The sequence below is a fragment of the Modestobacter sp. SYSU DS0904 genome, from assembly GCF_054051115.1.
In genome coordinates, this window is sequence record NZ_JBJHAQ010000008.1 from 1 (window position 1) to 56070 (window position 56070).

The window sequence follows — 56070 nt, forward strand, 5'->3', positions numbered from 1 at the left end:
CTGAGCCAGGATCAAACTCTCCGTAGATGAATTCAACCCACAGCTGAGAACCAAGAGTTGGCACTCTCGATATCAATCAACCAAAGGAATCCCCGACCCGATCACCGAAGCAACCAGGCCAAAAGGGGGTTTAACTATATGGCACTGACTTTCAGCACGCTGTTGAGTTCTCAAGGAGCGGACGCGCACGAAACCCGACCGAATCTCTTCGGCCATCGTTCGCGGCGGCTTGTCCTACGTTACGCCGTGCACGGCTCGCTGTCACACCCGGGGGTCTGACCTCGCGGCTCCCGGCTCTTTCGACCCGGTCTCGCTCGGCGCAAAGAGAAAGTTACGTGGCCGAGCGGGGCTCGTCAAACCGCGGATGGCCGGGAGGTGGCCGTTCCGCCTCCCGTGGGACGGGTTCCACGACGAACCCGCAGGTCAGCGAGGTGCGTCGGTCGCCGGAATGCGAGCCAGGTCACGTGTCGCTGGGGCGTCCGGACGCCCCAGCGGCCCCCTCCGCACCGCACGACGGCCCTCACAGCCCCAGCAGGGACTCGATCCCGACGGTCAGACCGGGGCGCTTGCCCACCTCGCGCACGGCGAGGAGGACGCCGGGCATGAAGGACGCCCGGTCGTAGGAGTCGTGCCGCAGGGTCAGCGTCTCCCCCGCAGCGCCCATCAGTACCTCCTGGTGCGCGACGAGCCCGGCGAGCCGGACCGCGTGCACCGGCACCCCCTCGACGTCGGCACCGCGTGCCCCGGGCAGGGAGTCGGACTCCCGGGTCGCGTCCGGCGCCGTCGGCACACCGGCCGCCCGCCGGGCGGCCGCCACCAGCCGGGCGGTGCGGGCCGCCGTGCCCGAGGGCGCGTCGACCTTGTTCGGGTGGTGCAGCTCGACGATCTCCACGGACGGGAAGAAGCGGGCCGCCTCCTGGGCGAAGCGCATGAGCAGCACCGCACCGATCCCGAAGTTGGGTGCGATCAGCACCCCGAGGTCGGGCTTGGGCTCGAGCCACTCGGCGATCGTGGCCAGACGCTGCTCGTCGAAGCCCGTCGTCCCGACGACGCAGTGGATGTTCTGGTCGATGCAGAAGCGGATGTTGTCCATCACCGAGTCGGGGCGGGTGAAGTCGACGACCACCTGGGCCCCGGCGTCGGCGACGTTGAACAGCCAGTCCCGCTCGTCGACCATCGCGACGAGCTCGAGGTCCTCGGCGGCGTCGACCGCCCGGCAGACCTCGGTGCCCATCCGGCCCCGGGCGCCGAGCACCCCGACCGAGACCAGCGGGCTCTCACCGGAGGTGGGGGGTGGGGACTGGACGTCGGGGGCCGGCGGAGTGCTCATCCCGCGATGCTCACCAACGCGGGCGCCGCACGCAAGGCGGCGCCCCACCCACCGGCACGGTCAGGTCGATCGGGGGGCCCGGTACCGGGCGACGACGTCCCAGACCAGGAGCCCGAGGACCACCCCGGCGACGTCGGCGACGAGGTCGGCGACCGACGTCGACCGGTTGAGCACGGGCAGGGACTGCAGCAGCTCGCTGACCGCCGCGTAGCCCACCAGCAGGACGGCGAGCAACCCCCGGCGGACGCCGGCCCACCGGCCACTGGCCGCGAGCACCGCGAACAGCAGCACGTGCACGACCTTGTCCACCCCCGGCGGGGCGGACGGCACGTCGGAGGCCGGGGCGAACAGCACCGCCAGGGAGGCCAGCGCGACGACGGCGAAGACGCCGTGCGCCAGCGCACCGTGCTCGGCGAGCAGCCGGGTGGAGCGGTTGGTCATCCGGCGGGTCAGGCGGCGAGCAGCCGGTCGAGGTCGCGTTCCCGGTAGGGGCCGACGACGGCCAGGCAGGTCGGCCGGGTGAACAGATCGGCGGCCACGGCGCGCACCTGGTCCTCCTGCACGGCGTCCAGCCGGTCCAGCACGGTGCGCACCGGCAGGTACTCCCCGTAGGACAGTTCGCTCTTGCCCAGCCGGCTCATCCGCGAGCCGGTGTCCTCCAGCCCCAGCACGAGCCCGCCCTTGAGCTGACCGCGCGCCCGGACGACCTCCTCGGTGGTCAGGCCGGTGGCCGCGACCTCCGCGAGCCCCGCCCGGATCAGCCGGAGCACCTCGGGGACCCGCTTGGGCGAGCAGCCGGCGTACACGGAGAAGCTCCCGGCACCGGCGTAGTGGGTCAGCGAGGAGCCCACGCTGTACACCAGGCCCCGCTTCTCCCGGATCTCCTGGAACAGCCGCGAGCTCATGCCGCCACCCACCGCCGCGTCCAGCACGGCGCCGGCATAGCGGCGTTCGTCCAGCCGCCCCATCCCGAGGCTGCCCAGCAGCAGGTGCGTCTGCTCGGTGCGCCGGTGGATCAGCCCGGCGGGTCGGGCCGGCCCGGCCAGGTCGACGTCGGACCCCAGCCGCAGCGGGTCCGGCCGCGCTCCCCCGGTCAACCGGTCACCGAAGGCGGCCGTGACCAGATCGACGACCTGCTGGTGGTCGACGCGACCGGCCGCCGAGACGACGATCGAGGGGACGGCGTAGCGGTCGCGGTACCAGCCGTCGACGTCCTCCCGGCTCAGGGACTCGATCGACTCCACGGTGCCGAGCACCGACCGCCCCAACGGGGTGTCCCCGAACAGCGTCTCGGCGTACAGGTCGTGCACCGCGTCGGCGGGCTCGTCGTCGCGCATGGCGATCTCCTCGAGCACCACCGTGCGCTCGGACTCCAGGTCCGGGGCGGTGTTGAGCGCCTCGGTGACCAGGTCACCGAGGAGCGTGACGGCCAGCGGGAGGTCGCTGGCGAGCACGTTCGCGTAGTAGCAGGTGTGCTCCTTGGCGGTGAAGGCATTCATCTCACCGCCGACGGCGTCCATGGCCGTGGCGATCTCCAGCGCCGTCCGGCTCCGGGTGCCCTTGAACAGCAGGTGCTCGAGGAAGTGCGAGGAGCCACCCAGCGCCGGGCTCTCGTCCCGGGAGCCGACGCCCACCCAGATGCCCAGCGTGGCCGACAGCACCCCCGGCATCGTCTCGGTCAGCACCCGCAGCCCACCCGCCAGCTCGGTGCGCTCGACCCGGCCGCCGACCTCGTCGACGTCCAGGACCTGGGTCACGCCGACCCGGGCACCACCGGCCGGGGCCGGGACGGACGCCGCAGCGCCCGCCCCGGCCCCGGTCAGGTCGGTACTCGTGTTCACGCCTCCGCGGGAGCGGCGGTCTCGTCGGCCGGGGCCGCGTCGCCGGCAGCGCCGGCGTCGCCCTCGGCGACCGGCACCAGGCTGATCTTGCCGCGGGCGTCAATGTCGGTGATCTCCACCTGGAGCTTGTCACCGACGTTCGCGACGTCCTCGACCTTGGCGATCCGCTTGCCGCCACCGAGCTTGCTGATGTGCACCAGACCGTCGCGGCCCGGCAGCAGCGAGACGAACGCGCCGAAGGCGGTCGTCTTCACCACGGTGCCGAGGAACCGCTCCCCGACCTTGGGCAGCGTCGGGTTGGCGATCGCGTTGATCCGGTCGACCGCGGCCTGGGCCGAGGGGCCGTCGGAGGCGCCGACGTAGATCGTGCCGTCGTCCTCGATCGTGATGTCGGCGCCGGTCTCGTCCTGGATCGCGTTGATCATCTGCCCCTTCGGGCCGATGACCGCGCCGATCTTGTCGACCGGGATGCGCACCGTGGTGACCCGGGGGGCGTACGGGCTCATCTCGTCGGGGCCGTCGATCGCCTCGAGCATCACGTCGAGGATGTGCAGCCGGGCCGCGCGGGCCTGGGTCAGCGCACCGGCGAGCACGTCGGAGGGGATGCCGTCGAGCTTCGTGTCCAGCTGGAGGGCCGTGACGAAGTCCTTGGTGCCGGCGACCTTGAAGTCCATGTCACCGAACGCGTCCTCGGCACCGAGGATGTCGGTCAGCGCGACGTACTCGGTCTTGCCGTCGACCTCGTCGGAGACCAGGCCCATGGCGATGCCGGCCACCGGCGCCTTCAGCGGCACTCCGGCGTTGAGCAGGGCCAGCGTCGAGGCGCAGACCGAGCCCATCGAGGTGGAGCCGTTGGAGCCGAGCGCCTCGGAGACCTGGCGGATCGCGTAGGGGAACTCCTCGCGGTCCGGCAGCACCGGCAGCAGCGCCCGCTCGGCCAGCGCGCCGTGCCCGATCTCGCGGCGCTTGGGCGAGCCCACCCGGCCGGTCTCACCGGTGGAGTAGGGCGGGAAGTTGTAGTTGTGCATGTAGCGCTTGCGGGTGATCGGGTTCAGCGTGTCCAGCTGCTGCTCCATGCGGAGCATGTTCAGCGTGGTGACGCCCATGATCTGGGTCTCGCCGCGCTCGAACAGCGCCGACCCGTGCACCCGCGGCAGCACCTCGACCTCGGCCGACAGCGGCCGGATGTCGGTCAGGCCACGGCCGTCGATGCGGATCTTGTCGCGCAGGATGCGCTGCCGGACGACCTTCTTGGTCACGGCGCGGAAGGCCCCGGAGATCTCCTTCTCCCGGCCCTCGAACTGGCCGGCCAGCGCGGCCTTGACCTCGTCCTTGAGCGCGTCGGTGGCCTCCTCGCGCTCCTGCTTGCCGGCGATGGCCTGGGCCGCGGCGAGCTTCTCGGCGGCCTGGGCCTCGACGGCGGCGTACACGTCGTCCTGGTAGTCCAGGAAGCGGGGGAAGTGCGCCTCGGGCTTGGCGGCCTTGCCGGCCAGCTCGGACTGCGCCTGGCACAGCGCCTTGATGAACGGCTTGGCGGCCTCGAGGCCCTGGGCCACGACCTCCTCGGTGGGGGCGGTGGCCCCACCGGCGACCAGCTCGACCGTCTTCTCGGTGGCCTCGGCCTCGACCATCATGATCGCGACGTCACCGTCGGGCAGGACCCGGCCGGCCACGACCATGTCGAAGACGGCGTCCTCGAGCTCGGCGTGGGTCGGGAAACCGACCCACTGGCCGTTGATGAGCGCCACCCGGGTGCCGCCGATCGGGCCGGAGAACGGCAGGCCGGAGAGCTGGGTGGAGGCCGACGCACCGTTGATGGCCAGCACGTCGTACAGGTGGTCGGGGTCCAGCGACAGCACCGTGATGACGACCTGGACCTCGTTGCGCAGGCCCTTGGCGAAGGTCGGGCGCAGCGGCCGGTCGATCAGCCGGCAGGTGAGGATGGCGTCCTCGGACGGGCGCCCCTCGCGGCGGAAGAACGAGCCGGGGATCTTGCCGATCGAGTACATGCGCTCTTCGACGTCCACCGTGAGCGGGAAGAAGTCGAACTGCTCCTTCGGCTGACGGCCGGCGGTGGTGGCCGACAGCAGCGTGGTGTCGCCCATGGTGGCGACGACGGAGCCGGCGGCCTGCTTGGCGAGGCGACCGGTCTCGAAGGTGACGGTGCGGGAGCCGAGGGCTCCGTTGTCGATCACCGCAGTGGCGGTGAAGACGCCGTCCTCGGCGTCGAAGGTGGTGGTGTCGGTGCTGGGTGCGGACATCGTGTCCTCTTCCTACGTCGCATACGGCGACGTCCTCTTCGCGGCGGTCTGCGCCGACGGCGTCCGGGGCGACCGGTCTTCGATCGAAGCCCTCGGGGGCGCTGGTGCGGGGTCCTTCGTTCAGGCTCGCTGCGTCCCGGGGGCCACTACCGAGGACCGGCCCACGCGGGGCGGGGCGGCGGGTCGGCCGGTGGGCCCGTGCGGCGGGTGCCGCACGAGTGAGGGGACCGTCCGGCGTACCGGAGCGGTCCCCTCGGTGGTGCTAGCGGCGCAGGCCGAGCCGCTCGATGAGCGAGCGGTACCGGTTGATGTCGGTCTTCGCCAGGTAGTTCAGCAGCCGCCGGCGGCGGCCGACCAGCAGGAGCAGGCCCCGCCGGCTGTGGTGGTCGTGCTTGTGCATCTTGAGGTGCTCGGTCAGGTCGCTGATCCGTCGGGTCAGCATCGCGACCTGCACCTCGGGGGAACCGGTGTCGTTGTCGACCGTGGCGTACTCGGTCATGATCTGCTTCTTCGTCGCGCTCTCGAGCGCCATGGTGCCTCCAGGGCAGGTCACGTGTGGCCCCCGGTCTGTGTCACGGGGGCAGCATGCACACACGTCGGTCGCCCGACGTCAGGGCCAAGGTTACACGGCCGCGCCAGGGCCCCATCGCGAGGAGTGGGGCCCGGAGGCCCCCGCGATTGCCTCCACCCGGGCAGGGGACGGCACGTGGCCGCCGTGCGGCCCGGAGGGTCGCGATGTCAGAGCCCGAGCACCACGCGGGTCCGGGCCACGTCGTCGGCCATCGCCGCGAGCAGTTCCGGGACGCCGGGGAAGCCGGTCATCGGGCGCAGCCGCTCGGCGAACTCCACCCCGACGTGCTCGCCGTAGAGATCGCCGTCGAAGTCGAGCAGGTGGGCCTCGACCGTCCGGCGGGCCCCGGCGAACGTCGGGTTGGAGCCCACCGAGATCGCCGCCGGGTGGCGGGCGCCGCTGGCCCCGGTCTGGTGGTCGCGCAGCACCAGGTGCCCGGCGTAGACGCCGTCGGCCGGGACGGCGGTGTGCGCCGGGCTCTCCACGTTGGCCGTCGGGTAGCCCAGCTCCCGGCCCCGCCGGTCCCCGCGCACGACGATCCCGTCGACCCGGTGCGGACGCCCGAGCGCCAGGGCGGCCGAGGTCATGTCGCCGGCGGACACGCAGGCGCGGATGTAGGTCGAGGAGATCGTGACGTCGCCGCCCCCGGCCGGGTCGGGCGCCTGCGCGACGCTGGCCAGGTCGACGCCCTCGACGCTGAAGCCGAACCGGCGGCCGTCGGCGGTGAGCGTCTCCAGCGTGCCGGCGGCCTTGTGGCCGTAGCTGAAGTTGCGGCCGACGACGACCCGCGCGGCGTGCAGGTGCTCGACCAGCACGGTGTGGGTGAACTCCCCGGGACCGAGCCGGCTGAACTCCTGGGTGAACGGGAGCACGCACATGGCGTCCACGCCGAGGGCGGCGACCAGCTCGGCCTTGCGGTCGGCCGAGGTGAGGATCGCCGGGTGCGACCCGGGGCGGACCACCTCCGACGGGTGCGGGTCGAAGGTGAGCAGCAGCGCCGGCCGGCCCATCGCGCGGGCCCGGGCCACCGCGGTACCGATCAGCTGCTGGTGCCCCCGGTGCACGCCGTCGTACATGCCGATGGTGACCACCGTGCGCCCCAGGTCACCGGGCGTGGCGTCCAGCCCCCGCCAGCGAAGCACGCCGCTCCCCCGTACCGGCCGGCTCAGGAGGCGGCGGCGACGCGGTGCAGCCAGCCGTGGGCGTCGGCCACCCGGCCGTGCTGGACGTCGAGCAGGTGCTCGCGCAGCCGCATGGTCAGCGGGCCGGGCTCGCCGTCGCCGACGACGAAGTCACCGGTGCGTGCCTTGACCGAGCCGACCGGGGTGATCACCGCGGCCGTGCCGCAGGCGAAGGTCTCGGTGACCGAACCGTCGGCGACCCCGGCCCGCCACTCCTCCACGCTGAACTTCCGCTCGGTCACGGTGTGCCCCAGCTCGCGGGCGACGGTGATCAGCGAGTCGCGGGTGATGCCGGGCAGCAGCGTGCCGGTGAGCTCGGGGGTGACCAGCTCGGCGTCGTCGCCGGAGCCGAGGACGAAGAACAGGTTCATCCCGCCCATCTCCTCGACGTACTTCTTCTCCACCGCGTCCAGCCAGACGACCTGGTCGCAGCCGGCGGCGATGGCCTGCTCCTGGGCCAGCAGGCTGGCCGCGTAGTTGCCGGCGCACTTGACGTCGCCGGTGCCCCCGGGAGCGGCGCGAATGTAGTCCTCGGAGAGGTAGACCGAGACCGGGTGCACGCCGCGCGGGAAGTAGGCGCCGGCCGGGCTGGCGATGACCACGAAGAGGTACTCGTGCGCCGGCCGGACGCCCAGGAAGGGCTCGACGGCGAGCTGGTACGGGCGCAGGTACAGCGTCTGGTCGGGGCCGGTGGGCACCCACTCGCGGTCGACGTCGACCAGCGCGTCGACGGCGGTGAGGAAGGCGTCCTCGGGAACCGGTGGCATGGCCAGCCGGCGGGCGCCGCGGGCGAAGCGGGCGGCGTTGGCCTCCGGGCGGAAGGTGGCCACGCTGCCGTCGGGCTGGGCGTAGGCCTTGAGCCCCTCGAAGATCGACTGGGCGTAGTGCAGCGCGGCGGCGCTGGGGTCCAGCTGCAGCGGCGCGTACGCGGTGAGCCGCGCGTCGACCCAGCCCTCACCGGCCCGGTACCGGGCCACGAACATCGAGTCGGTGAAGTGCCGGCCGAAGCCGGGGTCGGCCAGCACGGCGGCGCGTTCGACGGTGGGCCGGCGCGGCACGTCCTCCACGACCAGCGGCACGCCGTCGGTGAAGACCCGAGCGGAGGTACGGCTGTCGGCGAGCGTGTCGGTCATGGCTCCCACCTGCTGGTGCTCGTGCTGGCGCGGTGCCCGGCGGGTGCCGGGCCGCCCCGTCACCCTAGCCCGCACCCGCCGTGCGGCCAGCGGAGCCGGGGCGGCCCACCCCTCCGACGGGGAGACTCAGCTCTTCTCGCCGTGCGGACCCGAGGACTGGACGACCTCGTAGCTCCACAGGTGGTTCTTCGACCGCTCCGCGGCCGGGGCGAGGGTGTCGCCGCCGCCGCCGTGGGCGCGGTCGAAGTCCTGGCTGGACTGCCAGGCCTGGTAGGCCTCCTCGGTGGTCCACCGGGTGTAGACGAGGTAGGCATCGGTGCCCTCGACGGGGCGCAGCAGCTCGAACCACTCGAAGCCCTCGGTGGTCTCCACGGCGCCGGCCCGGCCCCGGAACCGCTCCTCGAACCGCTCGCGCTTGTCCTCCGGCATGGTCACCACGTTGATCTTCACGACGCTCATGCCCCGCATCCTGCCCGTCCGGCGGGGAACCGACACGCCGAGTGCGCCAGACTGCCGCCGTGGACCAGCAGCCGCGCACCACCGACCTCGGGTTCGCCCGCCTGGACCCGGACCGGGCCGCCCGGACCGGCACCCCCGAGGTGGTCTACGCCGCCGGCAAGACCCCGGCGGAGACGGTCGGCTGCCTGGCCGGGCTGCTGGCCGCCGGCGCCGGTGCGGGGGCGGAGCCGTTCGCCTGGGCGACCCGGGTCGACGAGGCCACCGCCGACGCCGTCCGGGCCCGCTGGCCCGCGGCGCACGTGGACCCGGTGGGCCGGGTGGCGTGGGTCGGCACACCGCCCGAGCCGGTGGGTGAGGTGCTCGTGCTGACCGCCGGGACGTCGGACGGGCCGGTGGCCGCCGAGGTCGCCGCGACCCTCACCGCCAGCGGCGTGGGCTGCCGCCGGGTGGACGACGTCGGGGTGGCCGGGGTGCACCGGGTGCTCGCCGTGGCCCCGGACCTCGCCGCCGCCGACGCCGTGGTGGTGGCGGCCGGGATGGACGGCGCGCTGCCCAGCGTCGTCGCCGGGCTGACCGACCGGCTGGTGGTGGCGGTGCCGACGTCGGTGGGCTACGGCGCCGCGTTCGAGGGGCTCGCGGCGCTGCTGACCATGCTCACCGCCTGCGCGCCGGGTGTGCTGGTGGTCAACATCGACAACGGCTTCGGCGCCGGGGTCGCGGCCGCGCGGATCGCCCGGTCAGCTCACCGGTAGCGCACCGGGTCCGGCAGCAGCTCGTTCATCGACCCGGAGCGGAAGCCCCGCGGGTCCAGCTCCACCCGGTCGAAGCCGGTCACCGCGGCCAGCAGGTGCGGCCCGACGTCCGGGAGCAGCGCGGCGTCGACCTCCACCCGCGCCACGTCGTCCCCCAGGTCCCGCACCCGCACGTCCCGCACGGCCAGCCCGGCCCCGGTCAGCGCCGCGCGCAGCGCCGCCTCGGCGTGCTCGACCCGCGCCAGGCCGGCCGCCGAGACGGGCACCCCGTAGGCGATCCGGCTGGCCAGGCAGGCCGCGGCCGGCTTCTCCGCCAACGGGAGACCCCACCGGCGGGCGGTGGCCCGGACGTCGTCCTTGGTCATCCCGGCCCGGGCCAGCGGCGCCCACGCGCCGCGCTCGGCGGCGGCCCGGATGCCCGGCCGGAACCCGGCCCGCAGGTCGTCGGCGTTGGTGCCGGTGACCACGTCGGCGATCCCCAGCCCGGCGGCCAGCGGGGTGAGCACCTCGACCAGCTCGGTCTTGCAGAACGCGCACCGGTCGCCGGCGTTGGCCACGTAGCCGGGGCGGGACAGCTCGTCGGTGCGCGGCTGCAGGTGCCGTACGCCCAGGCCGACGGCGAACGCCGCCGCGCCGGCCCGCTCGGCGGCGGGCAGGCTGGCGGAGACCGCGGTGGCGGCCACCACCCGGTCGGCGCCGAGGGCGCGGACGGCGGCGGCGAGCACCACCCCGGAGTCGACGCCGCCGGAGAAGGCCACCAGCACCCCGGGCAGCTCCGCCAGCGAGGTGTCCAGCGCGGCCAGCCGTTCGTCGAGTCCGGTCACACCCCGGAGGGTGTCATCCGGCTCCGCCCGGCGGGAAGCCGACCGCGACCCGGGCGACCGGCCCGGCGTCCTCGACCAGCGCGACGAGCCGGCCGTCGGGGGCGATCGCCGCGTGCAGGCCGGGCGTGCCGGTGGCGGGCACGCGCTGGCCGTACCCCAGGGCGACCGCCTCCTCGGGCGTGAGCTCCCGGGCCGGGAACACCGCGCGGGCGGCGTCGGCCAGCGGGAGCACCCCCGGGCCGCTCCCCGGCTCGCTGAGGGCGCCCGCGGCTTCCTCGACCGGCCGGGCCTGCCCGGTGTCGAACGGCCCGGAGGAGGTGCGGCGCAGCGCGGTGAGGTGCCCCCCGACGCCGAGGGCGGCGCCGACGTCCCGGGCGATCGCCCGGATGTAGGTGCCGGTGCTGCAGGAGACGGTCACCTCGACGTCGACCAGGTCCGGCGTCGGCCGGGTCACCCGGTGGACGTCGAGGGCGTGCACGGTCACCGACCGGGCGGGGAGCTCGACCTCCTCGCCGGCGCGCACCCGGTCGTAGGAGCGTCGCCCGTCGACCTTGACCGCGCTGACCGAGGAGGGCACCTGCTGCAGCGGCCCGACCTGGCCGGCGAGCGCGGCCCGCACGGCGTCCTCGGTCAGGCCCGCGGCCGACGTGGTGGCGGTGACCTCGCCCTCGCGGTCGTCGGTCACCGTCGACTGGCCCAGCCGCAGCGTGGCCGCGTAGACCTTGTCGGACCCGGCCAGGTGGCCCAACAGCCGGGTGGCGGCGCCGACGCCGAGCACGAGCAGCCCGGTGGCCATCGGGTCGAGGGTGCCGGCGTGGCCGACCTTGCGCACCGACAGCACCCGGCGGGCGCGGGCCACGACGTCGTGGGAGGTCATGCCACCGGGCTTGTCGACCAGCAGCAGGGACGGCGGGACGTCGGCGTCGGGCTTCTTGGGACTCATCCGACCTCCTCGCTGGCGCTCGTCGGCCGGCTTCGCCGGACTGCTGTGCTCATCGGTTCGCTCGCACGCTCGCTCACGTCCTCACCGTCTCACCCAGCCACGCGCTGCCCCGGACCCGCCGGCCGACCGCCACCAGCCGCAGCACGATGAACAGGGTCAGGCCGGTCCACACGCCGATGAGCCCCCAGTCCAGCCAGCCGGAGAGCAACGACAGCGGCACGAAGCCCAGCAGGGCCGAGGCCACGGTCACCGTGCGCAGCCAGGCGACGTCGCCGGCACCCATGAGCACCCCGTCGAGGGCGAAGGCGGCACCCGCCAGCGGCTGCATCAACGCCAGGAACCACCAGACGACGTCGGTCTGGGCGAGCACCGCGGGGTCGTCGGTGAACAGCGGCGGGAGCACCGGCCGCAGCGCCAGCAGCAGGCCCGCGGCCACCACGCCCGTGCCGGCCCCCCACACCACGACGCGGGTGGCCGTCCGGCGGGCGTCGACCGGGCGACCGCCGCCCAGCGCCTGCCCGACCAGGGTCTGCGCGGCGATGGCGTAGGCGTCCAGCACCAGGGCGAGGAACAGCCACAGCTGCAGGGCGATCTGGTGGGCGCCCAGCTGCGCGGTGCTCGCCCGGGCCACCACGGCGGCCGCGGCGGCGAACGCCAGCTGCAGCACCGCCGCCCGCACCAGCAGGTCGCGGCCGAGCACCAGCTGTGCCCGCAGCGCCGACGGCCGGGGGCGCCAGTCGATCGCCTGCCGGGCCAGCTCCCGGGCCAGCGACCAGGCGAACAGCGACGCGGCCACGGCCTGCCCGGTCACGTTCGCCACCGCGGAGCCGACCAGGCCCCACCCGGCCGCGTGCACCAGGAGCGGGCAGAGCAGCAGGCTGACCAGGCTGCCGACCAGCACGTAGCCCATCGGCCGGCGGAGCTCCTGCACACCGCGCAGCCAGCCGTTGCCGGCCAGCGCGATCAGCAGCAGCGGCAGGCCCGCGCTGGCCACCCGCAGCCACTGCTCACCGGCCGCGGCCACCGGCCCGGCACCGCCGGCCATCAGCCGGGTCAGCGGGCCGGCCACGAACTGGAACAGCACGGCCACGCCGACCCCCAGGCCCACGGCCAGCCAGGTGGCCTGCACCCCCTCGGCGACCGCGCCGGCCCGGTCACCGGCGCCGGCGCGGCGCGCGGCGCGGGCGGTGGTGCCGTAGGCCAGGAAGTTCAGCAGACCGGCAGCGACCGCCAGGATGCCGCCGCCGACGGCCAGCCCGCCCAGGGCGAGGGTGCCCAGGTTGCCGACGACGGCGGTGTCGACCAGCAGGTAGAGCGGTTCGGCGGCGAGCACCACCAGCGCGGGTGCCGCCAGCGACGGGATGCTCCGAGCAGCCGGGAGCGAGCCGGCCCCGGTCATGCCCGGTCGAGCTCCGCGCGGAGCTGGGCGAGCGTGCCCTCGAGGTCCAGCGCGGAGGTGTAGCCGGCGGCCGCGCGGTGCCCGCCACCCCCCAGGGCGATCGCCACCCGGGACACGTCGGTGGCGCCGCGGGAGCGCATCGAGACCACCCAGGCGCCGTCGTCGTGCCCCTTGAGCACGCAGGCGACGTCGGCCTCGGCGGTGGCCCGGACGACGTCGACCAGCGCTTCGAGCTGGTCGGCGGCCAGCCCGTGCCCGAGCGCCTCCGCCGCGGTGGCCCAGGTCCACACCAGCCCGGCGCCGACCTCGGTCTCCAGCCGGGCGCGGCCGGCGACCTGGGACAGCAGCCCCAGCCAGCCGAAGGGCGCGGTGTCGAACAGCCGCCGGCTGATGGCGGCGTGGTCGATGCCGGTCCGCAGCAGCCGGGCGGCCAGCTCGTGGGTGCCGGGAGCGGTGTTGCCGAACCGGAAGGACCCGGTGTCGGCCGCGAGCCCGGCGTAGAGGCAGGCGGCCAGCTCCTGGTCCAGCGCGACGTCCAGGCCGTCGAGGAGCTCGGCCACCAGGGCGACGGTGGCCGCGGCGTGCGGATCGACCAGCCGGACCTCGCCGAAGCCCGGGTTGCTGGCGTGGTGGTCGACCACGACGGACCGGCCGGCGGACGCCAGCAGCGGGGCGAGCTCGCCCAGCCGACCGGGAGAGGCGGCGTCCAGGCTGACGAAGACGTCGACCTCGGCCGGCACGGTCGCCGGGTCGACCAGCTCGTCGGCGCCGGGCAGCCACGCGAGCGAGGCGGGCAGGGTGAACGGCGCGGGGAAGGTGGCGACGACCCGGGCACCCCGACGGCGCAGCCCCTCGGCCAGGGCCAGGGTGCTCCCGAGCGCATCGGCGTCGGGTTGCACGTGCCCGGAGAGCACGACCGTCGCGCCCCCGTCCGCCGCCTCCGCGAGCACCTGGACCGCGGCCGCCACGGGGGCGGAGACGGTGGTGGTCACGGGGTGCCGTCGGGCCCCGGGTCGGCGTGCGGCGGTTGCTGCGGCTCGGCGGAGACGTCCCCGCCGCCCACCGGGTAGGTGCTGCCGTCATCGGGTTCGTCGGCCGCGATGCTCGGCACCTCCCCGATGTCGCCGCGCTTGCCGCCGGCGGTGGGGTCGCCGGTGGCCGGCTCCTCCCGCCCGCCCAGGGTCACCCGTCGCTCGTCCGGGCCCTCGGGGTCGATCGGGTCCGTGCTCTCGGTCACGAGGCGCTCCGCGGGGTGGCCGGCGCGTCGGCCGGGTCGGTGAGCTCGGTGGTGTCGTCGTCACCGTCCTCGTCGTCGACGGCGTCCTCGTCGACGGCGGGACGGCGGTACGGGTCGGCCTCGCCGGCGTACTGCGCGCCTTCGCGGGCGCGGGCCAGCTCGGCGTCGGCCTGCCGCACGCGCTCGAGGGCCTCCTCGAGCTCGCGGGCGGTGTCCGGGACGATGTCGGCCACGAAGGTCAGCGTCGGCACGAACTTGATGCCGGTCTGCTTGCCCACCGTGGACCGCAGGACACCGGTGGCGCTGGCGAGCGCCCGGGCGGAGTCCTCGATCGCCTGGGCGTCGCCGTAGACGGTGTAGAAGATCGTCGCCTCGCGCAGGTCGCTGGTCACCCGGGAGTCGGTGAGGGTGACCATCCCCAGGCGCGGGTCCTTGATCTGCGTCTCGATGGTGGCGGAGACGATCTGACGGATGCGCACCGCCAGCCGGCGGGCGCGGGCCGGGTCGGCCATCGGTCCTCCTCGGAACGGCCAGGAGAGTCCTGGGTGAGCATGGAAGGCCCCGTCGCAGGGGTCCGGCGCGAGCGTGCGAGCGATGGGGGGGCGACGGGGTCCTTAATCGGTGTCGCTGTGCAGCTGCCGGTGCGTCGACAGCAGCGTCACCTCCGGGCGCTCGGCCAGCAACCGCTCGCAGGCGTCGAGCACGTCGGTCACCTGCCCGGCCTCGCCGGCGACGCTGGCCACCCCGATCTGCGCCCGGCGGTGCAGGTCCTGGTCGCCCACCTCGGCGGCTGCCACGGCGAACCGCCGGCGCAGCTCGGCCACGATCGGCCGGACGACGGCGCGCTTGCCCTTCAGCGAGTGGACGTCACCGAGCAACAGGTCGGCGGTGAGCGTGCCCGTGAAGATGAGGACCCTCCTGCCCCCCGCCACTCGCAGGATCGCGGTGGGCCCCTGCAGGAGAGCCGGGTGGCTCTCCTGCAGGGGCATGTCACCTGTCTTACGCGCGCGGCTTCTCGCGCAGCTCGAAGGTCTCGATCACGTCCTCGGGCTTGATGTCGTTGAACGACCCCAGCCCGATACCGCACTCGTAGCCCTCGCGGACCTCGGTCGCGTCGTCCTTGAAGCGGCGCAGCGAGTCGACCGACAGGTTGTCGGCGACCACGGCACCGTCGCGGATGAGGCGCGCCTTGGAGTTGCGCACGATCGTCCCGCTGCGGACCAGCGAACCGGCCACGTTGCCGATCCTCGGGACCCGGAAGACCTCGCGGACCTCCGCGGTGCCCAGCTGGACCTCTTCGTACTCGGGCTTGAGCATGCCCTTGAGCGCGGCCTCGATCTCCTCGATGGCCTGGTAGATGACCGTGTAGTACCGGACGTCCACGCCCTCGCGGTTGGCGAGCTCGGTGGCCTGCCCCTCGGCCCGGACGTTGAAGCCCAGGACGATGACGTCGTCGGCCAGCGCCAGGTCGATGTCGCTCTTGGTGATCCCACCGACGCCGCGGTGGATGACCCGCAGCGAGATGTCGTCGCTCACCTCGATCTTCATCAGCGCCTCTTCGAGCGCCTCGACGGTGCCCGAGTTGTCGCCCTTGATGATCAGGTTGAGCTGACGGGTCTCCTTGAGCGCCGCGTCGAGGTCCTCCAGGCTGATCCGCTTCCGCATGGACGCGTTCTGCGCGTTGCGGATGCGGGCCTGACGGCGGTCGGCGATCTGCCGGGCGATCCGGTCCTCCTCGACGACGAGGAAGGTGTCACCGGCGCGCGGCACGGAGGTCAGGCCGACGACCTGGACCGGACGGGCCGGCAGGGCCTCCTTGAGCTTGTTGCCGTGCTCGTCGAGCAGCGACCGGACGCGACCGTAGGCGTCGCCGGCCACGATCGAGTCGCCCTGGCGCAGGATGCCGCGCTGGACCAGCACCGTGGCGACGGGGCCACGGCCCTTGTCCAGCTTGCCCTCGATGACCACACCCTGGGGGTCCTGGCCCACGTTGGCCCGCAGGTCCAGGGAGGCGTCCGCGGTCAGCAGGATCGAGGTCAGCAGGTCGTCGAGGCCCTGGCGGGTGGTCGCGGAGACGTCGACGAACATCGTGTCGCCGCCGTACTCCTCGGCCACCAGCCCGTACTCGGTGAGCTGCTGACGGATCTTGGCGGGGTTGGCCCCCTCCTTGTCGATCTTGTTGACCGCGACCACGATCGGCACCTCGGCGGCCTGGGCGTGGTTGAGCGCCTCGACCGTCTGCGGCATGACGCCGTCGTCGGCGGCCACGACCAGCACGACGATGTCGGTGACCTTCGCGCCTCGGGCACGCATCGCGGTGAACGACTCGTGACCCGGGGTGTCGATGAAGGTGACCGGACGCTCGTTGCCCTCGAGCTCGGTGACGATCTGGTAGGCGCCGATGTGCTGGGTGATGCCACCGGCCTCCTTGCCCGCCACGTTGGCGTGCCGGAGCGCGTCCAGGAGCTTGGTCTTCCCGTGGTCGACGTGACCCATGACGGTGACGACCGGCGGACGGATGTCCCAGTCGTCCTCGTCGTCGCTCTCCTCGTCACCGAAGGTGAGGTCGAAGGTGTCGAGGAGCTCGCGGTCCTCGTCCTCGGGGCTGACGACCTGGATGACCCAGCCGATCTCGGCACCGAGCAGCTGCAACGTGTCGTCGTTGACCGACTGCGTCGCAGTGATCATCTCGCCCAGGTGGAACAGGGCGGTGACCAGCGCGGCCGGCTCGGCGTTGATCCGCTCGGCCAGGTCGGTCAGCGAGGCGCCACGGGGCAGCCGTACGGTCTGCCCGTTGCCACGGGGCAGCGAGACGCCGCCCATGCTCGGCGCCGCCATGGAGTCGAACTCCTGACGCCGCTGCTTCTTGCTCTTGCGCCCACGGACCGGACCGCGACCACCGGGACGCCCGAAGGCACCCGCGGTACCCGCACCCGAGCCGCCGCGACCACGACCGCGGCCACCGCCACCCGGGCGGAAGCCACCGCCGGCCGGAGCGCCACCGGGCGCGCCGCCGCCACCGGGACGGAAACCGCCACCGCCGCCGGGACCACCCGGGCGGCCACGGCCACCGGGGGCACCGGGACGACCGCCACCGGCCGGGCGCGGCGGCATCATGCCGGGGCTCGGACGCTGCGGCATCATGCCCGGGTTGGGACGGGGCCCACCCGGACCGGCGGAAGGACGGGGCCCACCCGGACCGGCCGAGGGACGGGGCCCACCCTGACCGGCCGAGGGACGGGGCCCACCCGGACCGGCCGAGGGACGGGGCCCACCCGGGCCCGCGGAGGGACGGGGCCCGCTCTGGCCGGGAGCGGGACGGGGCCCACCCTGACCGGGAGCGCCACCGGGCGCGGGACGACCCGGGGCAGCGGGCCGCGGCGCGCTGCTGAACGGGTTGTTGCCCGGACGCGGCGCCGGCCGCGGGCCGGGACGCGGTCCGGCACCTGCCGGACGGGGAGCGCCGGGGGCGGCGCCGCCGCCGGCACCGGGGCGCGCCGCGGGACCGGGGCGGGGCCCCGACTGCGGAGCGGCCGGGGGCTGCTGGGGCGGAGCGCTCGCCGCGGCGGGGGCCGGAGCGGGCGCGGGAGCCGGGGTCGCGGCCGGAGCCGGAGCGGCGGGGCGGGGACCCGGCCGCGGGCCGGGGCCGGCCGGACGCGGACCGGTGGCTGCCGGACCGGGCGTGGCGGGAGCCGCCGGCGCCGGGGGTGCGGAGGCCGCCGGAGCCTGCACCTGCGGCGCGGGAGCCGGAGCTGCCGGAGCCGGAGCTGCGGGAGCGGGGGCTGCCGGAGCCGCGGGGGCACTGGCCTCCGGTGCGCTCGGCGCGGTCGGTCGCGGCGCCGGGGCGGGCGGACGCGGACCGGGACGGGGGGCGGAGCTGCTGCGGCTGTCGCCGGAGCCACCCCCGGGGAACGCCTCACGCAGCCGTCGGGCCACGGGGGCCTCGACGGTGGACGAGGCGGACTTCACGAACTCGCCCTGCTCCTTGAGCTTGGCGAGCACTGCCTTGCTGTCGACGCCGAGCTCTTTCGCGAGCTCGTGTACGCGGGCCTTGCCTGGCACGGGTCTCCTCTGGTGAGGCCGGCGGCGGGCCCGCTCGACCTCGGTCTTAGTGGTGCATGGTCATCGTGGCGACTTCACGGGTTGCTCATCCGAGGGGTCGTCCTGTTCGAGTTGTGGACCGGCCGGGTGCCGGTCCGACGGTGTCCCGCCCGGGGCCGGTCGCCCGGTGGTCCGGGCGACGTGGCTCTCGAGCGGACCGGTCTCCAGCGGTGCGCTGCTGCGCAGCGCGCGCGGGAAGGCCCGGCGCCGCACTGCTGCGTGCAGGCACTCCTCGGTGGGATGCAGGGACGCACCCCGGCCGGGGAGCCGCCGCCGCGGGTCGGGGGTGAGACCCCCGTCACGGACGACGACACGCAACAGCTCGGTGACCGGAGCGCGTCGCCGGCACCCCACACAGGTGCGGACCGGGATCGACGTGTCGGCCATCGAGCAGTCTAGCGCGCTGCGCGTCCCGGATGTTCCGCGCGTCGCACCGGCGGTCGGAGACCACCCTGCGGAGCGCGGCCCCCGGGGCGCTGCTCGGCCGGGGCGGGACGCAGCGGCGCGCGGCCGACGCCGGGCGACGCCGGCCCGTCGTCGACGGGCTGGGCGTCGCTGCGGATGTCGATCCGGCACCCGGTCAGCCGTGCGGCGAGGCGGGCGTTCTGCCCCTCCTTGCCGATCGCCAGGGACAGCTGGTAGTCGGGGACGACGACCTGCACGGCCCGCGCCTTGGGGTCGACGACGCGGGCGCTGGAGACGCGGGCCGGGGAGAGCGCGGAGGCGACGAAGGTGGCGTCGTCGTCCGACCAGTCGACGATGTCGATCTTCTCGCCGTTGAGCTCGCTCATCACGTTGCGCACCCGCTGGCCCATCGGGCCGATGCAGGCGCCCTTCGCGTTCAGCCCGGGCACCGACGTACGGACGGCGATCTTGGTGCGGTGCCCGGCCTCCCGGGCCACCGCGAGGATCTCGACGCTGCCGTCGGCGACCTCGGGTGCCTCCAGCGAGAACAGCTTGCGGACCAGGTTCGGGTGGCTGCGCGAGACGGTCACCTGCGGACCGCGGAAGCTGCGGGCCACCGAGACGACGTACGCCTTCAGCCGGCTGCCGTGGACGTAGCGCTCCCCCGGCACCTGCTCGGCCGCCGGCAGCGTGGCCTCGACCTTGCCGATGTCGACCATGACGACGCCGCTGGCGTTGCGCCGCTGGTCGGCCTGGACGATGCCGCTGACGATGTCGCCCTCCCGGCCGGCGTACTCGCCGAAGGTCTGCTCGTGCTCGGCGTCGCGCAGCCGCTGCATGATGACCTGCTTGGCGGTGCTGGCCGCGATCCGTCCGAAGTCACCGGGGGTGTCGTCCCACTCGTGGACGACCTCGCCGTCGGGCCCCAGCTCCTGGGCGAGCACGGCCACCTCACCGCTCTTGCGGTCCACCTGCACGCGCACGTGCTTCGCGGCGCCGTCGGCGTGCCGGTACGCGGTGACCAGGGCGCTCTCGATCGCCTCCAGCACCGTGTCGGCCGGGATGCCCTTCTCCCGCTCGACCGCCTTGAGGGCGGTCACGTCGATGTTCACTTGCTGCCTCCTCGTCGCGGCCGGTCGTCCCGCGGCGCGCGGCGCGGGGCCGGTCGCCCGGTCCGTCCGCTCGCGTCGGCCGCGGGAGCGCCGGCCGGGTCCTGCTCGTGGTCCACCGGGTCGTCGTCCCCGGTGCCGGGGTACGCGCCCTCGTGCTGGTCGTCCTCGTCGTCGTCCTCGTCGTCGCCCTCGTCGTCGGCGCCGTCGTCCTCGCCGTCGTCCTCGCCGTCGTCCTCGCCGTCGTCCTCGCCGGTCGACTCGTCGACCAGGCCGGCGTCGCGGTGCCCGGAGGGGCGGGCGAACTCGATCTGCACCCGCGCCTCGCCGAGCTCGGCCCAGGCGACCGTCCGCTCCCCCGCCGCCTTGCGGACCTGGCCCTTCTTGGCCCCGCCCTTCTGCACCTCGAGCACCACACCCGCGTCGGTGACCCGCAGCACCCGCGCCGCCAGCTGCTCCCGGGATCCGTCCGGGCCCACGGCCACGTCGACCAGCCGGCCGACGTTCCGCCGCCAGTGCCGGGGAGCGGTCAGCGGCCGGTCGACGCCGGGGCTGGTGACCTCCAGCACGTAGGGCGCGCTGCCGAACGCCTCGTCCTCACCGTCGAGCACCTCCGACAGGGCACGGCTGAGCTCGGCGACGTCGTCGAGGCTCACGCCGGCGTCCCGGTCGATGACGACCCGGACCACCGAGCGCTGCCCGGCCGGGCGGACGACCAGCTCCTCCAGGTCGTAGCCGGCGGCGCTGACGACCGGCTCGACCGACGCGGCGAGCTCAGCGGTCGCCCGGTCGTTGGTACGGGCACCTCGGGTGGACACCGGCTGCCTCCTGTCGTCCGTGCGTGCTCGGGTGGTGCGGGCGTCGGGTGGTCGTGCGGGGCGGCGTCACCTCGCGGACCGGGAAACCGGCGCGCGGCGCGGGTGCGGGCGCGTGGGGGGTGAACCGTCAGGCTACCGCCCGCTGGCCGATGTGCTCGCGGCCAGCGACGGACTCCGGCGGCACACCGGTGCGTCACCCCCGGACCGGGGCCGGTCGGCTGCCAGGATGGACGCCGATGTCCGCTGCCGGATCCCCTTCCCTGCCCGCGGGCGCCTTCTCCCGGCGCACCCTGCTCGCGGCCGCCCTGGTCGGCACCGCGGCGACCGCGGTGGCGTGCACCGCCGGCGACGGCGGCGACCCGGCCGACGCGGTCACCCCCCGGCAGGCCGACCAGCTGGCCGCCCAGCTGGCCGTCCAGCGGACCCTGGTGGACGCCTACGAGCAGGCCCTCGCCGCCGACCCCCAGCTGGCCGCCGTCGCGCAGCCCCTGGCCGAGCAGGCCCGCACGCAGCTCGAGCGGCTGCGGGCAGCGGCCCCCGGGGCCGGGGACGGCACCACGCCCCCGGCCGGCGTCGGCCCGGACCCGGACGGGGCGCGGGCGTGGCTGCGCGCCCGGGTGGCCACCGCGGCCGACGCGCACACCGTCGCGGCCCCGACCTTCAGCGGCGCCCGCGCCGCCCTGCTGGGCAGCATCGCCGCCGGGCTGCGCGGCCAGGACGCGCTGCTGGCCTGACCGGTCCGGGGGCGCCTGGACGACGGAGCTGGACGACGGAGCCGGACGACGAGACACGACGAGACGGAGGGCAGCGCGATGGCCGAGGGCACCGACGGCGGGGCACCGGCGAGCGGGTCGGCGACCCCGGCCGACCGGGAGGCGACCGCGCTGCAGGACGCGCTGGCGGCCACCCGCACGGCGATCTGGGGCTACGGGGTCGTCGGGGCCGCCTGGCCCGAGGGGGACCGCGCCGTGGTGGCCGCGGCCGAGGAGGCGCACCGGGACGTCCGCGACGCCCTGCTCACCCTCCTGGCGGCACGCGACCTCGATCCGGTCCCCGCCCAGGCGGCCTACGCGTTGCCCTTCCCGGTGCTCTCCCCGGTGGATGCCGCGGCCCTGGCGGCCACGCTGGAGGAGGGCACGTCCCGCGCCTGGACGTGGCTGCTCGCCCAGGCCGCCGAGCAGGCGACCCGCGAGTTCGCCGTGGCCGAGCTCACCACGGCCGAGCTGCGCGCCGTCGGCTGGCGCACGGCGGCCGGCCGGACACCGGTCACCAGCGCCCTGCCGGGGTTGTAGGCCTCAGCCGAGGTTGCCGAGGAACGTGTCGGCGACGGCGACGGCAGCGCTGCTGGACTGCCCGGCCTCCACCAGGACGGCGAAGGCGATGTCGCCCTGGGGGCCGCCGAGCTGGTAGCCCATGAACCAGCCGTGGGAGTCCGGCGGCGTGCTGGTGCCGAACTCGGCGGTGCCGGTCTTGCCGAAGACCTGACCGCGGTCGCCCAGCGCGGTGGCGGTGCCGCTGAGCACGACCTCCCGCATCAGCGGCCGCAACTGGTCCAGCACGGCGGCGCCGGGCCCGGCCGGTGCCGGGCCGGCGGGCTCCGCGCCGACGACCTCCACCGGGGCGGCCGGGGTGCCGCTGGCGATGCCGGCCGCGACCAGCGCGAGCTGGGCCGGGCTCATCAGCACCTCGCCCTGGCCGATGGCGTCGGCGGCCTTGGTGGTGCCGGTGCTCGTGCTGGGCACCTGGCCGCTGAAGATCCCGACCGGGAGGTCCCACTCCGCGCCGACGCCGTAGGCGGCCGCGGCCTGGGACAGCGCGCCGTCGGGGAGGGTGAGCGCCTGCTGGATGAAGGTGGTGTTGCAGGACGCGGCGAACGCCTCGGTGAAGGGGACGGTGCCCAGGTCGAACTGGTCCTCGTTCTCGAACTCCCGGCCGTCGACGACCGTCGTCCCCGGGCAGGGCACCGGCGTCTGCGGGGTCAGCGCCCCGGCGCTGAGCAGGGCCGTCGCGGTCATCGTCTTCATGCTCGACCCGGGTGGGAACCGACCGGACAGCGCGAACGAGGGGTTGGCCGCCTCGTTGGAGCTGACCGCGAGCAGCTCACCGGTGCCCGGGCGCACCACGACCAGGTGGGTGGCCAGCGGCTGGGTGGCGACCGCGGCGTCCGCGGCGTTCTGCAACGCCGGCACCAGCGGCGTCTGCAGCGGGGTGCCGGGCACCGGGTCGACGGTGGCGACGACCTGGCCGGCGTCGGCGGTGGCCTCGTCGCTGCTGACCACCGAGACGGTGAACCCGGGGGTGCCGGTCAACTGCTCCTGCGCCTGCCGCTGCAGCCCGGAGAGGCCGAGCTGGTCACCGGCGGCGTAGCGCGGCCCGCCGTCGGCCGCGCTCTCGTCCAGCACCTCCTGGGTGGCCGGGCCGACCCGGCCGAGCAGCCCGACCGCGAACCGCGGCGAGGGGGCCAGCAGCCGGGTGCTGGTCGGGAAGACCGCCCCGGGCAGGTCGTAGACCTGGGCCCGGATGGCCTCGAAGTCCGGCCGCCGCAGGGTGATCACCGGCACGAACTGGCCGGCCGGTGCGGCCTGCACGTCGGCGACGATCGCCGCCGCGTCGACCCCCGTCGCCGCGGCCAGTCCCTGGGCCAGCCCGGGGAGGTCGGTCACCTGGGCGGGGTCGACGCCGACGTTGACCACCTCGGTCTCGGCGAACAGCGGGGCGCCGGCGCCGTCGGTGATCGGCGCGCGCTCGGGCAGTGCACGCTCCAGCCGGAGGTGCTGGCCGGCGGCGAGCTCGGGGTGCACCGTCGTGGGCTCGGCGACCACCTCCCAGCGGTCGTCGCGCTCGGTGAGCGCGAGGGTGGCCGGGTACTCCCAGTCGGGGGCCGCGGTCAGGTCCCAGGTGGCCGTCCAGTCGACGGTCGCCGCGCCGTCGTCGGCGACCTGCACCTCGCCCACGTCGGCCGACAGCTGGGCACCGGGCAGGTCGGCGGCGGTCTGCTCCAGCAGGGCCGTGGCGGCCGCGGGGTCGGTGGTCCGGCCCGCCGCACCGGCCGTGTCGCCGGACGTCCAGTCCGCCAGGAACGCCTCGGCCGCGGCTCGGACATCGGCGGAGGAGTCCCCCGAGCAGCCGGCCAGCAGGGGTCCGAGCAGCAGCACCGCCGCCCCCGCGACCGCCGTCGCCCGTCCCGCCGTCGATCCCGTCGCCGTTCCCCGTGCGCGCACCCACCCACCCTGGCAGACACCGGCCGTCCAGCCGAGACCGTCGCACCACCCGCCCCTCGACTCACAGGGGCGGCAGGGCTCAGAAGAGGACCGAGGCGTAGGTGCCGACCTGCTGGAAGCCGACCCGCTCGTAGGCGGCGCGCGCGACCCGGTTGTAGTCGTTGACGTAGAGGCTCACCACGGGGGCGATCGCCGTGCGCGCGTACTCGACGACGGCGGCGGTGCCGTGCCGGCCGATCCCCTGCCCCCGCAGGTGGGGCGCGACCCACACGCCCTGCACCTGGCAGGCCGCCCGGGAGACCGCGCCGACGTCGGCCTTGAACAGCACCTGACCGTCCTCGATCCAGGCCAGCGCCTGCCCGGCCCGGACCAGCTCGGTCACCCGGGCGCGGTAGCCGGCGCCGCCGTCGACCCGCAGCGGGCTGACCCCGACCTCCTCGGTGAACATGGCCACCGCGGCGGGCAGCAGGGTGTCGAGCTCGGCGAGCCGGACCGGGCGCACCCGGGCATCGGGGGCCACGGCCGGTGGGCCGTCGATGGCCAGCAGGGGCTGGTGGGCCCGGACCTCGCGCGCCGGGCCCCACGAGGGCTCCAGCAGCTCCCACAGCGGCAGCACGGCCGCCGCCGGCCCGACCACGGTCGAGCAGCGTCGGCCGGCGCGACGGGCGCGCGCGGCGAAGGCGGTGGCCGCGGCCTGCTCGGCGCCCGGACGGGCGAAGGGGATCAGGTTCGCCCCGGCCAGGCAGACGGCGTCCAGCCGCCGTCCCGAGTACAGGCCCCACAGCGGGGCGCCCAGGGCGGCGGCCGCCGTCCCGTAGACCTCGACCCGGCCGGCCAGCATGCAGGCCGCGACCGGGTCGGTGGCCAGCAGCTCCCGGACGGCGGCCTCGTCGGCGGCCTCCAGGACCCGTGCCGACGGCGCGCGCAGCACCAGGCTCCCCCGTTCCGGTCCGGTGGGGTCAGGAGACGTTGACGACGGGCGGCCCCGAGGGGGTGCCGTCGGCCACCTGCTCGGCGGCGATGCGCATGGCCTCCTCGATGAGGGTCTCCACGATCATCGACTCCGGCACGGTCTTGACCACCTCGCCCTTGACGAAGATCTGGCCCTTGCCGTTGCCGGAGGCGACACCGAGGTCGGCCTCGCGGGCCTCGCCCGGCCCGTTGACGACGCAGCCCATGACGGCGACGCGCAGCGGCACCTCCATGCCCTCCAGCCCCGCGGTGACCTCGTCGGCGAGCTTGTAGACGTCCACCTGGGCCCGGCCGCAAGACGGGCAGCTGACGATCTCCAGGCCGCGCTGGCGGAGGTTGAGCGACTCCAGGATCTGGTTGCCGACCTTGACCTCCTCCGCCGGCGGGGCGGAGAGGGAGACCCGGATCGTGTCGCCGATGCCCTGGGAGAGCAGCGCACCGAAGGCGACCGCGGACTTGATGGTGCCCTGGAAGGACGGGCCGGCCTCGGTCACCCCCAGGTGCAGCGGGTAGTCGCACTGGGCGGCCAGCAGCTCGTAGGCGCGCACCATGACCACCGGGTCGTTGTGCTTGACCGAGATCTTGATGTCCCGGAAGTCGTGCTCCTCGAACAGCGAGCACTCCCACAGCGCCGATTCGACCAGCGCCTCCGGGGTGGCCTTGCCGTACTTGGCCAGCAGCCGCTTGTCCAGCGAGCCGGCGTTGACGCCGATCCGGATCGGGGTGCCGGCGTCCTTGGCCGCCCGGGCGATCTCGCCGACCTTGTCGTCGAACTTCTTGATGTTGCCGGGGTTCACCCGCACGGCGGCGCACCCGGCGTCGATCGCCGCGAACACGTACCGCGGCTGGAAGTGGATGTCGGCGATCACCGGGATCTGCGACTTCCGGGCGATGATCGGCAGCGCCTCGGCGTCGTCGGTGTCGGGCACCGCGACCCGGACGATCTGGCAGCCCGAGGCGGTCAGCTCGGCGATCTGCTGGAGGGTGGCGTTGATGTCGGCGGTCTTGGTGGTGCACATCGACTGGACGCTCACCGGGGAGTCGCTGCCGACACCGACGCCCCCCACGTCGAGCTGACGGGTCTTGCGCCGGGGCGCGAGGACCGGTGGAGGAGCTGCGGGCATGCCGAGACTGACGGGGGTCGCCATGCCGGTCAGTATCCCCCTGCCCGCCACCCCGGCGCCGCCGCGTCGGGTGTGACCGTCACCGTGCCGGTCGGCCGCGCCGGTCAGCGCAGCGTGATCGGGTTGACCACGTCGGCGACGACCAGCAGCAGCGACAGCAGCACGAAGGCCCCGGCGACGACGTAGGCCACCGGCATCAGCCGGGCGATGTCGAACGGGCCGGGGTCGGGCCGGCCGCGCAGCCGGGCGACGGTGGACCGGGCCTTCTCGTACAGCGCGCCGGCCACGTGCCCGCCGTCCAGCGGGTACATCGGCAGCAGGTTGAACAGGAAGAGGATGAGGTTGAGGCTGGCCAGCATCCCGACGAAGAAGCTGATCTTCGTCGTGGTGGTGAAGCCCTCGAAGGAGAACGCCTCGCCGGAGAGCCGGCCGACACCGACCAGCCCGATCGGCCCCTCGCGGTCGCGCTCCTCGCCCATGAACGTCGCCCGGAACAGCTGCGGGATGCGCTCGGGGATGCCGATCAGCCGCTGCACCGACTCGGTGACCACGTCGCCGAAGAAGCCGGGCAGCCGGCTCAGCGGCTGCCGCACGTACGTCTCCGCGGACTGGACGCCCAGGTACCCGACCTCGGCGATCGCGTCGGGGCTGCCGTCGCCGTCGGGGTCGGTGTAGACGGTGTTCCGGATCGGGGTGACGGTCAGCTCGAACTGCCGGGTGTCCCCGTCGTCCTCCCGGGCGACGGTCAGGTCCAGCGGCTCGCCCGCGCTGGCCTGGACGGTGTCGACCAGCGCGTCCCAGGCGTCCTCGGGTGCCTCGGGCAGCGGCTCACCGTCGACGGCCAGGATCGTGTCGCCGGCCCGGAGACCCGCCTCGGCGGCCGGCCCGGCCGGGGGCAGCGCGCAGTCGGCCGAGCCTTCGTCGCACAGCTCGCCGGCCGGGGTGATCGGCACCTGGCACGGATCCTCCGCGGTCGCGCTGGCCGCACCGGCGGGGAGCACGCACGCGGGCACGGCCTGCAGGGTCGGGCTCACCGTCGGCAGGCCGATCCCGAGCAGCAGGACCAGGAAGAGGAGGACGGCCAGCACCAGGTTGTGGAACGGCCCGGCGGCCATCACGATCACCCGCTGCCACCAGGGCTTCTTGTAGAACACCCGGTTGCCGTCGCTGGGCAGCACGTCGTTGAGCGCGGCGCCGCGGACCTCGGCGATGAAGCTGCGCATCCGGGTGGCGCGCTTGCTCTCGCCCTCCTCGGCCGGCGGGATCATGCCGACGATCCGGATGTAGCCGCCCAGCGGGACGGCCTTGATGCCGAACTCGGTCTCCCCGCGGCGGCGCGACCACACCGTCGGGCCGAAGCCGACGAAGAACTGCGGCACCCGCATGCCGAACTTCCGGGCCCAGAAGTAGTGCCCGAACTCGTGGAAGCCGATGCTGAACAGCAGCCCGACGGCGAAGGCGACGATCCCGAGGACCGTCAGCAGGAACCCGCTCAGCTCAGCTCCCTTGTCCGATGCCCTGGCCTCGAGTGTTGTGGCCGATGGCGGCGCGGGCGTGCTCCCGGGCCCACCTCTCGGCGGCCAGCACGTCCTCGACGCAGGTGGGTGCGCCGAGGTCCGGCGCGGCGTCGAGGGTACGCGCGATGACCTGCACGATCGCTGGGAACGACAGGTGTCCGGCGGTGAATGCCGCGACCGCCTCCTCGTTGGCCGCGTTGTACAGCGCCGGGACGACGCCGCCGGTCTCACCCGCCTGCCGGGCCAGCCGCACCGCCGGGAACACCTGCTCGTCCAGCGGGGCGAACTCCCAGGTGCTCGCGGTCGACCAGTCCAGCGCCGGCTGCACGTCGGGCAGCCGCTCGGGCCAGGCCAGCGCCAGCGCGATCGGCAGCCGCATGTCCGGAGGGCTGGCCTGCGCGATCGTGGCGCCGTCGGTGAAGGTGACCATCGAGTGCACGATCGACTGGGGGTGCACCACCACGTCGATGTCGGCGTACGGGATGCCGAAGAGCAGGTGCGCCTCGATGAGCTCCAGGCCCTTGTTGACCAGGGTGGCCGAGTTGATGGTGACCACCGGCCCCATGTCCCAGGTGGGGTGGGCGAGCGCCTCCTGCGGGGTGACGCCGGCGAGCTCGGCGGCGGTGCGCCCGCGGAACGGGCCGCCGCTGGCGGTGAGCACCAGCCGGGCCACCTCCCCCTCCGCGCCGGCCCGGAGGCACTGGGCCAGCGCGGAGTGCTCGGAGTCGACCGGCACCAGTTGGCCGGGGGCGGCCGCCGCCGTCACCAGGGCCCCACCGGCGACCAGCGACTCCTTGTTCGCCAGGGCCACCGTGCGCCCGGCCGCGAGCGCGGCGAGCGTCGGGCCCAGCCCGATGGACCCGGTGATGCCGTTGAGGACGACGTCGGCGGGGCGGGCGGCGAGCTCCTCCGCCGCCCGCGGGCCGGCCAGGATCTCCGGCAGCGCGTACCTGCCCTGCGCCCAGCCCCGCTGCTGCGCGGCCGCGTAGAAGGCCAGCTGGAGGTCCTGCGCCGCGGTGGCCCGCGCGATCGCCACCGTGCGCACGCCCAGCGTCAGCGCCTGCTCGGCCAGCAGGGCGACGTCGCCGCCGCCGGCCGCCAGGCCGGTGATCTGCAGCCGGTCGGGGTTCTGCCGGGCGACGGCGATCGCCTGCCGGCCGATCGACCCGGTCGACCCCAGCACGGTCACGGTCCGGGGTTGGCTGCTGCGGATCTCACTCACGGACCGATCCTGTCAGGACCCGCCGCACCGTCCGCCGGGTGCGCGCCGGCCGCGCCTGGCAAGATGGCGCCCGTGAGCGAGCACAGCGGCCGGGGACAGGGCCACCAGACCAGCGCCCGGGTGGTCGAGCAGTCCGAACGTGAGGAGGGCATCGTCCGCGCGGGCGAGGCCCCCATCACCCACGAGACCCCCGAGGACTGGGGGTGGCACGGCGAGGCCGGCAAGTGGGGCCGCATCGGCGGCTGGTTCATGGTCCTGGTGGTGCTGGCCTTCCTGTTCGGCAACCACGACGGCCAGGTCGAGAACCTGTGGATCGTCGGCTTCGCGCTGTACCTGGCCGGGCTGCTGGTCTGGGACGCGCGGCGGCGCAAGAACGCCTGGCGCTCACGCTGAGGAAGGACCTCACTGCTCCCCACGACTCGCAGGCTCGCCGCGGTCCCCTGCAGTGAGGCCTGACCGACCGGCCCGTCCCCTCCGGGGGCGGGCCGTCGTCGTCCCCGGGCAGGTCAGGCGACCGAGACGCCGATCGCCAGGCCGATGAGGTAGGTGGCACCGGCCGCCAGCGCGCCGAACAGCAGCTGACGGAGCCCGGCGGACCACCACGGGCGCGGGGTGAAGCGGGAGGAGAGGGCGCCGGCCACGGCCAGGCCCAGTCCGCCGCTGGCCAGCGCGGCCCACAGCAGCGGGAAGCCCAGCAGGTAGGGCAGCACGGGTACCAGCGCCCCGACCGCGAAGGTCAGGAACGAGGAGACCGCGGCGACCCGCGGCGAGGGGCGGTCGTCCGCGCTCACCCCCAGCTCGGCCAGCACGTGCAGCCGGAGGGCGGCCTCCGGGTCGCGGGACAGCTGGGTCGCCACCTGGTCGGCCAGGTCGTCGTCGACGCCGCGCTCGCGCAGCAGCGCGACCAGCTCGGCCCGCTCACCCGCGGGGTTGCGCTCGAGCTCACCGCGTTCCTTGGCGACCTCGAGCTCCAGCTGCTCGTTCTGGGTGCGCACGGAGGTGTACTCCCCCAGCGCCATCGAGATGGCCCCGGCCACCAGGCTCGCCACCCCGGACAGCACGACGGTGCGCGCGGCCGCGCCCCCGGCGCCCACGCCGGCCACCAGCGCGGTGTTGGTGACCAGCCCGTCCATCGCGCCGAAGACCGCCGCGCGCAGCCAGCCGCCGGAGACGTCCGCGTGGGTGTGCTCGGGGGCGCCTGGCCCCGGGAGCACCCCCGGGGCGGTCACGCCTGGTCCGACTCGGACCCGAGCGGGACACCCTCCTCGACCCCGGGGGTCGCCACCGCGACGCTGGGCACACCCTCGACCCGGTCGGCAGCGGCGAGCTGCCCGCAGGCGCCGTCGATGTCCTGGCCGCGGGTGTCGCGCACCGTCGTCGGCACGCCGGCGGCGCGGAGCCGGGCGACGAACTCGCGCTGGGCCGGCAGCGGGCTGGCGTCCCACTTGCTGCCCGGGGTCGGGTTGAGCGGGATCAGGTTCACGTGCGCCAGCCGCTTCGCCAGCAGCTTCCCGAGCAGGTCGGCCCGGAACGGCTGGTCGTTGATGTCCCGGATCAGCGCGTACTCGATCGAGTACCGGCGACCGGTGCGGCGGGCGAAGTCGTCGGCGGCGCCGAGCACCTCCTCGACGTCCCAACGGGTGTTGATCGGCACCAGCGTGTCGCGCAGCTCGTCGTCGGGGGCGTGCAGGCTGACCGCCAGGGTGACGTTGAGCCCCTCCTCGGTGAGCTTGCGGATGGCCGGGACCACCCCGACCGTCGAGACGGTCACCGAACGCTGGGCCAGGCCCAGCCCGTGGGGAGCCGGGGTCAGCAGCGCATCGAGCGTCTTGCGCACCCGGGCGTAGTTGGCCAGCGGCTCGCCCATGCCCATGAAGACGACGTTGGACAGCCGGCCGGGCCCGCCGGGGATCTCCCCGTTGGCCATCGCCGCGGCCGCGGCCACCGCCTGGCCGATGATCTCCGCGGCGGAGAGGTTGCGGGTCAGGCCGCTCTGGCCGGTGGCGCAGAAGGGGCAGGCCATGCCGCAGCCGGCCTGGCTGGAGATGCACACCGTGGCCCGGTCCGGGTAGCGCATGAGCACGCTCTCCACCAGCGCCCCGTCGTGCAGCCGCCAGAGGGTCTTGCGGGTGCGGCCGCCGTCGGCGGACTGGTGCCGCACCGGCGTGAGCAGCCCGGGCAGCAGTGCCTCGGTGAGGTCGGCGCGGGCCGCTGCCGGCAGGTCGGTCATCAGCTGCGGATCGGTGACGCCGGCGTAGTAGTGCCGCGCCAGCTGGTCGGCGCGGAACGCCGGCTGGCCGAGCTCGGCCACGGCGGCGCGCGCCTCCTCGCGGGTGAGATCGGCGAGGTGGCGGGGCGGCTTGGTGCGGCGCGGGGCGTCGAAGACCAGGGGGAGAGCAGTCATGGCGTCCTCCATGCTCCCACTCCCCCGGCCTCCGCGGTGCCCGCGCACCGTGAGATGGCTCCCCCGGTGGGGTCAGCGGGCCAGCGCCGCCGCGAGCGGGAGGTCCTGCTCCGGCGTGTCCGGGCCGGGCGGAGCGGGCGGCGTGGCCGGGCTGCCGCCGGACGGCGGCGCGCTGGTCGTGGGCATCGGCGGGCTGGTCGACTCGGGAGTCCCGGTCGGGGTCGGCGCCCCGGGCGTCGTCGGAGTGGACGTCGGCGTGTCCGTCGGGGTCGGGGTCGGCGTCGGGGTCGGGGCCGGCGTCTGGATCGGCGTCGGGAGCGGCACCCCCGGCGGGGGGGCGGTGACGAGGGGCGGGGCCGGCGGCAGCGGCGGGACGGACGGCAGCGGGGCCGGCGGGCCCAGCGGGACCGGCGGCATGGCCCGGCGGGTCACCGGCCCGGTGTTCACCGCCGACGGCGGAGGCGGAGCCGGGGCCGCGGGGGGCTGCATCGACGGTGCGACGACGGGCCGCTGCCCCGCGGGGTCGACGACCACCCGCGCCGGGGCACCGCGGAGCTGTGCGTCCCCCCGGGCGGCCACCGCGGGACGGGGCTCGGCCTGGGCAGTCACCGGGGCCGTGGCCGTCGCGGTTGCCGGGGCCGGGGCCGGCAGGGTCGGCTCCCCCGCGGGGGGCACCGTCCGGTCGGCTCCCGGTACCGCGGTGGACCGGCCAGGGCTGCTGGGCGAGGAGCTGGGCACGCTCCGCCCGGGCGTCCCGACGGTGTCCCGGGCGACCGCGGCCACCGTCGGCTCCGCGTCGTCCCCACCACCGAGTGCGGCGACGATGCCGAACACCCCGGCGATCAGCAGGACCAGCAGCGGCACCAGGATCCGGGCCCGACGGCGCGGACGCACCGGCGGGCTCACCACCGACGGCACCGGTGGGGCGGCCGGCAGTGCGGCGGCCGGCGCGGCCGCCGGGGTGGGCGGCCACGCGGCGGCGGCCTCGACCGCGAGCAGCTCGTCGGCGAGGCGGGCGGCGGCCTGCGCCACCTCGGCGCGGACGGCGGCCCGCTCCTCCTCGGCCCGGCGCAGGGCGGCGAGCTCCGCGTCGAGCTCGGCGGCGGCGAGGATCAGGTCGGTGCGCTGCGCGGCGGTGCCCGGCTCGGGTTCCGGCTCCACCGTCTCGGGCTCTGTCGTCTCGGGCTCTGTCGTCTCGGGCTCTGTCGTCTCGGGCTCTGTCGTCTCGGGCTCTGTCGTCTCGGGCTCTGTCGTCTCGGGCTCTGTCGTCTCGGGCTCGACCACCTCGGGCCCGACCACCTCAGGCTCGACCGCTTCGGGCTCTGTCGTCTCGGGCTCGACCGCCTCGGGCTGGACCTGGTCGGCCGCGGCCTCCTCGGGGGCCTCCGCGATCCAGCTGGGCAGCCACGCCTCGTCCCAGGCGTCGCGCGGCTCGGGCTCCACGGTGGGCTCGGCAGGCTGCGCGGGCTCGGCGGCTTGCGGCGCCGGCAGCTGGTCGGAGGAGGCCCTCGGCCCGGCGTCCGGCGGGGCCTCGACGGCGTTCGGGACGTCGCCGACGGCAGCTCGCGGCTGCGACAGCTCCTGGCCCGTCGCCCGCGAGCGCTCGACCTCCGGTCGGCGCGACCCCACACCCACTCCTCACCGGCGACCGTGTCCCCGGCCGCCGGAGCGCGACCGGTCCCGTCCACCGTGGCTGCGATGCTCCCGTGCGAGGGGCCGCCGGCCCGGCGTGACGGGGCGGTCACATCTGACGACGCGCGTCAGACCTTTGGTGAGGTCTCGCCAGCAGCGGTGCCCGCGGCGTGCTGCCGGATCCAGGTGTGCATCGCGATACCGGCGGCCACCCCGGCGTTGAGCGAGCGGGTGGAGCCGTACTGGGCGATGGAGACGGTGAGCGCCGCCCCGGCCGACGCCGCCGGGGTGAGCCCGGGCCCTTCCTGCCCGAACAGCAGCAGGCAGGCGCGGGGCAGCTCGACCGTCTCCAGGGGCACCGCGCCCGGACCGTTGTCGACCCCCACCACGACCAGGCCGGCCGCGTCGGCGTGGGCGAGCAGCGCCGCCACGTCGGCGTGGTGGCGCAGGTGCTGGTAGCGGTCGGTGACCATCGCCCCCCGACGGTTCCACCGGCGCCGGCCCACCACGTGCACCTCCGCGGCGAGGAAGGCGTTGGCGGTGCGCACCACCGTGCCGATGTTCAGGTCGTGCTCGAAGTTCTCGATCGCGACGTGGAACGGGTGCCGCCGGCGGTCGAGGTCGGCGACGATCGCCTCCAGCCGCCAGTAGCGGTACCGGTCGACGACGTTGCGCCGGTCACCGGCGGCGAGCAGCTCCGGGTCGTACCGCGGATCGGCAGGCCAGGGACCGGGCCACGGCCCGACCCCGACCGTCGACCCCCACTCGGTGGGTCCCGGTCCGCTCTCCCCGTCCCCGGCGTCCTGCTGCTCGGCCACCGGCGCATGCTGCCATCCCCGCGCCCGCTGCCCGGTGCCGGCCGCGTCCGGGGCGCCGGGCAGAGTGGCCCGGTGAGCGAGGGCGTCCTGGTGCACCTGATCGAGCCGGCCGACTGGCGGGCGGCGCTGGACACCGGGGCGGTGAGCCCACCGTCGCTCGCCGACGCCGGGTTCGTGCACCTGTCGGCGCCGGATCAGGTGCACCTGCCGGCACAGCGGCTGTACCCGGACCGCCGGGACGTCGTGGTCCTGGTCGTCGACCCGGCCCGGCTGACCGACCCGGTGCGCTGGGAGCCCGGTGTGCCCGGGGACCCGGCGGGCATGCGCTTCCCGCACCTGTTCGGGCCGTTGCCGACCTCCGCCGTCGTCGCGGTGGTGCCGTGGCTGCCGGGCCGGCCGCTGGAGCTGCCCGCCCCCGGGGACGCGCTCGGCCGGGCCCGGGCCCGGGCGCTGGCGGTCTCGGTCGCCACCCGGCGGTCCGCGCAGCTGCGGCCGGTGCCCGGCGGCCTCGCCGTGGCCGACCCGGCGTTCCGGCACTCACGGGACGACAACCGGGTGCTGTTCACCGCCGCGGTCGACGCCGGGGCGGTCGAGGAGCAGACCGCCTCGGTGGCCGCCGCCGCGGGCTGGCCGGCGCAGGCAGCCACCCTGCTGCACCCCGCCGCCGGGGTGGCCGCCCAGGAGCTGGCCCGCCGGGGCTGGGACGTCTCCCCCACCGTGGCCATGGCCCGGCGGGCCCCGTTCCCCACCGGTGCCGACGGTCCCGCCGAGGTCGTCCAGCAGGACCTGGTGCACGAGTTCTGGGCGCGGTCGTGGCGACGGGAGCTGGCCGGTTCGGGTCTCCCGCTGACGGAGGTGGTGGCCCAGCTCGTCGGCCGCGAGCACCGCAACGACCGGGTGGTGCAGGTGACCGACCTGGTGGTGCGGGACTCCGGGCGGGTGGTCGCGGCGGCCCAGCTGCGGGTCGACGGGGCCACCGCGTCGGTGGAGTCCGTGGTCACCGACCCGGCCGCGCGGCGGCGCGGGTTCGGCGACGCGCTGCTGTCGGCCGCGCTCGCGCGGGCCGGCGCGGCCGGGTGCGACCTCGTCGTGCTGGACGCCGCGGCGCTGGACTGGCCGCGGCAGTGGTACGCCCGGCGCGGCTTCTCCGTGGTGGGGCGCAGCTGGGAGGCCGTCCGCGCCTGATCAGGCGCGGACGGCCTGATCAGGCCGGGACGACCAGGGACAGCACCAGCCACGCGACGACGGCCGAGGGCAGCAACGAGTCCATCCGGTCCATCAGCCCGCCGTGACCGGGCAGCAGGTTGCCCATGTCCTTGATGCCGAGGTCGCGCTTGATCAGCGACTCACCGAGGTCGCCCAGCGTGGCGGTGAGCGCGATCGCGACGCCGAACAGCACGCCACCCCACCAGGGACCGTGGAAGGTCAGCGTGACCAGCAGGACGCCGACGACCACGCAGGCGGCGACCGAACCGGCCAGCCCCTCCCAGGACTTCTTCGGGCTGATGCTCTTCGCCAGCGGGCGCTTCCCGAACACCACGCCGGCGGCGTACCCGCCGGTGTCGCTGCACACGACGGTCACGATGAACGCCAGCACGCGGGCGACCCCGTCGTCGGGGACCAGCAGGAGGACGGCGAACCCGGCCAGCAGCGGGACGTACAACGCGACCAGGACAGCGGCGGAGGCATCGCGCAGGTAGCCCACCGGCCCGTCACCGAGGCGCCAGAGGACCACCGCGAACACCGTCAGCAGGAAGCCGACGACCAGCCCGGATGGGCCACGGGTCCAGGCGAGCGCCGTCATCGCGAGCGCACCGACGAGCACCGGGGGCAGCGGCGGGCGGTGGCCACCGGCCTGCAGCGCCCGACCCAGCTCCACCACGCTGACCAGCACGGCCGCCGTGATCACCAGCAGGAACGCCGGGCGCCACACGAGCAGGGTGGCGATGACCACCGCGCCCAGGCCCAGCGCCACCCCGATCGCCGACCCCAGGTCCCGGCCGGCGCGGCCTGCACCGCTCGGCGTCTCCTTCGGCGGCTCACCGGTCACCTCGGCGCCGGGTGCGCCGGGGACCGCGGTCAGCGGCGCGTGGTCCTCCGCGTCGTCCTCCGCGCGGTCCCCCGCGCCGTCGTCTGCGTCGTCCCGCGGCCGTTCGTCGTCCGGGGGGCTCGGGTCCGCGTCCGGCGTCGAGGACCGCGGCCGGCTCGGGGTCGGGGGCACCGGCGGCCGGCCGACCCGCGGCTGCGAGTCGGTACCGGGGCCGTCGGCCGGCGGCTGGGCGGCGGTCACCGGCTCGTCGGGCGACCAGCCCGGCTCGGCGACGCCGGCCCGGCCGCGGGCAGGCTCACGCTCCGGACCCTCGGGTCCGGTTCGTGACGGGAAGCGGGACACCGCGCAGGTCCGAGGGGATCAGACGTCGAGGAGCTCGGTCTCCTTGTTCTTCATCGCTTCGTCGATGGCCGCCACGTGCGTGGCGGTGAGGTCGTCGAGCTCCTTCTCCGCGCGGCGCACGTCGTCCTCACCGGCCTCGCCGTCCTTGGCGATGCGGTCCAGCTCCTCCTTGGAGCGGCGGCGGATGTTGCGGATGGCGACCTTGGCGTCCTCGCCCTTGGCGCGGGCCTGCTTGACCAGGTCGCGACGCCGGTCCTCGGTCAGCTGCGGGAAGACCACCCGGATCAGCGTGCCGTCGTTGGTCGGGTTGACCCCGAGGTCGGAGTCGCGGATCGCCCGCTCGATGGCCTGCAGCTGGCTCATGTCGTAGGGCTTGATGACCGCCATCCGCGCCTCGGGCACGGAGATCGAGGCCATCTGCGGCACCGGGGTGTAGGCGCCGTAGTAGTCGACCGCGATCTTGTTGAACATGGACGGCGCGGCGCGGCCGGTGCGCACGGAACCGAGGTCCTCGCGGGCGACCGACAAGGCCTTGTCCATCCGCTCCTCGGCGTCGAGCAGGGTGTCGTCGATCACGGTTCTCTCCTCCTGCGGCGGCTGCCGCCGTGCTGGCCGTCTGGTCGATCGGCGTTCAGCCGACCGGTACCCGGGTCGGGGCTCGGCGACCATCGCCCGCCCGGGAGCCGGCCGGTCAGGCCGGCTGGCTGATCAGGGTCCCGATCTTCTCACCTGCGACGGCCCGGGCGATGTTCCCCTCACGGAGCAGGTTGAACACGACGATCGGCATGCGGTTGTCCATGCAGAGGCTGATCGCCGTGGCGTCGGCGACCCCGAGCTGCTTGGCCAGCACCGTGGCGTAGTCCAGCTCCTCGTACATGGTGGCGGCCGAGTTCCGCCGCGGGTCGTCGTCGTAGACGCCGTCGACGCCGTTCTTGGCCATCAGCAGCACCTGGCAGCCGATCTCCAGCGCGCGCTGGGCGGCGACGGTGTCGGTGGAGAAGTAGGGCATCCCGGCGCCGGCGCCGAAGATGACCAGCCGCCCCTTCTCCATGTGCCGGACGGCCTTGCGGGGGATGTAGGGCTCGGCGACCTGACCCATGGTGATCGCGGTCTGCACCCGCGTCTCGAGGCCGATCTGCTCGCAGAAGGCCTGCAGGGCCAGCGCGTTCATCACCGTGCCGAGCATGCCCATGTAGTCGGCGTGCCGGCGGTCCATGCCCGCCTGCGCCAGCTCGGCGCCGCGGAAGAAGTTGCCGCCGCCGACCACGACGGCCACCTGGGTGCCGCTGTGGACGACCTCGGCGAGCTGCCCGGCGATGTTGTGCACGATGCTGCCGTCGACCCCGACGCTGCCGCCGCCGAACGCCTCACCGGAGAGCTTGAGCAGGACCCGCCGGTAGCCGCTGCCGTCGGTCGGCGCGGAGGCGGCGGGCGCGAAGAGCAGGCCCTCCGGGTTGCTGGCGGCGGTCGTCTCGGTCACAGGTGTCCTTCGCGTCGGGGTGGTCGGTGCTCGATCCTGCCGCATGCCCGGTGCGGGGTCCTCCGCACCTGGGGCCGGACAGGCCACCGGCCCCGTTCCGGGGAGGAACGGGGCCGGCGGCGACGTGCTGGAACGGCCCTGTCGCAGGGCCCCGCCCCGAGCCTGCGAGGGGTGGGGGGCGACGGGGTCCTTCGTCAGGCCTGGCCGACCTCGAACCGGGCGAACCGGTCGATGGTCAGGCCGGCGTCGCCGATGACCTGCTTGACGGTGCGCTTCGGCTCGGTGATCGAGGGCTGCTCGAGGAGCACGAAGTCCTTGAAGTAGGAGTTCACCCGGCCTTCGACGATCTTGGCGATCGCCTGCTCGGGCTTGCCCTCCTCCTTCGCCGTCTGCTCGGCGACCCGGCGCTCGGTCTCCACCGCCTCGGCGGGGACCTCCTCGCGGGTCAGGTAGCGGGGACGGGCCGCGGCGATGTGCATCGCCACGGCGCGGGCCGCGTCCTCGTCGCCGCCGGAGTACTGCACCGCGACACCGATGGCCGGGGGCAGGTCGGTGGCGCGCTTGTGCAGGTAGACGGCCGTGGTGCCCTCGAAGAGGGCGAAGCGGGAGAGGACGAGCTTCTCGCCGATGCGGGCCGACTCGGACTCGATGAGCTTCTCGACCGTCTGGCCGTCGACCTCGGTGGCCAGCAGCGCCGGGACGTCGGCCGGCTTCTGGGCCAGGACGATGTCCAGGAGCTTGTCGCCCAGGGCGACGAAGTCGGAGTTCTTGGCGACGAAGTCGGTCTCGCAGTCGAGCTCGAGCAGGGCACCGCCCTTGCTGACCACGATGCCGTTGGTCGTCGAGCGCTCCAGGCGCTTGCCGACGTCCTTGGCGCCCTTGATCCGCAGCAGCTCGACGGCCTTGTCGTACTCGCCGTCGGCCTCGGTCAGGGCCTTCTTGGCGTCCATCATCCCGGCGCCGGTGGCGTCGCGGAGACGCTTGACGTCGGCTGCGGTGAAGGCGGGCATGTCACTTCCTCTGGTCTGGTGGAACAGGGTGCGGACGTGCGGCGGCGCCGCTCCCCGGGTGCTGGGGAGCGGCGCCGACCGGTCAGCCGTTCTGGGCGTTCTGGGTGCCGGTGGCGGTGTCGCCGGTGGCGGGCACGCCCTCGACCGGGGCGACCTCGTCGGCGGTGACGGTCGGCGGGGCGGCCGGCGTCTCGGGCAGCTCGGTGGCCGGGGCCGCCGGGGCCTCGACAGCCGGGGCCTCGGCGGCCGGGGCGTCACCGGACTGGCCGGTGAGCAGCTCGCGCTCCCAGTCGGCCAGCGGCTCGGCCGCGGCACCGGCCGGGGCGCCGTCCTCGGTGCGGCCGGCGTTGGCCTGCGCGGCCGAGCGGGCCATCAGGCCCTCAGCGACGGCGTCGGCGATCACGCGGGTGAGCAGCGCGGTGCTGCGGATCGCGTCGTCGTTGCCCGGGATCTTGTAGTCGACCTCGTCGGGGTCGCAGTTGGTGTCGAGGATCGCGACGACCGGGATGCCCAGCTTCCGGGCCTCGCCGACGGCGATGTGCTCCTTCTTGGTGTCCACGATCCAGACGGCGCTGGGCACCTTCTGCATGTCGCGGATGCCGCCGAGGGAGCGCTCGAGCTTGGCCTTCTCGCGGGAGACGACCAGCTGCTCCTTCTTGGAGAGGCTGACCAGCGCGCCGGTCTGCTCGAGGTCCTCGAGCTCCTTGAGCCGGGCCAGACGCTTGTAGACCGTCTGGAAGTTGGTGAGCATGCCGCCCAGCCAGCGCTGGTTCACGTAGGGCATGCCGACGCGGGTCGCCTGCTCGGCGATGACCTCCTGCGCCTGGCGCTTGGTCCCGATGAACATGATCGAACCGCCGTGGGCGACGGTCTGCTTCACGAACTCGTAGGCCTGGTCGATGTAACCCAGCGTCTGCTGGATGTCGATGATGTAGATGCCGTTGCGCTCGGTGAAGATGAAGCGCTTCATCTTCGGGTTCCAGCGACGGGTCTGGTGCCCGAAGTGGACCCCGCTGTCGAGCAGGTTCTTCATGCTGACGACTGCCACGAGGCGCCGCCTTCCTTCTCGTGCGCGGACGGCCGGGGCCGGGCCGCGCTGTGCCGGTTGTCGCGGGCACCGGGTGGTGCGCCGCCCTGGTGTCCGGATCGCGTCACCGACCCGTCGCGAGGACGGGACCGAGGTGACGAGCTCCCCGCCGGGCTCGTCGAGGTGCACGAGCAGCGGGACGCGGACACGCGAAGTCGACCCGCCGGAGCGAGCCGCATCGGCAAGCATACGCGGTCGGGAGGGACGCCCCGCGCGGGTCGTCCCCAGGGCCGCCCGCCGTCCACAACCGTGGCGGCCGGCCACCCTGCGGGCGGAACGGGCACCAGGGTCGGCGGGGTGACCGTCGCCCGTCTGCTCGTGCTGCTCGCCGTCGTCGCCGGTGCCGCGCTGGGGCCCGGCGCGGCGGCGGCCCGGCCCGCTCCCCCGACCGCTCCGTCACCCGCCGCACCGTCCACGGCGGCGGTCCCGGCCGGGGTGTGGGGCTGGCCGCTGCCGGGCGCCCCCGAGGTGTCCCGGGCCTTCGATCCCCCGCCGACCCGGTACGCGGCCGGGCACCGCGGGGTGGACCTCCGGGGTGCCGCCGGCGGCCCGGTGCTGTCCGCCGGGGACGGGGTGGTCGCGTTCGCCGGGATGGTGGCCGGCCGGCCGGTGGTGAGCGTCGAGCACGCCGATGGCCTGCGCACCACGTACGAGCCGGTGCAGCCGGCGGTGGCCGCCGGCCAGGCGGTGGCGCGCGGATCCCCGCTGGGCACCCTCGCCGCGGGGCACGCCGGCTGCCCGGTCGAGGCGTGCCTGCACTGGGGGGCACGCCGGGGCGAGGTCTACCTGGACCCGCTGACGCTGCTGCGCCCGCCGCGGATGAGCAGTTGCATGGAAATGGCACAGAAGTTGCTCGTGCCAAAGGCTGCCTCGTTGCCAATGGTTGCATGAGCTGCCAAGAGTTGCTTGTGCCAATCGCTGCCTGTGCCAAGGGCTGCTCGTGCCAACCGGCGGCCGGGCAGACTCGGGGCGGCCACACGCACGGAACCCCGCGCCTCCCCAGGGACGGCGCGGGGTTCTCGGTGTTCGGGTCGCCGGCGTCACCTACGCCGGCGGAGTTGGGCGTCCCCGCGCGAGCTGACCGCCACCATCCGCGTGAGCAGCTCCGACCTGCGCCCGGTCACCCGGCTCCTCGAACACATCCGGTAGAGCATTCGCGCGCTGGCCGGATAGCACCCCCGCCGCAGTTCTGGGCCGACGCTGCCTGCATGTTGAGCTGGCAGCCGCCGCCGGTGTTCGTACTCTGCTTGTCCGTGACGGTCATCGCGGGTGTGGTCACCGACGAAGGTGTGCTGCTGGTGGCCGACCGCGCGGCGGTCGATCCCGGGCGGCAGATCGCTGCAGGCGTGTATGCGCCACTGCCGAACCGGACGAAGATCGCCGCCGCGGCCGGCGGCACCGCGGTCGCGCTGGCCGGCTTCGTCGGCACCGGGCATCCGGCAGACGGCCCAGCCGCCGACCTGCTGACGGCGGCTACGGCGCTGGTGGGCGGTGATGCCCTCACGGTCGCCGGTGAGCTGCTGGAGATGTTCGAGCGCGCCGCAGGCACCCTGCGGGCAGCCGCAGCGCCGTGGGGGGCGGCCGCGGTCGTGCCGCCGTTCGGTGTCCCGATGCTGGTCGTCGCGCTCGTCGCCGGCTGGTCCGGCGACCGGACGCGCCTGTACGCCGTCGGTCTGCCTGCCGCCGGCGAGTGCCTGCTGACGCTGGTACCCGGGCCCGGCACCGCCTACGGCCCGGCCTCGGTCCTGCCGGACCTGCAGCTCGCCGTCGCTGACGCTGCGGCTGGCGGCCTGGCCGATGCAGGTGCCCGGCTCGGACACGCCGTGACGGCCGTCAGCCTGCGACACCCGAACCTCGTGTCGATCGATCACGATCAGGTGCTCATCGGCCCCGGTGGGGCCGGGCCTGTCGAGGCGTTCGTGCCACCTCCGGTGACCGTGGGACGGCACTGACCCTCACGGCGGGCATCGACCGGTGCGGCGCCTACCTCGCGGGGAAGTGGCCGTTGAACAGCAGCTGCAGGTAGGCGAAGGCGGTGTCGGCGTCGTCTTTGTTGTGGGCGGCCAGCGCCTTGCTCGCCCGCGTGGCGGCGGTGGACAGCTTGGACAGGGCCTCGGTCTTGCTTGCTGATGACGAGCAGGGCTGGAACTGGCCCGCGACCTGCTTGGGGTCGCGCATCGCGGCCAGCTGGTGGCCGTTGAGGCTGCTCAGGATCAGCGAAAGGTCCCACGGCGCCAAGAAGCTCGACTGGGTCGCCATGTGCTGCGCCGCGCGCATCTCCAGGTAGAACGATGAGATCGGGACGCTGTTGTAGTACTTCCAAGCCTTGAGCAGCCGGGCCAGCTTCTTCGCCCCGCCGACGGCGCCGGGCTGCTGGTTGCACTCGTTGACGTAGTCGAGGTGCGCGACCGGTGCGGTGTCGATCCACCCGCCGCCGGGTGCGGGGATGTCCCACACGAGGTGGTCGGCGCCGCCGCGGCCGGTGATGAACCCGGGAATGACCTCCCATCGTTCGTCGCCGCCGGCGAAGTCGACCACGACCGCCGGCCTGCTCACGTAGACCGGGGTGGTCGGGAAGCTGGCGGTCAGCGCGTCGCGCACCCACCGCAGCGCGGTGTCTGAGCTGCCCGGCCGGTCGCCGCCGATGCTGACCATCAGGTCGACGTCGCAGTGGTGGCGCACCCCGGTGCCGTGCCAGAAGGACCCGGTCTGGCGGAAGCTCAGCACCTCCATCGCGCGGCGCAGCGACCCTTCGACGCTTCCGCGGTGCCGGGTGGCCGCAGTGCGGTGGCTGTCCAGCGGAGTCAGCCACCCCAGGAACGTGTCGAACCCCTCGTAGACGCTGCGAGCCACGTTGCCTTCAGTCCTTCGGCTTGTCGACGGCGTAGCTCTGCGCGCCGCGCTGGATGTTCTTCGACCCGCGCCGGTAGGCCCGACGGCTGGGCGGCTCGGCGGTCTTGTTCTGCTCGTCGCGGCGGGAGGTCAGCTCGGCCAGGACAGCTCGGGCTTCCTCGATGGTCAGGTGCGGCAGGTCGACCAGCCGCGCCTGCCGGGCGGCGGTCTGGACCTCCAGGTACGCGTTGGCCGCCGCGGAGGCCTGCGTGGTGCGGTGCGCGGCGTTGACCGTGGTGAGGATGCCGCCGAAGCCGGCTGCGACCAGGGCGATGATGCCGGCGGCCACGCGTCCCGTGGTGCTGGCCAGCGCGGTGGCACCAGACAGCGCGGCCAGCGCGCTGGCCGGGACGCCGAGGGCCAGGTTCACCCCGCGCCAGCGCTTCGCCTGCTCGAACTGGATCTGCGCGCTGTACATCGCGCTCTCCTCCAGTCGGCGCAGCTCATCCTCGATCGCTGACCGTCGGCGAGCCTCCGCCTCGGTGTCCCCGGCCGGTCCGTCGTGCATCACCAGGTGAAGCTATCCGCGGGTACCGACAATCCCGCCCCCTACAGCACGGTTGAGCAGCGATCTGCGCGGGTGAGCGGGTGAGCGGGTGAGCGCGCCTACCCTGCTGGGCAGGCACTGTGAGGAGGCCCCGTGGCACCGCCGCCCCGGTTCATGCAGATGGTCGAGGCCTCCCGGGACGAGGCGCAGTTGGCCGTCCGGCTGTACAACGACCCAGCCGAGCCGCGCTCGTTCGAGAGCTTCGTCGTCCACATGCACCTGGCGTGGCTGTACCTGCTGCACGCCGAGCTGACCCGCGACGGCGTGGACTACCGGTACTGGCGGCCCGAGGGCCGCACCCGCCGGCTGGTCAAGGTCGACGGAGAGCCCAAGCGGTGGGAGCTGGCCACCTGCGTGCAGCACCGCTGGCCCGACAGCAGTGACCCGGTGCGGGCGAACCTGGGCTTCTTCATCGCCTTGCGCAACAAGATCGAGCACCGGTACGCCCGCCACCAGGAGGCGCTCGCTGCCGCGGTCGGCGGTCAGGCCCAGGCGTTGCTGTTGAACTACGAGGAGGAGGTCACCGGCCAGTTCGGTGCGGACTCGTCCCTGGCAACCCGGCTGCGCTTCCCGCTGTTCGTCGGCTCCTTCACCGACGCCGGGGAGCAGACCCTGCGCCGGCTGCGCGCCCAGCTGCCCGCGGCGTTGCGCACGTTCATCGCCGAGTACGACGCCCAGCTCGACGAGTCGGTCACCGCCGACCCCCGCTACGAACTCCGCCTACGGGTGCTGCAGGAGCTCGCGCCCAAGGACCCGGACGCACTCGCCGTGCAGTTCACCCGCTTCGACGAACTCGACGAGGAGCAGCGCGCCGCGGTCGAGGCGATCGGCAAGAAGGGCCTGGTCGTCGTGCGCGAGCAGAAGCGCGGAGTGATCGGCCTGGGCTACCTCAAGGCAGCTGCGGTCGTCGCCCAGGTTGACGAGCAGATCCCGTTCGTCTTCCACATGGGTCACTTCGTGCGGGCGTGGAAGGCACTGGGCGTGCGGCCGGACAAGAACGACCCGCACCCGGAGAAGACCGACGAGAAGTACTGCCTCTACGACGAGCGGCACCACGACTACGGCTACACCGCGGCGTACGTGAAGAAGCTGGTCAAGGAGTGCCGGTCCGAGGCCGGCTTCCGCGAGCTCCTGGGCTTCGAGCCCAAGGTCAACGACGTCGAGCAGCCGCCGAGTTGACCGGCTCCCCAGCACTCCGCTCTCACGCCTTCACCGCAGGCGTGGGCCGGTGCTGCGGCACGGCGGCCGCGGACTACGCCATCGCGCGCCGGGCGGCCTCGGCACCGGCGGTACCGGCTTCCGGTTGTGCGGTTGGCACTCAGGCGTCTACAGCGCGCAGGACCGGCTGACCCCCGAGGACGGGGACCCCGGCGGGCCAGCCCGGCGGTCGCGGGATGCTGCCTTCGCGGCTCACTGCGCCGGCGACCAGGTCGAAGGTGTGCTGGAGCAGCTCCATCGGCGGTACCCGGTGATCCGGCCGGCGCTGCGGGATCGGCCCGAACACCCTGCCGGTCGCGTACCGCTGGGCGTGGGGTGTGGTCGCCGCCAGCAGCGTGGCGTCGACGACGCCGTAGGCGTTGATGAACGACTCGCCGCCGGAGGCGAGCATTGGTGCGGACTCCCGCCAGCGCAGCTGACCGGCCTGCATCGTCGGTTGCAGCGCGAACGCGACGGGTCGCCCGTTGACGATGCCGCCGACGACTGCGGTCGCCATCTGCTCGACGGGATCGGTCGAGCCGACAGCGGCACGCCACTGGGCGGCGATGCCGGGCAGCCATGGCGTCGTCTCGGCGGCGAAGCGCTCCAGGGCGGCCGCGACCGTCTTCTCGCCCGCGCAGTTGGCGATGGCGGTGCCCAGCGAGCCGGCGGCGGCGTCGGTGACCCCGACGATGCCGGTCACCAGGTGCGGCCCACGGAAGGCCTTGACCTCGTCGTATCGCACCATCGGGGGCGCAGCGCTGAGGTCGACGTGAATCCGGTCGGCGGCCAGGGCCACGGTCTGGTTGGACACGGCGACGACGAGGACCGACACGGGCGGGGAGCTTCGCACGACGTCGGCGGCGATCGGCAGCGGCGGGCTGAACGCCAGCGTCGTGAAGTTCATGACCGCAGCGTCGGCCCGGTGCCTTCAGCGCAGGTCCTCCCCGGGACGGTGAGGTCCGGTGAGATGGGCTGCCGTCTGGCTGCCGTTCGTCCAACTGCCCGACGGGGACAACTGCTAGGCGCACTACTTCATGACGTTGTCGGCGACGCAGAGCCGCCAGTAGGTGGCGTACCGACCGAGCGTTAGCCTGCGCGACATGGTCGAGCCAGGCGGGGGCGAGGAAGGCGCCCTGAAGCAAGGGGACTACGTGCGGATACTCGCGCACGGCGATGACCAGGCGGACGGCAAGCCGCCCTTCGGCGTGGTCGGGGAGACTCTGCCCTACGGCGGGCTGTTGGTTGTACAGGTGGGCACTGGTCTCCACGTGTTCGCTCCCCGGGATCTGCAGCGGGTGTCCCCCGGGGACATCCCGCGAGACGCTCTCGCGGACATTCAGTACCGCGCCGGACTGCCGCCACCGGACCCCCACCCCGCACGGTAGATGCGGGGCTATGGCGCGCCAATAGCGTCATGGCACAACACAGCTAGGGCTCAGCCGGCCCGTCGCGCAGGGCGACGGCGCCTGCGCCTCGGCGGTGGACGCGGTGCTTGGCGAGGATGTTGCGCACCGCGCTGAACGACCGGTCGGTGAGCTCGGACAGTTCGCGGAGACTCCGGCCGCCGACGTACTGCTCGACGATGAAGGCCTCGACCCGCGCCTGCACCGCCGGGTCCGGTCGCGAAGTGGCCGTGCCGGCGAACTCCGGCAGCGGGCGCAGCTGCGGGCGCGGCGGGTACGGCACGGGGAAACGGTAGCCACGCGCCCCGGTGACCGCGTCCCCCGCTGAGGTGAGCAGCGACCGATGCCTGCGGCGTGCGAGCCTGCTGCAACTGGCGAGGCAGTTGTGACGGGGCAGCGCACAGCGTGGCCGTTGACGTACGGATCGGTCTCGTTGGTCGCCTAGGCTCCCGCCGACGAGCTGGCTCCTTCCGCAGGCGCGCATCGCGCGCTGGAGGTGACACCGGCGACACCGAGCACCGTCGGAGGCACCCCATGGCACGCAGGCGCGGCATCTTCGCTGAGTTGGCACATCAGGCGGCAGTGGCAGACAAGAACCGGCAGCGGGCCCAGGTCGCCGCGGTGCGCGCTCAGGCGCAGCGGCAGCGGGAGGCCGAGCGGGCGCAGCGGCAGTACGAGCAGGCTGTCCGCGCAGCTGACCGTCAGTCGGCGCACGAGGCGAAGATGGCCGAGATGGAGCGGCAGCGCCTCCACCGGGAGGCGCAGGAGTCCGAGGTCGAGCGGCTCAACGGCGAGCTCGCTCTGCAGTTGGCCGACATCGACAACGTCCTGGCCGCAACCCTCGAGGTCGACGACTACGTCGACCTCGAGCGCCTCCGGGTCGTCGCCGAGCACCCGCCGTTCCAGTCCCCGAACAGCTCTCCGGTGCCGCCGCCGGCGCCGGTCCAGGTGCCGCCGGAGCCGGTGTTCGTCGAGCCCGAGGCGCCCCGCGGCGTGGGCGCGGTGTTCGGGGGCAAGAAGAAGCACGCCGAGGCCGTCGCCGCCGCGCAGGCCGAGTTCGCCCAGGTGCATGCCCAGTGGCAGCAGGCCGCTGCGGCGGTGCCGATGCAGCAGCTGGCGCAGCTGTCCGAACACAAGCAGGCCGAGGACGCCCGTCAGGCGGCCCTGGCGGCTGACCGGGCCCGCTACGACACCGAGTGCGCTGAGCGGCAGCGGGAGGCAGACGAGTCCAACGCCGCCCTGGATGAACTCATCCGCGACCTCGAGCTCGGCACGCCCGAGGCCATCGAGGAGTACCTCGGCATCGTCTTCGGCAACTCCGTCTACCCGGCCGAGTGGCCGTGGCCGCCGGCGTACAGCCACGACGCCGACACCCGCGAGCTGACCATCGAGCTGCAGTTCCCCGCGCCGGATGACCTGCCCACCGAGCGGGCCTTCAAGTACGTCCGCGCCAGCGACGAGATCACCTCCACCGCGCAGACGCAGAAGGAGCAGAAGGACCGGTACGCCGCCCTGGTCAACAACATGACGCTGCGGACGCTGCACGAGGTGTGGGAGGCCGACCGGGGCGGCAAGGTCGCCAGCATCTCCCTGGTCGGGTCGGTCGCCCACGTCGACCCGGCCACCGGCAAGGACACTGCGACTCCACTGATCGCTGTCGCCGTCGACCGGGCCACGTTCGAAGACATCGACCTGCGCCGCGTCGCACCGGCCGAGACGCTGCGCCACCTGGGCGCGGTGGTGTCGAAGAACCCGCACGCGCTCACCCCGATCAAGCTCGCCGCCGGCGTCCGCGCCCACTGACCGGCCCGAACAGCGAGGCGATCTGCGATGCACGGCTTCCGCTTCAACACCCCGCCCGGCTGGCCGACCCCTCCGCCCGGGTGGGTGCCACCGGAGGGCTGGGTGCCCGACCCGAGCTGGACACCGGCGCCGTCCGGATGGACGTTCTGGGTGCCCGACGAGACGCCCGCGCCCCCACCCCCGCCTGCCGCCCCCACACCGGCCCCGGAGCCCCCGCCGGCCGCCTCCGCCCCGACACCGGTCCCGGAGCCGGCGCCGGCCGCCTCCGCCCCGGAGCCGGCCCCGGAGCCGGCGCCGGTCGCGTCGGCACGGCATGCGGCTCCCGAGCCTGACGACACCGTCCTCGCTGCCGCGCCCGCACCACCGCCGCCGCCCAGTCAAGCTGTCCGCATCCGGGAGCTGGAAGCCGAAGTCGATGGGCTGCGCCGGCAGCTGGCCGACGCCGACCGCCGAGCGCGGGAGCAGCGCCCCGGCGGGGACGACGACTTCGTCGAGCTCGATGACGCCCGACTGCTGCAGCAGGTCGGCATCTACCACTACCACCACCCGCTGGAGAACGCCGAGCTGTACCGCGAGCGGCTGGCCGAGCTGCGCGACCAGATCAAGGAGACGGTCAAGGCCGGCGAGGCCATCGAGGCCTCCGACCGGTTCTCCTTCAACAACTCCCTGGCGGCCGGCCGGAAGATGACCGCCGACTTCTCCAAGCTGATGCTGCGGGCGTACAACGCCGAGGCTGACAACTGCGTCCGCGCGCTGCGCGCCGGCGCACTTTCCGCCGCGACGAAGCGGCTGGAAACCGCCGCGAACACCATCGCCCGGCTGGGCAAGATGATGGAGATGCGGGTGTCCCCGCAGTACCACGCGCTGCGCATCACCGAGCTGGAGCTGACCGCCGACTACCTGTTCAAGCAGCAGGAGGAACGGGAGGCCGCCCGCGAAGAGCGTGAACGGCTGCGCGAGGAGCGCAAGGCCGAGCAGGAACTGGCCGCCCAACGGGAGAAGCTGGACAAGGAACGCGCCCACTACGCCAACACTCTTGCCGCGCTGCGCGCCCAGGGAGCGACGGCCGAGGTCGCGGAGCTGGAGGGCCGGCTGGCGCAGATCGATGCGGCTATCCAGGAGAACGACTTCCGTGCGGCCAACATCCGCGCCGGGTACGTCTACGTCATCAGCAACATCGGCGCGTTCGGCAAGTCGGTCGTGAAGATCGGCATGACCCGCCGGCTGGAACCGATGGACCGGATCCGTGAGCTGGGTGATGCGTCGGTGCCGTTCCCGTTCGACGTCCACGTGCTGCACTTCTCCGACGACGCGGTCACCTTGGAGAACGAGCTGCACAACGCGTTCGCAACCAGGCGGCTCAACCACGCCAACCCGCGCCGGGAGTTCTTCTTCGCCACACCGGAGGAGGTCCGCGACGTCCTCGCCGACAAGCTGGGCAACCTGCTGGAGTACGCGGCCACTCCCGAGGCCGAGCAGTACTTCCAGAGCCTGTCCAGCTGGCCGGACAGCGTCCGTGGAGAACCGGCCCGCTGACCGTTCCAGATGCCGCCCACGACGGCGCGTACACCGACGAACTGCTCGGTCGTCCACAGGGCGACGGCCACCTGGCCGTCGCCCGCCGCAGCCCGGATGGGGCCCACACTCCAGGTACCTGACCTGGCCAAGGGGTCTCCGACCCGGCACTCTGAGCACCACTGCTGCCAGCACCGCCTCCCTGACCGGGGTGACCGATGAGCGCACCCGCCGCTGAGGAGCTGCGCGCGCTGCTGTGCGGCTACGCCGACCCTGACCAGGCGACGCGACTGCTCGACGTACCACCGGCGGTCGCCGACCGCGCCTTGCAGCACCTGCCCGCCGACCTGGCTGCCGCCCGACTCAACCGGGTGCAGCCGCCCATGACCTGGTTGGTCGAGCAGGCCAGCCACCTGGGTGCCCGGCTGGTCGGCTCGTTGACTCCCGGCCGCGGCCTGGTCGTGTTCGACGGCATCCAGGTCGAGGTGGCATCCGCCCGGACGCTGGCCGAGCGGATCGCTGGCGCGTGGCCGGCGACCGGCGACGCTCCCGGTGCACTGGAGGCAGCCGTCGCCGAGGCCTGGCCGTCGTGGGCAGCGCCGGAGCCGACCTGGACGGGCGCCGGCCCGGCGCTGCTGGTCGGCCCGTGGCCTGCCGGCACCGTCGCCGTCGGCCTGTGGTGGGACTGATCAGCTCGACCGTCCAGCACTGAGGAGGGCAGGCCGAGCACGGTAGGGCGGCCCGCCGGCATCCATGTCCGGGAACGAGCACGCGGCGGTGGCCTGCTGGCCTCACAGCTCGGCCTGGAGGCCGGCGCGGACGACGCCTACAGGCCGCGACTCACGGCGTTGCGGCAGCTGGCTGCCCCCGCCCACTGCGTGTACCGGTCGATCAGATCAGCGGCCGGGGACCAGCCACCACGGGTCCTCGTGGAGGACCGCTGCCAAGCCACGGTCGCCGAGCAGGTGCCGCAGCTCGGCGGCCACGGCGCCGGCGACCGTCCGGGCCTCGCCGACCTGCCGGCGGAGCTCTGTGACGAGGTCGGCCACGGCCGCGGGTGCCGCGCCCGGCTGCCGGTGCGGACAGTCGTGTTCGTCGACCAGCGGGAGCAGGCAGACGTGCGCGTCGGCCAGCAGCACCGGGCACAGCGGCAGCATCGGCGCCGGGTTCCCGTCCCTGGTCGGCGCGGTCGGGGCTGCCTGCCGGCGCCGGGCGCTGCCGGTGGCGCGCGGGGCGGCGAAGATCCTTTCCGCGTCGGCCTGCTCGGCGTCGCCGCGGCCGGGCGCGAACGCGATGTCGTCGGTTCCCCGGTTGTCCTCGTCGGCTGACATGTGCCTCTCCCTGGTGGTGGTGCCGGACGGTTCGGGCGCTGGACCGGTGCACGAGCTGCCCCCGCCCGCGCGGGTCCCGCCGGTCCCCGGCCGCGCGTACTCGTCCGCGGGCGGTGGCGCGGGCATGCTCACCGCGTCACCTCGTCGGGGTCCTCGACCAGGTGGGGCAGCCGCTTCCGGTTGGCGATGGAGTGCACGGTGGCGGTCGCGGGCTGGCAGTCGTAGCCCTCGTCGAGGGCGAGGGAGAACCGCACGTCGGGATGCAGCTCGACGCCCTGCGGGCCGGAGCGGCGCTTGGCGCCGGTCTGCGCCCAGCCGGCGCGGAGCAGCGACGCCAGCTGCAGCTGTTCGTCCTTCGTGGGCCGCGGGGGCAGCGTCTGGCCGCGGGCAAGCAGCTGCAGCGTCCGAGCGGCCGTCGAGGGCAGCGACCCCCGCTGCTCACCGCGGCGCAGCAGGTCCCGCACCGCGCTGTCGCGCAGCGACCCTGGCTCAGGCACCAGGGTGGCGTCGGCATGCTTGCGCTGGCTGACCACCAGCCCGGCTGGTGCGAGCCGCTCCCGGAGCGCGTCGAGGGCCGTCAGGATCTGGTCGGTGGTGACGTGCAGGACGTCAGCGAGGACCCCGGTCGGGACGGCGTGGCCGGCGACGAACAGCAGCGTGCCCAGGCGCCGCTCGAGGGAGTCCACGTCGGCGGCCGGCGACGGGGTGGGGGCCTGCTGCGAGCTGTCGGCGGAGGCGAGCAGGTCGGTGAGGGGGACGGCGAGCAGCTCGGCGAGCACGCCGAGCTGAGCGAGGGTCAGGCCGTCGCGGTTGACGCCGGCCTCGACGTACCGCCATCCCGAGTCGGACATGCCCAGGGCGTCGGCGACCGTGCGGACCAGGATGTTCAGCTCGATGCGGCGCGCCTGGATGAACTCGGCGTTGAGCTGCGCGGCGTGCCCGGTCATGACACCTCCTGCAGGGTCACGCCCCACCGGGTCAGCCACTGGCGGCCGTTCCAGGTGTGGTCGACCACCCGGGAGGCCAACGGGACGCCGGCGTCCTTCACGGCCGCGTGGACGATGCTGGCGATCTTGGCGTCGGTGACCGGCTCGCCGGCGGCGTGCAGGAACGGCTCGGCCGGTGACCGGCCGGTGAGCTGCCCGGCGAACCGCTGAGCGCGCAGCAGCACCGCGGCGCCCGGCGGGGTCGGCAGCGGGGCTCCGTGCACGGTGACGGTGCTGCCGTCGGCGGCGACGGCCGCGGCGGGCAGGGCGAGCATGGTGGCGACGTCGCAGCCGAGCGCGGTCAGCACCAGCGTCGCGCCGATGACCGGATCGCGGTACAGCCGCAGCACCTGCCAGGTGGACCGGCTACGAGCGGCCGCGGCCGAGGGGGCGCTGGCGGTGTTCACCAGCCGCTCCAGGCGAACCTGCAGCTGCCACCCCAGGTGGAACGCCGCGGTCTGCGCGGCCCGGAGGCGGACGGTGAGCTCGGCGGCCGTGGCGCTGCGCATGACCAGGGTGTGCAGGTACTGCGCCACGGTGGCCTCCAGCCGGTCCCGGGCCAGCAGCGGCCGGCCGCCGGGCAGCTGGTCATCGGCCAGCGTGCCGTCGCCGGCGAGTGGGCCGGCCAGGCGGCTTCGCGCCTCGGTGAGGGTGGCCAGGTAGACCGCGTCCACGGCGGTCAACTGCTCGGCGGGCAGGGTGGCGCGGGCGGCAGCGCGGAAGGTGAGGAAGTCATCGGCCGGGACCGGTGGACACACCCACGCGACGTCGGGGCCCTCGGCGTCGGGGTTGTCCGTGGGCTGGGCCGCGGTGGCGGTGAGTGCGGCGTGGACCTCGGTCCAGGTGGCGGTGGTCGCCCCGCGCGCGGTGGCGATCTGCAGCCGCTCGTCGGTCGTTCGTCCCGTCAGCCACAGGCGCACCCCGGTGGCGTCGGTGAGGTCCAGCAGCAACCGCAGCGCGTCCAGCGTCATCGAGGTGTAGCCGTGGACGACCAGGTCCCGGATCCGGTAGGCCAGCAGCCACGGCAGCACGTGGTCCAGCACGCTCTGGTGGGCCCGATCGGTTCGCCGCTGGGTGCCGGTGATGCCGAGGGCGTCGAGCAGATCGCTGACGACGGTGGCGCCGACCGCGGCCTGGCTGCTCGGCCGGAGCACGACCCGGCCGGCCGTGACGTCGGTGCAGCCCAGCAGCCACCGCACCTCGGTGGTGTCCAGTCGGTCGCGGCACACACGGATACGGGCGCTCACACCGGCCTCGCCTTCACCGCGTGCACGGCGTCGTCGAGCACGTCCTCGCTGAGGCCGTCGACGTCGGGGTCGGCGACGCGGTTGTACGCGGCGTGCGCGGTCTGCGCCCAGCGGCGCAGGTTGCCCTTCCAGTGCCGGTTGTCGGTACGGCGCAGCAGGTCGGGCGCGGTGCGGGCCAGCAGCGGGTGGTAGGCGGCCAGCCAGGCCAGCAGTGCGTCGTCGCGGAGCCGCTGGAACGCCACCGACCGGCCGAACCGGCCGTCGAGCTCTTCGTGGGCGTCGAGGGTGACCTGCAGGCCCATGCCGATGAGCACCAGGGTGAACTGGGCGTCGGGGTGCTCGTGCAGGTGGATCAGCTGGTCGATGCCCGCCCGGCCCAGCTTCTGCGCCTCGTCGACGACCAGGATGCGCGGCCGCTCGCCGAGCACCTCCTCCAGTCGTCGTTCGGCGTCGGCGGCACGCAGCGGTGGAGTGTGCCCGGTGACGTCGGCGTAGATGCGGCGCACGACCTTCGTCGTGCCCGGGCGGGGACCCAGCCGCGTGATGACCGTCGGCACGCCCAGGCGGGCGCTGACCAGCTGGATGGAGAACGTCTTCCCGACGCCGGTCGGTCCGTGGACGGCGACCGCGCCGGCGACGTCGACCATCTCGGTCAGCGCGTCTTCGAGCTCGTCATGGAACGGCAGCGGCACGGTGGCCGCGCCCGGGGGTGCGATGTAGCGGGGGCGCCGAGCGTCGGCGTGCGGAGTGCTCATGAGGTGGTGTCCGGGTCGGGGCGGCTGTGGCGCCGCGGGCGGAGACGCGCCGGGGGTGCCGGGGCCGTCGGGGCGGCCGGCGGAGGCGGCGCATCGGGGATGGACTGGGGGCCGCCACCGCGGGTGTTGGTGGACCGGCGCTGCGGCCGCTGACGGGACTGCGCGTCGTCCGCCGCGGCTGCGGCCGGCGGAGTCGCCGTGGGGGCGACCGGCGTAGCCGCGGCCGGCGGGACAGTGCCCGGGGCGGCCGGCGTCGGGGTGGGAGCAGACCGGGCGGCGGCGTGCGCCTCGGCGGACAGCTGACGGGCCTTTCCGTGGATGGTCCGCACCCGCCGGGTCTGCGCGGCGCGGCGCGCCAGCAGCTCGTTGGCCATGGTCGGTGGCAGCGGGTGCGGAACGGCCCGCTCCCACCGGCCGTCGGACAGCTGCACGTCGACGAAGGTCTCGTCGTCGGGCACGTACCGGACCTGCAGCACGCGGCCGCCCTCATGGGTCAGCTGCGGCGCCTGGTAGGGCCGGGCGTGCATGTGCACGCCCTTGCCCGACACCGTCCGGTCGGCGGTGAGCCAGTACTGGCGCAGGATCGCGTCGTCGATCCGGCGGACCGGCGCGTCGTCGGCCAGCCACGACTCCAGGGGGCTCTGCCCGTCCAGGGCGCTGTGCGCGTGCGTGACGTTGTAGGCGGCCAGCAGCGCCCAGGCCCGGGTCCGGAACTCCTCGCGGCTCAGAAGTTCGCTGTCCGGCGTGGTGAGGATCTGGCGGCCAGCGCTGTCGACCGGACCACCGGTCCGCCCGGGGAAGGTGGCGTAGCCGGGGTCCAGGACGTTGCCGTGGAAGGTCTCCAGCTTGCCCTTCACCCACGGTGCGCGCGCAGGCGCCGGCTGCGGATCGATCCGCATCGCCAGGTACGCCGCGGCGGCGACCTCGCCGATCATCTCCGCGCCCTGATCCATCAGCAGGATCTGTGGCGACCCACCGACGAACGCCCCGCCGCCGGGTTCGGTGAACCCGCGGACGGCGGCCGCGACAGCGGCGACCGTCTGCTCCGCGGTGGGCGCCTTCGGCCACCAGATCGCGCCCATAACGGTGCGGTGCTTGTCGTCGATGAGGGTCGTCTGCCACGGCTTGACCGGGTTGCGGTACCCGGGCCAGTGCACGAAGACCGGCACCTCGTAGTGGTCGATGATCCACATGTCGTTGCGGGCGGCGCTCTCGCACAGCAGGTACGCCTGCTTGGACGCCATCGCGGTCAGCCCGCGCCGTGCCCCGTCGAACACCGCAGGGTCCTCGGCGTTGCAGGCGCGGATGAACTGCGGGTAGCCGACGGGGCAGCGGCCGGCGGCGACCTCGGCCTCCCACACCTTCTTCCGGTTGGGGCCGGCGGAGACGGCTGCGACCTGGTCGTCGGTGAGGGCGAACCTGCTCCGCTGGGTGGGCACCGCGCCGGGGTCGGCAGCCAGCCGGTGCACGGTGCGGACGGAGAGGTCGTACTGGCGGGCGAACTGCTCGACCAGCGGCGTGGGCAGGCTGCCGCCGTGTGCGGCGCGGGTCGCACGCAGCTCGGTGGCCAGCGCGTCGCGCACCTCGGGCAGCACGTGCCGGTGCGTCTTGCGGCTCATCGCCACACCCCACCCAGGGTGTCGAAGCCACTGCCGGCCAGCGGGGTGACCCCGTCGGCGGTGGCCACGCGCGCGGCCGGCTGCTGCGCCAGCGGCAGCACGCGGACCGCGGTGATCGGTGCCGGCAGCAGCGGCGACCACTCCGCGGCCCACTCCCAGGAGGTCGCGGCGAGAGTCGGGATGCCCCGGTGCAGGCCGGTGTAGATGCGGTCGGCGACCACGCCGCGCGACCCGATCCAGATCAGCGGGGCCGCGACGTCCTCGTCGCTGCCCTCCGCTGCGGCAGGTGGCAGCTCGACCAGCCGCCACGCGTCGTCGGGCAGGTAGTTCCAGCAGTAGGTCGCCGCCGCGCCCTGGATGCGGATGCTGGCGGTGCGGTCGAAACGGAACAGCGGGCGCTCTGCCAGTACCGCACCCACGTGCACCGGCAGCAGCTCGGGCAGCTGCTGCGGGGCGGGCCAGCGGTGGTCGGCGAGCAGTCGCGGCAGCACGCGGCGGACCCGGTCGGTGAGCTCGGCCCGGGATGCGGCGCCGTTCACCGGAGGCTCCGGTTCGCGCGCGAGCGGGTCGAGCAGGGGCGCTGCGGCCACGACACATCCTCCCAGTATTCGAACGTGTGTTCGGCTCCCCCGAGGTGGATCTTGCGGAGATCGGCCGCCGGGCGCAACCCCGGGCTGCTTGCCGAGGGTCGAGTGGTGTGTGCGCAGGTCATGTACCGGACCGTTCGGAAGCAGCACGTCCGGCAGTCGGTTAGCGCGGACAGGTCGTGTGCGCTACCGCGCACCGTTCGTGTCGGGAGGAGCGCGCAGCACCGCTTGGATGTGAACGTGCGGGCATGACCCGGACCCACCCGCCGATCGCGTGGGTGAGCACGGGCAGCTGGAAGGAGGGCACTGCGGAGTTCGACACCGGCCACCCGGTGCGCGATGAGGCGTTGCGCCGCCTCAACCAGGCTGCAGTGACCCTGCGGGTGCGGCGGGAGCGGGCGCACTTGTCGGCACACACTGTTGCCCGCTGGGCCGGACTGCGCCGGCAGACGGTCAGCGACCTGGAGAACGGGCAGAGCTGGGCCGACGCGGTCACCGTGCACCGCATCGCGATCGTGCTGGGGTTGGACAGCCACCTGCGGCCAGATCCACAGGGCAGCATGGGTCCGCGGGCGTGACCACCCCGTGGCGGGGCTCCGGCAGCCCAACCGCGCAGCGCTGACCCTCGCTCACCGCCCCCACCCAGGCGCCGCCACGGCATGGGGGGCAGATGACCACCCCGTCGGAGTGTGCGCGCCGTCCGCACTGGTCACCACGGCCCTACACTTACAACCTATTGCTCATTACGGGCCGTAATGAGCAATAGGTTGGCAACCGGGGAAGGTGTGTCCGATGCCCCGTCGCGTGACGGTCTACTCCGCGCCCACGCGCGACGTCTGCGCCGCTCTCGGCTCGGAGATCGCCCGGGTCCGCCGCGAGCGCCGCTGGTCCCAGACCGCGCTCGCCGAGCGAGTCGGGGTGGCGCTCGGCACCATCCGTGCC

General features: G+C 74.3%; 56 protein-coding genes and 1 pseudogene (1 of these 57 only partly in view). 13 read left to right on the plus strand and 44 right to left on the minus strand.

Going from position 1 to position 56070, the window contains the following annotated elements; all coding sequences use genetic code 11:
• Nucleotides 1–520: 520 nt before the first annotated feature.
• From dapB to ACI79U_RS07515, 8 genes are all read right to left on the minus strand, one after another.
• Nucleotides 521–1330: a 4-hydroxy-tetrahydrodipicolinate reductase gene (gene dapB, locus ACI79U_RS07480; RefSeq protein WP_457066269.1), complete on the minus strand. Its 810-nt coding sequence runs from the start codon at nt 1328–1330 to the stop codon at nt 521–523.
• A 60-nt stretch (nt 1331–1390) separates the two neighbouring features.
• The gene (locus ACI79U_RS07485; protein ID WP_457066271.1) at nt 1391–1771 is read right to left on the minus strand and encodes a VanZ family protein; all 381 of its coding nucleotides are present in this window, start codon (nt 1769–1771) and stop codon (nt 1391–1393) included.
• 8 nt (nt 1772–1779) lie between these two features.
• Nucleotides 1780–3087 carry a M16 family metallopeptidase gene (locus ACI79U_RS07490; protein ID WP_457072619.1) on the minus strand — a complete coding sequence of 436 codons (1308 nt, stop codon included), beginning with the start codon at nt 3085–3087 and terminating at the stop codon, nt 1780–1782.
• 80 nt (nt 3088–3167) lie between these two features.
• Nucleotides 3168–5432 carry a polyribonucleotide nucleotidyltransferase gene (locus ACI79U_RS07495; protein WP_457066275.1) on the minus strand — a complete coding sequence of 755 codons (2265 nt, stop codon included), beginning with the start codon at nt 5430–5432 and terminating at the stop codon, nt 3168–3170.
• A 262-nt stretch (nt 5433–5694) separates the two neighbouring features.
• A complete protein-coding gene (gene rpsO, locus ACI79U_RS07500) occupies nt 5695–5964 on the minus strand; it encodes a 30S ribosomal protein S15 (RefSeq protein ID WP_457066277.1) in 270 nt (89 codons plus the stop codon).
• Nucleotides 5965–6170: 206 nt separating this feature from the next.
• A complete protein-coding gene (locus tag ACI79U_RS07505) occupies nt 6171–7145 on the minus strand; it encodes a bifunctional riboflavin kinase/FAD synthetase (RefSeq protein WP_457066279.1) in 975 nt (324 codons plus the stop codon).
• A 23-nt stretch (nt 7146–7168) separates the two neighbouring features.
• Entirely contained in the window at nt 7169–8317 is a 1149-nt protein-coding gene (locus tag ACI79U_RS07510; RefSeq protein WP_457066281.1) for a branched-chain amino acid aminotransferase, read from the minus strand.
• Between the two features lie 126 nt (nt 8318–8443).
• Complete coding sequence (locus ACI79U_RS07515; RefSeq protein WP_457066283.1) at nt 8444–8776, minus strand: antibiotic biosynthesis monooxygenase family protein; 333 nt, start codon at nt 8774–8776, stop codon at nt 8444–8446.
• A gap of 59 nt (nt 8777–8835) precedes the next feature.
• Between ACI79U_RS07515 and larB the strand changes: the two genes are divergently transcribed.
• Nucleotides 8836–9528 carry a nickel pincer cofactor biosynthesis protein LarB gene (gene larB, locus ACI79U_RS07520; RefSeq protein WP_457066285.1) on the plus strand — a complete coding sequence of 231 codons (693 nt, stop codon included), beginning with the start codon at nt 8836–8838 and terminating at the stop codon, nt 9526–9528.
• Here larB and ACI79U_RS07525 read toward each other — a convergent pair.
• The 12 genes and pseudogenes from ACI79U_RS07525 to rimP form a co-directional block, all read right to left on the minus strand.
• Entirely contained in the window at nt 9519–10352 is an 834-nt protein-coding gene (locus tag ACI79U_RS07525) for an ATP-dependent sacrificial sulfur transferase LarE (RefSeq protein WP_457066287.1), read from the minus strand. The genes larB and ACI79U_RS07525 overlap by 10 nt on opposite strands.
• A gap of 13 nt (nt 10353–10365) precedes the next feature.
• Nucleotides 10366–11295 (minus strand): tRNA pseudouridine(55) synthase TruB, encoded by a 930-nt coding sequence (gene truB, locus ACI79U_RS07530; RefSeq protein ID WP_457066289.1) that lies wholly within the window; start codon nt 11293–11295, stop codon nt 10366–10368.
• A 73-nt stretch (nt 11296–11368) separates the two neighbouring features.
• Complete coding sequence (locus ACI79U_RS07535) at nt 11369–12694, minus strand: MATE family efflux transporter (protein ID WP_457066291.1); 1326 nt, start codon at nt 12692–12694, stop codon at nt 11369–11371.
• On the minus strand, nt 12691–13686 hold the full coding sequence (locus ACI79U_RS07540) for a DHH family phosphoesterase (RefSeq protein WP_457066293.1): 996 nt from the start codon (nt 13684–13686) through the stop codon (nt 12691–12693). The genes ACI79U_RS07535 and ACI79U_RS07540 overlap by 4 nt, the downstream gene beginning before the upstream one ends.
• The gene (locus ACI79U_RS07545) at nt 13683–13931 is read right to left on the minus strand and encodes a hypothetical protein (RefSeq protein WP_457066295.1); all 249 of its coding nucleotides are present in this window, start codon (nt 13929–13931) and stop codon (nt 13683–13685) included. The genes ACI79U_RS07540 and ACI79U_RS07545 overlap by 4 nt, the downstream gene beginning before the upstream one ends.
• A complete protein-coding gene (gene rbfA, locus ACI79U_RS07550) occupies nt 13928–14443 on the minus strand; it encodes a 30S ribosome-binding factor RbfA (RefSeq protein ID WP_457066297.1) in 516 nt (171 codons plus the stop codon). Before rbfA ends, ACI79U_RS07545 begins: the two co-directional genes overlap by 4 nt.
• A 102-nt stretch (nt 14444–14545) precedes the next feature.
• Nucleotides 14546–14920 carry a DUF503 domain-containing protein gene (locus ACI79U_RS07555; RefSeq protein ID WP_457066299.1) on the minus strand — a complete coding sequence of 125 codons (375 nt, stop codon included), beginning with the start codon at nt 14918–14920 and terminating at the stop codon, nt 14546–14548.
• Between the two features lie 10 nt (nt 14921–14930).
• Entirely contained in the window at nt 14931–16769 is a 1839-nt protein-coding gene (infB, locus tag ACI79U_RS07560; RefSeq protein WP_457066538.1) for a translation initiation factor IF-2, read from the minus strand.
• Between the two features lie 1083 nt (nt 16770–17852).
• Nucleotides 17853–17993: pseudogene (locus ACI79U_RS07565) on the minus strand (translation initiation factor IF-2 N-terminal domain-containing protein); the annotation flags it as partial.
• Nucleotides 17994–18053: 60 nt separating this feature from the next.
• Nucleotides 18054–18419, minus strand: coding sequence for a YlxR family protein (locus ACI79U_RS07570; RefSeq protein ID WP_457066301.1), 366 nt, complete (start codon nt 18417–18419; stop codon nt 18054–18056).
• 8 nt (nt 18420–18427) lie between these two features.
• Nucleotides 18428–19549: a transcription termination factor NusA gene (gene nusA, locus ACI79U_RS07575; protein ID WP_457066303.1), complete on the minus strand. Its 1122-nt coding sequence runs from the start codon at nt 19547–19549 to the stop codon at nt 18428–18430.
• Nucleotides 19546–20364: a ribosome maturation factor RimP gene (rimP, locus tag ACI79U_RS07580; protein ID WP_457066305.1), complete on the minus strand. Its 819-nt coding sequence runs from the start codon at nt 20362–20364 to the stop codon at nt 19546–19548. Before rimP ends, nusA begins: the two co-directional genes overlap by 4 nt.
• Nucleotides 20365–20600: 236 nt before the next feature.
• Here rimP and ACI79U_RS07585 point away from each other — a divergent pair, with 236 nt between their 5' ends.
• A complete protein-coding gene (locus ACI79U_RS07585; protein WP_457066308.1) occupies nt 20601–21098 on the plus strand; it encodes a hypothetical protein in 498 nt (165 codons plus the stop codon).
• A gap of 78 nt (nt 21099–21176) precedes the next feature.
• Nucleotides 21177–21656, plus strand: a complete 480-nt coding sequence (locus ACI79U_RS07590; RefSeq protein WP_457066310.1) for a ferritin-like domain-containing protein — start codon at nt 21177–21179, stop codon at nt 21654–21656.
• Nucleotides 21657–21659: 3 nt separating this feature from the next.
• Here ACI79U_RS07590 and ACI79U_RS07595 read toward each other — a convergent pair whose 3' ends face one another.
• From ACI79U_RS07595 to dxr, 5 genes are all read right to left on the minus strand, one after another.
• Entirely contained in the window at nt 21660–23585 is a 1926-nt protein-coding gene (locus tag ACI79U_RS07595) for a penicillin-binding transpeptidase domain-containing protein (protein ID WP_457066312.1), read from the minus strand.
• A 79-nt stretch (nt 23586–23664) separates the two neighbouring features.
• On the minus strand, nt 23665–24516 hold the full coding sequence (locus ACI79U_RS07600; protein ID WP_457066314.1) for a GNAT family N-acetyltransferase: 852 nt from the start codon (nt 24514–24516) through the stop codon (nt 23665–23667).
• 28 nt (nt 24517–24544) lie between these two features.
• Nucleotides 24545–25705, minus strand: a complete 1161-nt coding sequence (ispG, locus tag ACI79U_RS07605) for a flavodoxin-dependent (E)-4-hydroxy-3-methylbut-2-enyl-diphosphate synthase (protein WP_457066316.1) — start codon at nt 25703–25705, stop codon at nt 24545–24547.
• A gap of 80 nt (nt 25706–25785) precedes the next feature.
• Nucleotides 25786–27177 carry a M50 family metallopeptidase gene (locus ACI79U_RS07610; RefSeq protein WP_457066540.1) on the minus strand — a complete coding sequence of 464 codons (1392 nt, stop codon included), beginning with the start codon at nt 27175–27177 and terminating at the stop codon, nt 25786–25788.
• Between the two features lies 1 nt (nt 27178).
• Nucleotides 27179–28420 (minus strand): 1-deoxy-D-xylulose-5-phosphate reductoisomerase, encoded by a 1242-nt coding sequence (dxr, locus tag ACI79U_RS07615; RefSeq protein WP_457066318.1) that lies wholly within the window; start codon nt 28418–28420, stop codon nt 27179–27181.
• A gap of 63 nt (nt 28421–28483) precedes the next feature.
• Here dxr and ACI79U_RS07620 point away from each other — a divergent pair, with 63 nt between their 5' ends.
• Complete coding sequence (locus ACI79U_RS07620) at nt 28484–28813, plus strand: DUF2631 domain-containing protein (protein WP_457066320.1); 330 nt, start codon at nt 28484–28486, stop codon at nt 28811–28813.
• Between the two features lie 113 nt (nt 28814–28926).
• Here ACI79U_RS07620 and ACI79U_RS07625 read toward each other — a convergent pair whose 3' ends face one another.
• From ACI79U_RS07625 to ACI79U_RS07640, 4 genes are all read right to left on the minus strand, one after another.
• Entirely contained in the window at nt 28927–29649 is a 723-nt protein-coding gene (locus ACI79U_RS07625; RefSeq protein ID WP_457066322.1) for a VIT1/CCC1 transporter family protein, read from the minus strand.
• Nucleotides 29646–30824 carry a 23S rRNA (adenine(2503)-C(2))-methyltransferase RlmN gene (rlmN, locus tag ACI79U_RS07630; protein WP_457066324.1) on the minus strand — a complete coding sequence of 393 codons (1179 nt, stop codon included), beginning with the start codon at nt 30822–30824 and terminating at the stop codon, nt 29646–29648. The genes ACI79U_RS07625 and rlmN overlap by 4 nt, the downstream gene beginning before the upstream one ends.
• A 72-nt stretch (nt 30825–30896) precedes the next feature.
• Nucleotides 30897–32453, minus strand: coding sequence for a hypothetical protein (locus ACI79U_RS07635; protein ID WP_457066326.1), 1557 nt, complete (start codon nt 32451–32453; stop codon nt 30897–30899).
• A 131-nt stretch (nt 32454–32584) separates the two neighbouring features.
• A complete protein-coding gene (locus ACI79U_RS07640; protein WP_457066328.1) occupies nt 32585–33274 on the minus strand; it encodes a TrmH family RNA methyltransferase in 690 nt (229 codons plus the stop codon).
• Between the two features lie 72 nt (nt 33275–33346).
• Here ACI79U_RS07640 and ACI79U_RS07645 point away from each other — a divergent pair, with 72 nt between their 5' ends.
• Nucleotides 33347–34459, plus strand: coding sequence for a DUF952 domain-containing protein (locus ACI79U_RS07645; RefSeq protein ID WP_457066330.1), 1113 nt, complete (start codon nt 33347–33349; stop codon nt 34457–34459).
• Nucleotides 34460–34478: 19 nt separating this feature from the next.
• Here the strand turns inward: ACI79U_RS07645 and ACI79U_RS07650 are convergent, their stop codons facing one another.
• The 5 genes from ACI79U_RS07650 to rpsB all read right to left on the minus strand — a co-directional run bounded on the left by ACI79U_RS07650 (nt 34479) and on the right by rpsB (nt 39204).
• Nucleotides 34479–35564, minus strand: coding sequence for a phosphatidate cytidylyltransferase (locus ACI79U_RS07650; RefSeq protein WP_457066332.1), 1086 nt, complete (start codon nt 35562–35564; stop codon nt 34479–34481).
• A gap of 120 nt (nt 35565–35684) precedes the next feature.
• Complete coding sequence (gene frr, locus ACI79U_RS07655; protein WP_457066334.1) at nt 35685–36242, minus strand: ribosome recycling factor; 558 nt, start codon at nt 36240–36242, stop codon at nt 35685–35687.
• Between the two features lie 115 nt (nt 36243–36357).
• The gene (pyrH, locus tag ACI79U_RS07660; protein ID WP_457066336.1) at nt 36358–37146 is read right to left on the minus strand and encodes a UMP kinase; all 789 of its coding nucleotides are present in this window, start codon (nt 37144–37146) and stop codon (nt 36358–36360) included.
• Nucleotides 37147–37340: 194 nt separating this feature from the next.
• Nucleotides 37341–38156 carry a translation elongation factor Ts gene (gene tsf / locus ACI79U_RS07665; protein WP_457066338.1) on the minus strand — a complete coding sequence of 272 codons (816 nt, stop codon included), beginning with the start codon at nt 38154–38156 and terminating at the stop codon, nt 37341–37343.
• A gap of 82 nt (nt 38157–38238) precedes the next feature.
• A complete protein-coding gene (gene rpsB / locus ACI79U_RS07670; protein ID WP_457066340.1) occupies nt 38239–39204 on the minus strand; it encodes a 30S ribosomal protein S2 in 966 nt (321 codons plus the stop codon).
• 336 nt (nt 39205–39540) lie between these two features.
• Here rpsB and ACI79U_RS07675 point away from each other — a divergent pair, with 336 nt between their 5' ends.
• On the plus strand, nt 39541–40134 hold the full coding sequence (locus tag ACI79U_RS07675; protein WP_457066342.1) for a M23 family metallopeptidase: 594 nt from the start codon (nt 39541–39543) through the stop codon (nt 40132–40134).
• Nucleotides 40135–40451: 317 nt separating this feature from the next.
• Nucleotides 40452–41195, plus strand: a complete 744-nt coding sequence (locus ACI79U_RS07680) for a hypothetical protein (RefSeq protein ID WP_457072620.1) — start codon at nt 40452–40454, stop codon at nt 41193–41195.
• A gap of 31 nt (nt 41196–41226) precedes the next feature.
• Here ACI79U_RS07680 and ACI79U_RS07685 read toward each other — a convergent pair whose 3' ends face one another.
• Both ACI79U_RS07685 and ACI79U_RS07690 read right to left on the minus strand, forming a co-directional pair.
• Nucleotides 41227–42096: a nucleotidyltransferase domain-containing protein gene (locus ACI79U_RS07685; RefSeq protein ID WP_457066346.1), complete on the minus strand. Its 870-nt coding sequence runs from the start codon at nt 42094–42096 to the stop codon at nt 41227–41229.
• Nucleotides 42097–42103: 7 nt separating this feature from the next.
• Nucleotides 42104–42643 carry an SLATT domain-containing protein gene (locus ACI79U_RS07690; RefSeq protein ID WP_457066542.1) on the minus strand — a complete coding sequence of 180 codons (540 nt, stop codon included), beginning with the start codon at nt 42641–42643 and terminating at the stop codon, nt 42104–42106.
• 132 nt (nt 42644–42775) lie between these two features.
• Here ACI79U_RS07690 and ACI79U_RS07695 point away from each other — a divergent pair, with 132 nt between their 5' ends.
• Nucleotides 42776–43861, plus strand: coding sequence for a DUF3644 domain-containing protein (locus ACI79U_RS07695; RefSeq protein WP_457066348.1), 1086 nt, complete (start codon nt 42776–42778; stop codon nt 43859–43861).
• Between the two features lie 139 nt (nt 43862–44000).
• On the opposite strand, the gene ACI79U_RS07700 is transcribed toward ACI79U_RS07695, so the two are convergent.
• Both ACI79U_RS07700 and ACI79U_RS07705 read right to left on the minus strand, forming a co-directional pair.
• Nucleotides 44001–44786: a hypothetical protein gene (locus tag ACI79U_RS07700; protein WP_457066350.1), complete on the minus strand. Its 786-nt coding sequence runs from the start codon at nt 44784–44786 to the stop codon at nt 44001–44003.
• A gap of 524 nt (nt 44787–45310) precedes the next feature.
• Entirely contained in the window at nt 45311–45568 is a 258-nt protein-coding gene (locus ACI79U_RS07705) for a helix-turn-helix domain-containing protein (protein WP_457066352.1), read from the minus strand.
• A gap of 299 nt (nt 45569–45867) precedes the next feature.
• Here ACI79U_RS07705 and ACI79U_RS07710 point away from each other — a divergent pair, with 299 nt between their 5' ends.
• From ACI79U_RS07710 to ACI79U_RS07720, 3 genes are all read left to right on the plus strand, one after another.
• The gene (locus ACI79U_RS07710) at nt 45868–47088 is read left to right on the plus strand and encodes a hypothetical protein (protein ID WP_457066354.1); all 1221 of its coding nucleotides are present in this window, start codon (nt 45868–45870) and stop codon (nt 47086–47088) included.
• 150 nt (nt 47089–47238) lie between these two features.
• Nucleotides 47239–48624 (plus strand): DUF4041 domain-containing protein, encoded by a 1386-nt coding sequence (locus ACI79U_RS07715; protein ID WP_457066356.1) that lies wholly within the window; start codon nt 47239–47241, stop codon nt 48622–48624.
• Nucleotides 48625–48821: 197 nt separating this feature from the next.
• A complete protein-coding gene (locus tag ACI79U_RS07720) occupies nt 48822–49292 on the plus strand; it encodes a hypothetical protein (protein WP_457066358.1) in 471 nt (156 codons plus the stop codon).
• A gap of 207 nt (nt 49293–49499) precedes the next feature.
• Here the strand turns inward: ACI79U_RS07720 and ACI79U_RS07725 are convergent, their stop codons facing one another.
• The 6 genes from ACI79U_RS07725 to ACI79U_RS07750 all read right to left on the minus strand — a co-directional run bounded on the left by ACI79U_RS07725 (nt 49500) and on the right by ACI79U_RS07750 (nt 55131).
• Nucleotides 49500–49934, minus strand: coding sequence for a hypothetical protein (locus ACI79U_RS07725; RefSeq protein WP_457066360.1), 435 nt, complete (start codon nt 49932–49934; stop codon nt 49500–49502).
• Between the two features lie 128 nt (nt 49935–50062).
• On the minus strand, nt 50063–50881 hold the full coding sequence (locus ACI79U_RS07730; RefSeq protein WP_457066362.1) for a helix-turn-helix domain-containing protein: 819 nt from the start codon (nt 50879–50881) through the stop codon (nt 50063–50065).
• Nucleotides 50878–52167: a hypothetical protein gene (locus ACI79U_RS07735; protein WP_457066364.1), complete on the minus strand. Its 1290-nt coding sequence runs from the start codon at nt 52165–52167 to the stop codon at nt 50878–50880. The genes ACI79U_RS07730 and ACI79U_RS07735 overlap by 4 nt, the downstream gene beginning before the upstream one ends.
• Entirely contained in the window at nt 52164–52922 is a 759-nt protein-coding gene (locus tag ACI79U_RS07740; protein ID WP_457066366.1) for an AAA family ATPase, read from the minus strand. Before ACI79U_RS07740 ends, ACI79U_RS07735 begins: the two co-directional genes overlap by 4 nt.
• Nucleotides 52919–54541 carry a Mu transposase C-terminal domain-containing protein gene (locus ACI79U_RS07745; RefSeq protein WP_457066368.1) on the minus strand — a complete coding sequence of 541 codons (1623 nt, stop codon included), beginning with the start codon at nt 54539–54541 and terminating at the stop codon, nt 52919–52921. Before ACI79U_RS07745 ends, ACI79U_RS07740 begins: the two co-directional genes overlap by 4 nt.
• Nucleotides 54538–55131 carry a hypothetical protein gene (locus tag ACI79U_RS07750; RefSeq protein ID WP_457066370.1) on the minus strand — a complete coding sequence of 198 codons (594 nt, stop codon included), beginning with the start codon at nt 55129–55131 and terminating at the stop codon, nt 54538–54540. Before ACI79U_RS07750 ends, ACI79U_RS07745 begins: the two co-directional genes overlap by 4 nt.
• Before the next feature lie 245 nt (nt 55132–55376).
• On the opposite strand from ACI79U_RS07750, the gene ACI79U_RS07755 reads away from it, so the two are divergent.
• Both ACI79U_RS07755 and ACI79U_RS07760 read left to right on the plus strand, forming a co-directional pair.
• Nucleotides 55377–55706, plus strand: a complete 330-nt coding sequence (locus ACI79U_RS07755; RefSeq protein ID WP_457066372.1) for a helix-turn-helix transcriptional regulator — start codon at nt 55377–55379, stop codon at nt 55704–55706.
• 214 nt (nt 55707–55920) lie between these two features.
• Nucleotides 55921–56070: the beginning of a helix-turn-helix transcriptional regulator gene (locus ACI79U_RS07760; RefSeq protein ID WP_457066374.1), read on the plus strand. 177 nt of this gene lie beyond the right edge of the window; 150 of the gene's 327 nt are visible here — the first part of the coding sequence; its start codon is at nt 55921–55923; its stop codon lies beyond the right edge, outside the window.

Coding starts and splice junctions, on each gene's coding strand:
- rlmN (WP_457066324.1), bottom strand. CDS start 30,824: ATGACTGCTCTCCCCCTGGTCTTCGACGCCCCGCGCCGCACCAAGCCG.
- truB (WP_457066289.1), bottom strand. CDS start 11,295: ATGAGTCCCAAGAAGCCCGACGCCGACGTCCCGCCGTCCCTGCTGCTG.
- ACI79U_RS07730 (WP_457066362.1), bottom strand. CDS start 50,881: ATGACCGGGCACGCCGCGCAGCTCAACGCCGAGTTCATCCAGGCGCGC.
- infB (WP_457066538.1), bottom strand. CDS start 16,769: ATGGCGGCGCCGAGCATGGGCGGCGTCTCGCTGCCCCGTGGCAACGGG.
- ACI79U_RS07700 (WP_457066350.1), bottom strand. CDS start 44,786: ATGAACTTCACGACGCTGGCGTTCAGCCCGCCGCTGCCGATCGCCGCC.
- ACI79U_RS07510 (WP_457066281.1), bottom strand. CDS start 8,317: ATGACCGACACGCTCGCCGACAGCCGTACCTCCGCTCGGGTCTTCACC.
- ACI79U_RS07740 (WP_457066366.1), bottom strand. CDS start 52,922: ATGAGCACTCCGCACGCCGACGCTCGGCGCCCCCGCTACATCGCACCC.
- ACI79U_RS07555 (WP_457066299.1), bottom strand. CDS start 14,920: ATGCCCCTGCAGGAGAGCCACCCGGCTCTCCTGCAGGGGCCCACCGCG.
- ACI79U_RS07620 (WP_457066320.1), top strand. CDS start 28,484: ATGGCGCCCGTGAGCGAGCACAGCGGCCGGGGACAGGGCCACCAGACC.
- ACI79U_RS07570 (WP_457066301.1), bottom strand. CDS start 18,419: ATGGCCGACACGTCGATCCCGGTCCGCACCTGTGTGGGGTGCCGGCGA.
- ACI79U_RS07745 (WP_457066368.1), bottom strand. CDS start 54,541: ATGAGCCGCAAGACGCACCGGCACGTGCTGCCCGAGGTGCGCGACGCG.
- ACI79U_RS07755 (WP_457066372.1), top strand. CDS start 55,377: ATGACCCGGACCCACCCGCCGATCGCGTGGGTGAGCACGGGCAGCTGG.
- ACI79U_RS07720 (WP_457066358.1), top strand. CDS start 48,822: ATGAGCGCACCCGCCGCTGAGGAGCTGCGCGCGCTGCTGTGCGGCTAC.
- ACI79U_RS07515 (WP_457066283.1), bottom strand. CDS start 8,776: ATGAGCGTCGTGAAGATCAACGTGGTGACCATGCCGGAGGACAAGCGC.
- ACI79U_RS07485 (WP_457066271.1), bottom strand. CDS start 1,771: ATGACCAACCGCTCCACCCGGCTGCTCGCCGAGCACGGTGCGCTGGCG.
- rpsO (WP_457066277.1), bottom strand. CDS start 5,964: ATGGCGCTCGAGAGCGCGACGAAGAAGCAGATCATGACCGAGTACGCC.
- ACI79U_RS07585 (WP_457066308.1), top strand. CDS start 20,601: ATGTCCGCTGCCGGATCCCCTTCCCTGCCCGCGGGCGCCTTCTCCCGG.
- ACI79U_RS07590 (WP_457066310.1), top strand. CDS start 21,177: ATGGCCGAGGGCACCGACGGCGGGGCACCGGCGAGCGGGTCGGCGACC.
- ACI79U_RS07725 (WP_457066360.1), bottom strand. CDS start 49,934: ATGTCAGCCGACGAGGACAACCGGGGAACCGACGACATCGCGTTCGCG.
- rbfA (WP_457066297.1), bottom strand. CDS start 14,443: ATGGCCGACCCGGCCCGCGCCCGCCGGCTGGCGGTGCGCATCCGTCAG.
- ACI79U_RS07680 (WP_457072620.1), top strand. CDS start 40,452: ATGTTGAGCTGGCAGCCGCCGCCGGTGTTCGTACTCTGCTTGTCCGTG.
- tsf (WP_457066338.1), bottom strand. CDS start 38,156: ATGCCCGCCTTCACCGCAGCCGACGTCAAGCGTCTCCGCGACGCCACC.
- ACI79U_RS07690 (WP_457066542.1), bottom strand. CDS start 42,643: ATGCACGACGGACCGGCCGGGGACACCGAGGCGGAGGCTCGCCGACGG.
- ACI79U_RS07535 (WP_457066291.1), bottom strand. CDS start 12,694: ATGACCGGGGCCGGCTCGCTCCCGGCTGCTCGGAGCATCCCGTCGCTG.
- ACI79U_RS07495 (WP_457066275.1), bottom strand. CDS start 5,432: ATGTCCGCACCCAGCACCGACACCACCACCTTCGACGCCGAGGACGGC.
- ispG (WP_457066316.1), bottom strand. CDS start 25,705: ATGGCGACCCCCGTCAGTCTCGGCATGCCCGCAGCTCCTCCACCGGTC.
- dapB (WP_457066269.1), bottom strand. CDS start 1,330: ATGAGCACTCCGCCGGCCCCCGACGTCCAGTCCCCACCCCCCACCTCC.